Genomic DNA, 57,332 nt, shown 5'->3' with positions numbered 1-57,332 from the left:
TGAAGTCGTCGGGCGTGCGCGAGCCGAACCCGGGAATCCGCAACATGCGGGGAGCGTACCCCGGGGCCGACCAGCCGGTACGGGGAGCGGGCCGGGGAGCGACGCTCGGCGCGGGGAGGTCAGAACAGGACGCTCATGAACGCGCCGGTCTCACGGAAACCGACCCTGCGGTAGGCGGCGCGGGCCGCGGTGTTGTAGTCGTTCACGTAGAGGCTCACCACGGGGGCGACGTCGGCGAGGGCGTAGCGCAGCACGGCCGCCATGCCGGGGGCCGCGAAGCCCTGTCCCCGGTACTCGGGGGCGACCCAGACGCCCTGGATCTGGCAGGCCCGCGGGGTGGCGGCGCCGATCTCCGCCTTGAAGACGACCTTGCCGTCCCGGTCGACCCGGGCGAAGGACCGTCCCGCGCCGACCAGTTCGGCGACCCTCGCCTGGTAGAGCAGTCCGCCGTCGCCGGCGAGCGGGGAGACCCCGACCTCCTCGGTGAACATGGCCACGCACGCAGGCATGATCGTTTCCATTTCGTCCTTGCGGACGCGGCGGACGTACGGGTCGGGGGTGACGGTGTCGGAGAGTCGGTCGGTGACCATCAGGGGTTGGTTGGGCCGGACCTCGCGGGCGGGGCCCCAGGACGGTTCGAGGAGTCGCCACAGTTCGGCGGTGGTCTCGGCGGGGCCCACGATGGAGGAGCAGCGGCGGCCGGCGCGGCGGGCGCGGTCGGCGAAGCCGCGGACGGCCCGCGGGGTGGCGCAGAGGGGGACCAGGTTGGCGCCCGCGTAGCAGAGGGACGCCAGGGCGCCGTCCTCGTACCAGCCCCACATCTCGCCGCCGAGGCGCCAGGGGTCCAGGCCGGCGACCTGGACCCGTGAGGTCACGAAGGCGTTGGCCACCGGGTCGCGGTCGAGGACCGTGAGGGCGGCTGCTAGGTCGCTCGGTTCGAGGACCCTGGTGGTGGTCTGGGTCAACACGGGTGCGGGGGCCTCACCGGGTGGGCTGCTGGTCCTGGCACTGTACCTGCCGGTGAGGAGCCGTGCGCTGCCCGTGCGGGGGCGGACCGTGGGGCCCGTCCCGGGCGGGTCGCCGGTGCCCGCGACGGGTGTCGTCACGGGGGTGCGGCCCGGGTGGGGGCAGGCCCGGAGCGGTACGGGTCAGCCGGCGACGGAGATGGTGGGTTCGCCGGAGGCGACGCCGTCCTTCTCCATCTGCTCGGCGATCTTCATGGCCTCGTCGATCAGGGTCTCCACGATCTTGGACTCGGGGACGGTCTTGATGACCTCGCCCTTCACGAAGATCTGGCCCTTGCCGTTGCCGGAGGCGACGCCGAGGTCCGCCTCGCGGGCCTCGCCGGGGCCGTTCACCACGCAGCCCATCACGGCGACCCGCAGCGGCACCTCCATGCCCTCCAGGCCGGCGGTGACCTCCTCGGCGAGCTTGTAGACGTCCACCTGGGCGCGGCCGCACGAGGGGCACGACACGATCTCCAGGCGGCGCTGGCGCAGGTTGAGCGACTCCAGGATCTGGATGCCGACCTTGATCTCCTCGGCCGGCGGGGCCGAGAGGGAGACCCGGATGGTGTCGCCGATGCCCTCGGCGAGCAGGGCGCCGAACGCGACGGCCGACTTGATGGTGCCCTGGAAGGCCGGGCCGGCCTCGGTGACGCCCAGGTGCAGCGGGTAGTCGGACTGGGCGGCGAGCTGGCGGTACGCGTTCACCATGATCACCGGGTCGTTGTGCTTGACGGAGATCTTGATGTCGCGGAACCCGTGCTCCTCGAACAGCGAGGCCTCCCACAGCGCCGACTCGACGAGGGCCTCGGGGGTCGCCTTGCCGTACTTCTGGAGCAGTCGGCGGTCCAGCGAGCCCGCGTTCACGCCGATGCGGATGGGGGTGCCCGTCTCGCCCGCGGCCTTCGCGATCTCGCGCACCTTGTCGTCGAACTGCTTGATGTTGCCGGGGTTGACCCGGACCGCGGCGCAGCCCGCGTCGATCGCCGCGAAGACGTACTTCGGCTGGAAGTGGATGTCCGCGATGACCGGAATCTGAGACTTGCGGGCGATGATCGAGAGGGCGTCGGCGTCGTCCTGGGTGGGGCAGGCCACCCGGACGATCTGGCAGCCGGAGGCCGTCAGCTCGGCGATCTGCTGGAGCGTCGCCCCGATGTCGGAGGTGCGCGTGGTCGTCATCGACTGGACCGAGACCGGCGCGTCGCCACCCACCGCGACGGACCCGACCTGGATCTGCCGGCTCTTGCGGCGTTCGGCGAGCTTGGTCGGAACGGACGGCATGCCGAGCGAAATCGCAGTCATCTGGTGTGCAACCCCAAGGTGTGGATCGAGGTCCCGTCATCAGCGGGCTCCGATCCCTCAGATTACGGCACCGGTACCGCCCGGGGCACATCGCGCCGCCCCGTGCACCTCACGGGTGGGCGGCCGGACAGACGTACTGTCCGGCCGCCGTGAACGGCTGCGCGCCGGGGGTCGTCAGGAGATTCGGACCGGATTCACGAGGTCAGCGATGAGGACGAGGAGCGTGAAGCAGACGAACACTCCGGCGACGACGTAGGCGACGGGCATCAGTTTGGCCACGTCGAAGGGTCCCGGGTCGGGCCGCTTGAACACCCGTGCGACGGCCCGCCGTACGGACTCCCACGCGGCGCCCGCGATGTGCCCGCCGTCGAGCGGGAGCAGGGGCAGCATGTTGAACAGGAACAGCGAGAGGTTGAAGCCCGCGACCAGGAACAGCATCATCGCGACCTGGTTCTCCGGCGGGATGTCAAGGTTCAGCACCTCACCGCCGACCCGGGCCGCCCCGACGACGCCCATCGGCGAGTCGGCCTCGCGCGGACCGTCACCGAAGGCCGCGTCCCACAGGGCGGGGACCTTGGAGGGCAGCGCTATCAGCGACTCGACGCCGCCGACCATCATGTCGCCCATCCGGTCCACGGACTGACCGAAGGACTGTTCGACGATCCCGGTGGCCGGGGTGAAGCCGAGGAAGCCCGCGGTGACGTACTCCCCCTCGACGTAACCGCCCTTGCCGTCGGTCTTGCCGACCTGGTTCTTGATCAGGGTGGCCTGGAGTTCCTCGCGCCGGCCGTCCCGCTCGACGGTGAGGGTGGCCGGTCCGACGGTGTCGCGGATGCGGGACTGGAGGGCGGACCAGTCGCCGACCGACTCGCCATTGAAGGCCACGATCTTGTCCCCGGCCCGGAGCCCGGCCTGCTTGGCGGGGGCCGCCTGGTCACCCGTCTCGCACTTGGTCCGGTTCTCGCTCTGCTGGATCACGCAGTCGGAGACCGCCCCGACCGAGGTCGTCTGCTGCTCGATGCCGAAGGTCATCAGCACGCCGAGGAAGATCGCCACGGCCAGGACCAGGTTCATGAACGGCCCGGCGAACATGACGATGACGCGTTTCCAGGGCTTGCGGGTGTAGAAGAGCCGCTTCTCGTCGCCCGGTTCCAGTTCCTCGTAGGCCGCGGTGCGGGCGTCCTCGATCATGCCGCGCCACGGGGAGGTGGAGCGGGCCTCCACCCGGCCGTCGGCGCCGGGCGGGAACATCCCGATCATGCGGATGTAGCCGCCGAGCGGGATCGCCTTGATGCCGTACTCCGTCTCGCCCTTCTTGCGCGACCACAGGGTCGGCCCGAAGCCGACCATGTACTGCGGGACGCGGATGCCGAAGAGCTTGGCGGTCGACAGGTGGCCGAGTTCGTGCCACGCGATCGAGAACATCAGGCCGATGGCGAAGACCACTATCCCGAGGATGGTCATCAGGAGTGTCATGCACGCGCCTCCGCGGTCTTCTTCGCTGTCCTGGTCGCCTGTGCCGTCAGTTCACGGGCCCGGGCACGTGCCCAGGTCTCCGCTTCGAGGACGTCCTGCACGGTCAGGGAAGTTCCCGTGCGCGGGGTGCCGTGTTCGGTGACGACCTCGGTGACGGTCTCCATGATGCCGTTGAACGGCAGGGCGCCGTTCAGGAACGCGTCAACGCACTCCTCGTTGGCGGCATTGAACACTGCCGGAGCCGTTCCCGCGAGCGCCCCCACGTGCCGGGCGAGGCCGACGGAGGGGAAGGCCTCGGTGTCCAGGGGGAAGAACTCCCACGTGGAGGCGCCGCTCCAGTCGAAGGCGGGGGCGGCGTCCGGCACCCGGGCCGGCCACCCCAGGCCGATGGCGATGGGTCCGCCCATGTCGGGCGGGGTGGCCTGGGCCAGCGTGGAGCCGTCGGTGAACTCGACCATCGAGTGCACGTAGGACTGCGGGTGGACGACGACCTCGATGCGGTCGAAGGGGATGTCGTACAGCAGATGGGCCTCGATCACCTCCAGGCCCTTGTTGACGAGGGTCGCGGAGTTGATGCTGATCACCGGGCCCATGGCCCAGGTGGGGTGCGCGAGGGCGTCCGCCGGGGTGACGTCGGCGAGCTCGGCCTTGGTCCGGCCGCGGAAGGGTCCGCCGGACGCGGTGACGACCAGTTTGCGGACGTCGGCGCGGGTGCCCGCGGCGAGCGCCTGGAACAGGGCCGCGTGTTCGGAGTCCACGGGGATGATCTGCCCCGGTTGCGCCACCGCCTTGACCAGGGGGCCGCCCACGATCAGCGACTCCTTGTTGGCGAGCGCCAGGCTGCGCCCCGCCTCCAGGGCCGCCAGGGTCGGGGCGAGCCCGATGGAGCCGGTGATGCCGTTGAGCACGGTGTGGCAGTCGGAGGCGGCCAGCTCCGCGGCGGCCGACGGTCCGGCGAGGAGCGTCGGCAGGGCCCGCCCGGTGCCGTACCGCGCGGTCAGCGCCGCACGCAGCGCGGGAACGGCGTCCTCGCGGGCGACCGCCACGGTCTCCACGTCGAGGGTGTGCGCCTGCTCGGCAAGGAGGTCGACGTTGCCGCCCGCGGCGGACAGGGCGGTGACCCGGAATCGGTCGGGGTTGCGCCGGACGAGGTCGATGGCCTGGGTGCCGATCGACCCCGTGGAGCCGAGGATCACGATGTCCCTGCGGTCTCCGGCCGGACGGGGGTCGAAGACGACGTGCGGGTCTGCGAGGGGGGCGGGGCTGTCGGTCATTCCCCCATTCTTACGGGTCGCCGCGCCGACCGGCAGCGACCCCGGGGCTGTTCGGCGCCCCCGGGCTCCCGCGGACGCCGAACGCGGGCGCGCCGAGGGCCGGAGGGACCCCGCCCGAGCCGGGTGCGCGGGCGGGTACGGGCCTGACGGCGCGGTCAGGGCACGGGGCGGTGCCGGTCGGGTCCGGCGGCGGGGCCGGGGGCGACGTCGGCGATCCAGGGGCCGTCGCCGCTGGGGTCCACGATCCCGTGTTCGAGCCAGGTGTGGGAGCCGTCGAGCACCGCCGCGACCAGGGTGCGGTCGGACGCGTCGGCGTTGGTCCACAGCCGGCCGAAGAGTTCGTCGGCGCGGACCCGGGCCTGCCGGCAGAACGCGTCGGCGAGCTGGTAGGCCTCCCGGCCGTGGTCGCCGCGCTGCCTCAGGTGCTCGGCCCGTACGCACGCCGCGCTCATCGCGAACAGTTCCGCGCCGATGTCCACGATGCGGCCCAGGAAGCCCTGTTTGGTCTCCAACCGGCCCTGCCAGCGGGACATCCCGTAGAACACGGACCGGGCGAGCCGGCGCGAGGTCCGTTCGACGTACCGCAGGTGACCGGCGAGGTCCGCGTGCCCGGTGGGGTGGAAGGCGCCGTACGAGGTGGGGAGCTGTCCGGGGCCGGTGACCAGTTTCGGCAGCCAACGGGCGTAGAAGCCGCCGGCCCGCGCCCCGGCCCGCGCCTTGTCCTGGAGCGAGGTGTCCGGGTCGATCAGGTCGCCGGCGACGGAGAGGTGGGCGTCGACGGCCTCGCGGGCGATCAGCAGGTGCATGATCTCGGTGGACCCCTCGAAGATCCGGTTGATCCGCAGATCGCGCAGCAGCTGCTCGGCGGGGACCGCCCGCTCGCCGCGGGCGGCCAGCGACTCGGCCGTCTCGAAGCCCCGTCCCCCGCGGATCTGGACGAGGTCGTCGGCCATCCGCCACGCCATCTCGGACCCGTACAACTTGGCGAGGGCCGCCTCGATCCGGATGTCGTTGCGATGGTCGTCCGCCAGCTGCGAGGACAGGTCGAGGACGGCCTCCAGGGCGAAGGTGGTCGCCGCGATGAAGGCGACCTTCCCGCCGACGGCCTCGTGCCGACCGATGGGCCGGCCCCACTGTTCCCGGACGCCCGACCATTCGCGGGCGATCTTCAGGCACCACTTGCCGGCGCCGACGCACATCGCGGGCAGCGAGAGCCGGCCGGTGTTGAGCGTGGTCAGGGCGATCTTGAGGCCGGCGCCCTCGGGGCCGATCCGGTTCCCGGCGGGCACCCGCACCCCGTGGAAGCGGGTGACGCCGTTCTCGATGCCGCGCAGCCCCATGAAGGCGTTGCGGTGCTCCACGGTGATGCCCTCGGAGTCCGCCTCGACCACGAACGCGGTGATGCCGCCCGGGTGGCCCTCGCTCTCCGGGACCCGGGCCATCACCACGAGCAGGTCGGCGACCACCCCGTTGGTGGTCCACAGCTTCACCCCGTCGAGGACGTAGTCGTCCCCGTCCGGGACGGCGGCCGTGGCGAGCCGGGCCGGGTCCGAGCCGACGTCCGGTTCGGTGAGCAGGAACGCGGAGATGTCCCCGCGGGCGCAGCGCGGCAGGTAGCGGTCGCGCTGCTCCTGGGTGCCGAACAGCTTCAGGGGCTGCGGTACGCCGATCGACTGGTGGGCGGAGAGCAGCGCGCCGATCGCGGGGTTCGCGGAGCCGACGAGGGCGAGGGCCTTGTTGTAGTACACCTGGGTGAGGCCGAGGCCCCCGTACCGGGTGTCGATCTTCATGCCGAAGGCGCCCAGTTCCCGCAGGCGGGTCACCGTCTCGTCCGGGATGCGGGCCTCGCGTTCGATGCGGGCGGAGTCGACCTCGTCCTCGCAGAAGTCGCGGAGCTTGGCGAGGAACTGCTCACCGCGTCGGACGGCGTCGTCACCGGGCACCGGGTGCGGGTGGATCAGGTCCAGCCGGAAGCGGCCGAGGAACAGTTCCTTGGCGAAGCTGGGCCCCCGCCAGTCCTGCTCGCGCGCGGCCTCGGCGACCTGGCGTGCCTCACGGGCGGTGACGGCCTGCTTGGGGGGTGATGCGGTCATGAGGGACACCTCGCCGCTGTTCGGTGGGGCACGGGGGCGGACCCGTCCGGGGCCGTGGTGCTGCTACTCCGTATGTACCCCGGTCCCCCACGGTCAGCCAGGCGTGCCGCCGCCGTTCGGACCAAGCACGTCCGCGTCCGCTTCGGAGCCCCCGCCCCGGCGGGCGAGCGGCGCGGGCGAGCAGAAAAAGCCCGTCCCGGAGCCTCCGCACAGAGGGCTCCGGGACGGGCTCACCGGTGTTCCTGGTCCGCCGACCAGGGGGTCCGGTGGGGGCGGGACGGCCGGGGTGGGCCGCCCCGGGGTCAGAGGGCGAGTCCGGTGAGGACGAGGACCCGCTCGTAGGTGTAGTCGTCCATCGCGTAGCGGACGCCCTCACGGCCGACGCCGGAGAGCTTGGCGCCGCCGTACGGCATCTGGTCCGCACGGTAGGAGGGCACGTCGCCGATGATCACGCCGCCCACCTCCAGGGCGCGGTGCGCGCGGAACGCGGCCTGCACGTCGTGCGTGAAGACGCCGGCCTGGAGCCCGTACTTGGAGGAGTTGACGGCGGCGAACGCCGCGGCCTCGCCGTCGACCTTCTGCACCACGAGGACGGGTCCGAAGACCTCTTCGCGGGCGAGGGTGACCTGGTCGGGCAGGGAGGCGAGGACGGTCGGGGCGTAGGACGCGGCGTCGCGCCCACCGCCGGTGAGGACCTCGGCGCCCGCGGCGGCGGCCTCGTCGACCCAGGACTCCACGCGCTTGGCGGCGTCCTCGCTGACCAGCGGGCCGACGTCGGTGCCGGCGTCGGAGGGGTCGCCGGTGACCTGGGCCTCGACCGCGGCGACGATGCGCGGGACGAGCCGGTCGTACACCGCGGCGTCGGCGATCACGCGCTGCACCGAGATGCAGGACTGGCCGCCCTGGTAGTTCGAGAAGGTCGCGATGCGCTGGGCGGCCCAGTCGAGGTCCGCGTCGCTGGACCAGTCCGCGAGGACGACGGCGGCGCCGTTGCCGCCCAGCTCCAGGGTGCAGTGCTTGCGCGGCACGGAGTCCATGATCGCGTAGCCGACGGTCTCGGAGCCGGTGAAGGAGATCACGGGCAGCCGCTCGTCCTGCACCAGGGCGGGCATGCGGTCGTTGGTGACCGGGAGGATCGACCAGGAGCCCTCGGGCAGCTCGGTCTCGGCGAGCAGCTCGCCCAGGACCAGGCCGGACAGCGGGGTCGCCGGGGCGGGCTTGAGGATGATCGGGACGCCGGCGGCGATCGCGGGGGCGACCTTGTGGGCGCAGAGGTTCAGCGGGAAGTTGAACGGGGCGATCCCGAGGACGACGCCCTTGGGGAAGCGACGGGTGAGGGCCAGTCGGCCCTGGCCGCCGGCGTCGGTGTCCAGGCGCTGGGCCTCGCCCCCGTTGAAGCGGCGGGCCTCCTCGGCGGCGAAGCGGAAGACGGAGACGGCGCGGCCGACCTCGCCGCGGGCCCACTTGATGGGCTTGCCGTTCTCGGCGGAGATCAGCTGGGCGATCTCCTCGGTGCGCTCGGTCAACCGCTGGGAGACGTGGAGGAGCGCCGCGGCCCTGGTGTGGGCGGGGGTGGCGGCGAAGTCCTCCAGGGACGCGTGCGCACGGGCCACGGCCTCTTCGACCTGGGCGTCGGTGGGGACGGATACCGTGCCCACCACGCGGTTGTCCCACGGGGAGGTGACGTCGAACGTGGTGTCGCCGGTGGCCTGGCGGCCGGCCAGCCAGAAGGCGTGGGTGGAGGTCATGTCCGGAGTCCGGCCCTTCCCTGTCGCGGTGCGGTGTCCTCACCCACGGTAGGGCGCACCGGCCGGCGCGGCCTTTGTCCGCCGCGTACGGAATCTCCGAACGCGTGCACCACTTCGTCGCAGGGGCCGTGGTGCTCGCGGGGCCGGCTCAGTCGGGTGATTCGGCGGTCTTCAGGGCGAGCCACAGCTCCATGCGAACGTCCGGGTCGTCGAGCGAGCGGCCCAGGATCTCCTCGACCCGGCGCATCCGGTACCGCAGGGTGTGGCGGTGCACCCCGAGGTCGGCCGCGGCGGCGTCCCACTGTCCGTGGCGGGACAGCCAGGCGCGCAGCGAGGCCACGAGGTCCCCGCGTCCGGTGGCGTCGTGTTCGCGCAGTCCGCGCAGCAGCCCGTCGGCGAACGCCTGCACCGCGTCGTCCGAGAGCAGGGTCACCAGGGACCCGGCGGCGACCTCGTCGAACGCGATGTGGCCGCGGCCTAGCCGCCGGGCGACGGACAGGGCCCGTCGGGCCTGCTGGTGGGCGCCGACCGCGCCTTCGGGCCCGGTGGGTGCGGACACCCCGGCGACGGGACGGGTCGGGTCGCGGTCGCCACCGGCCTCGCCGTCGCCGGGGGGCGCCCCGGCGGTGTGCGCGGTGCACTCGGCCTCGGCTGCTCCGCCGTCCGCGAGGACCATGACCAGCCGGCGCAGCGGACCGTCGGGGGTGGGGTCGGGGGCCGCCTCCGGGACGACCAGCACCGTTTCGCCGGCCCGGGCCGCCGCGGACTCCACCGCTTCGGCGAGTTCGGCGAGCGGGTCGGCCTCCGCCGGTGCGCCCTGCCCCGGTGCGCCCTGCCCGGATGCGCCCTCCCCCGCCGCGGCTGTCTCCGGATCGGCCGGGGCGCTCGTGGAGGCCGGTTCGGCGACGACGAAGCGGAACGGGACGTCGAGCAGCGCCCCGTACAGGTCCCCGGCGACGGCCCGGGCGTGGCCGGGTTCGCCGGCGAGGAGCATCCGCAGGACCGCGGCGCCGATGCGCTGCTCGGCGGCGTGCAGGGCGCGGGAGCGTTCGGTGGTGAGGGTGAGCAGGGCGATGGCGGAGTGCACGGCGTACCGGTCGGCGGTGCCGAGCGGCGACGCGGTGCCCACGGCGAGGGCCGTACGGGGTCCGCGTCCGGTGCCCAGGGCGTGGAGTTCGACCCGGTCCTCGGCAGCGCCGACGACCGCACTGGCGGTGGCGGCGCCCTGGCGCAGCCGCTCCACGTCGGGGGTGAGCCGGGCGGCCCGGCGGCTGGCCCAGCCGGGTGCCGCGGCGACCACGGCGCCGGTCGCGTCGTAGAGCGCGGCCCAGCCGTCGACCTGCGCGGCGAGGCCGGCGAGGACGCCCTCTGGCCCGTCGGTGAGGGCCCGCCGGGTCAGTTCGCGTTGGGCGGCGAAGCCGGCGGTGACGGCGCGGTACTGCTCGCGGGCGATGGCCTCGGAGACGGCCTTGCTGATGGCGATGAACGGGGTGCGGCGGGGTACCGCGAGCAGCGGCAGGTGCTCGGCTCGGGCGGCGTCGAGCAGGGCTTCGGGGACGTCGTCGTAGTGGACGCCCACCGCGAAGCCCAGGCCGACGACTCCGGCGCGGGTGAGCCGGCGTACGTACCGGCGCATCTCCTCGGGGTCCTCCGCGTCGAGCTTCAGCGCGGTGATCAGCAGCAGCTCGCCGCCCTCCAGGTACGGCACGGGGTCGGCCAGTTCGCTGACGTGCGCCCAGCGGACGGGGGTGTCCAGCCGCTCCTCGCCCGCCCGGACCGTGAGCTTGAGCGCGGAGTGCTGGACGAGGGAGGCGAGCGTCGGGGGCATGGGACCTTCAGGCGGCCGGAGGGCGGGCGGCGTCACCGTCCGGGCCGGTCAGCGGGGCGGACGGGGGCGGCGGGGCCGCGGAGCGGGTGGTTGGCCGCTCCGGGGGAACGGTCCCTGTCGATTCTGCCTCACCGTAGCGAAGGGTTCACCCGCGCAGGTCCACCAGGAGGGGTGGCGCGTGCTCGCCGCGGACGGTCGTCAAGGAGAGCACCGCGTGCCCGGGCGGCACCCCGTGGGCGAGTTCGGAGGCGGACCAGCGCTCGCGTTCGACCTGCCGCACGGTGACGGCCCGCGCGGTGGGGGCGCGCCCGGTGATCACCCGGCGCAGGGCGTGGGCGGTCTTGCCGAGCGGGGTCTCCGCGATGATCTGCCGGTCGGTGACGTCACGGGCCTCGGTCCACTCCTTGCCCCAGACCTCGGCGAAGTCCTGGCCGTCCCAGGGGGTCAGTCCGGACAGCGCCATCCGGCAGCCGATCGCGCCGAGCAGCGGGCCGCGCAGCGGGCGGGGCACGTCGTCGAGGGTGCGCAGGGTGAGGACGACCCCCGCGTGCCCGGAGCGCAGTCGTTGGAGTCCGCGCACGGCCTCGGGGGTGATCACCCCGGTGGCGTCGTCGAGGACCAGGCAGGCGAAGAGGGAGCGGTCCTCGCGGGCGGCGACGGACGCGGTGAACTGGGCGAGGACCAGCCTGGCGATGATCTTCGAGGCGTCGGCGTGGCCGCGGCGCGGCAGGTCGATCCGGACCCGCACGGGATGGTCGAGCGCGCGCAGCGAGAAGGGCCGGCCGGCGCCCTTGGTGTCGAAGAACGACGCGAACGCGGGACGGTCGAGGAGGGCGATCCGGTCGGCGAGGACGCCCCCGACGTCACCGGGGTGGGCGAGTTGCCGTTCCCGGGCGTCCAGCTCGCGCAGCATGGCCTGCTGTCCGGCGTCGGTCAGGGCGCGGCGCAGTTCCCCGAGCGGGCCGGGTGCCCCGTCGAGGAGGCCGCGCAGTTCGGGGACGGCGGGGAACCGGCCGTGGACGGCCTGGAAGGGGCCGAGGAGTTGGGCGAGGACGGTGGTGGAGCGGCGGGTGTCGGCGCCGGCGTGCGGTTCGGCGAGGTCGCCGACCAGGGCCTCGGCGAGGACCGCGGCGGCCTCGTCGGGGTCGGTGGTGCCCCCGTACAGGTCGAGGTCGTAGACGGAGTCGGGCTGGCCAATGCGGATGACGACGTCGTATCCGTCGGCGGCGCCGAGTCCGGTGCCGGCGGCCCCGATGACGACGACGGCGGCGCGCCCGGTGAGTGCCTGGAGGCACAGCGACTCGGCGACGGGCCACACGAGGTGGCCGGTCTTGCCGGAGCCCGCCGGGCCGACGGCGAGCAGCGAGGTGCCCAGCAGGTCGGGGCCGAGCCCGAGGCCGACGCCCCGGAACCGGTAGGGGTTGCGGGGGTCGTCGGCGGTGGTGCCGATGCGGACCTGTCCGGTGAGCAGGTCGTGCCGGGCCGCGCGGCCCGGCAGGTCGCGTTCGCCGGACGGGTGCAGACAGGCGGCGGCGCCCTGCCGGGTCACGGCGGCGGTGAAGTCGGCCATGCTGTGCCGACCGCCGCGGACGCCCTGCCAGGCACGGGCGATCCGGGTGTGGTCGACGTCGCGCATCAGTCCGGTGCGGGCGTCGGCGGCGAGCCGGTCGGCGGCGGCGGTGAGGCCGGCGGCCCGCAGCTGGGGCCACTCGGCGGGGTCCTCCTCGGCGGTGGCCGGGGCGCCCGGTTCGGGGGCGGTGCGGCGCAGTCGGGGGGCGAGGTAGCGGCGCCAGATCTCGGCCCAGCGCCCCATCCGGGCGGCGGTGGCCAGGATGCCGCCCCCGACTAGCAGGTAGTAGAGGGTGGAGGTGATGAACACGGCTTGCCCCTCGGCGGGGCTGTTCGACGACCCGGTCCATTCCTCGGGGGTGAGCAGGTAGTAGGGCCACATCCAGTAGCCGCCGAGGTAGTTGTTCCACAGCAGTGACCAGAGGAGCCAGCCGACCAGGAGGGCGATGAGCGCCCCGCTGAACAGTTGGCGGGCCGGTGTCAGCTCGGGTTCCTCGTCGGGGCGCGGGGTGTGGTCGAAGCGCCAGACGCCGGGCGCGGCCTCGGGACGGGGGGTCCTGAGCCACCGGAGGAAGCCGTGGCCGTCGGGCTGCGGCGCTGGTCCGGTGGGGTGCGGGACCTCGCCGGGCACCGTGGCCGGGCGGGGCGGCACCGGGGGGACGCCGAGGCGCGGGGGTCCGCCGTGCGGGGGCTCACCGGGCTGAGGGGCGCTGGAGTACGTGCCCTGCGCTCCCTGGTACGGACCCTGCACGCCGGGGTACGGGCCGTGCGCGCCGGGGTACGGCCCGTGCGGGTCCGGGCCACCGCCCACGGAGGGTCCCGTGGGCGGAACCGGTGCCGTGCCCGCGTCGCCGGAGTGCGCCCCCGGTACCGCCCCCGGAGCCGCGCCCGGCGGTACGGAGGGCGGCTGTGCCGGACGTGGCAGGGGCGTCGCGTGCGTGCCGCGCGCGTCCCGGGTTCCCTCGCCGCCGTCGTGTCCGTCGCGTTCCATTGGACCTCTGCCCCCTGACCTGCCGGTCCCGTGCGTTCCGGGCGTCAATCTAGTGCCCCTGAGGGGGTACTTCACCGGTTACGCGCCTGCCGGGCCGGGACGGCGCCGTTCGACGCGCCCGCGGGTGCTCCCCGGGGGAGTATGTCCATGGCGGACAATCGCCCGTCCGAACAACTCCCGCATGGAGCATGCCGGCCCCCGTGCACCGGCCCTAGCCTGCGGAGGAACCCCCGAGCACACCGAAGAACACCGGGACACCCGGTGAGACGCCGGAGCCCCGCCCACCGGTACCGCGCGAGCCTGCGGACCGGCCGGGGCCCCCGGTCCCGACCGCATTCGCGCCCCGCGCGCCCGTGACACCCCAGGAGCCCGCCATGACCGCACTGCCGCAGGAGCGCCGCGTCGTCACCGCCATTCCCGGCCCGAAGTCCCAGGAACTCCAGGCCCGGCGCAACGCCGTGGTCGCGGCGGGTGTGGGCTCCACGCTCCCGGTCTTCACGGCCCGCGCGGGTGGCGGCATCATCGAGGACGTCGACGGCAACCGGCTGATCGACTTCGGTTCCGGCATCGCCGTGACCAGTGTCGGCGCCTCCGCCGAGGCCGTGGTGCGGCGGGCGTCCGCACAGCTCGCGGACTTCACCCACACCTGTTTCATGGTCACCCCGTACGAGGGGTACGTGGCCGTCGCCGAGGCGCTCGCCGAGCTGACCCCGGGTGACCACGCGAAGAAGTCCGCCCTGTTCAACTCGGGTGCCGAGGCCGTCGAGAACGCCGTCAAGATCGCCCGTGCCCACACCAAGCGCCAGGCGGTCGTCGTGTTCGACCACGGCTACCACGGCCGGACCAACCTGACGATGGCGCTGACCGCGAAGAACATGCCGTACAAGAACGGCTTCGGCCCGTTCGCGCCCGAGGTGTACCGGGTGCCGGTGGCGTACGCGTACCGCTGGCCGACCGGGCCGGAGAACGCCGGCCGGGAGGCCGCTGCCGAGGCGATCGACCGGATCACCAAGCAGATCGGCGCGGACAACGTCGCGGCGATCATCATCGAGCCGGTGCTCGGCGAGGGCGGCTTCATCGAGCCCGCGAAGGGCTTCCTCCCGGCGATCAGCTCGTTCGCTTCGGAGAACGGCATCGTGTTCGTGGCGGACGAGATCCAGTCCGGCTTCTGCCGGACGGGGCAGTGGTTCGCCTGTGAGGACGAGGGCATCGTCCCGGACCTCATCACCACCGCGAAGGGCATCGCGGGTGGTCTGCCGCTGGCCGCGGTGACGGGCCGTGCCGAGATCATGGACGCCGCGCACGCGGGCGGCCTCGGCGGCACCTACGGCGGCAACCCGGTGGCCTGCGCGGGTGCGCTCGGCGCGATCGAGACGATGAAGGAGCTGGACCTCAACGCCCGCGCCCGGCGCATCGAGGAGGTCATGAAGGCCCGCCTCGCCGCGATGGCCGAGAAGTTCGACATCATCGGGGACATCCGCGGTCGCGGCGCGATGATCGCGATCGAGCTGGTCAAGGACCGCACCACGAAGGAGCCGCACGCCGAGGCGGCGGGCGCCCTGGCCAAGGCGTGCCACGCGGAGGGCCTGCTCGTGCTGACCTGCGGCACGTACGGCAACGTCCTGCGCTTCCTGCCGCCGCTGGTGATCGGCGAGGACCTGCTGAACGAGGGCCTGGACATCCTTGAGGGTGCGTTCACCCGCATCTGATGCGGATCACGGTGCGCCCGAGCGGGGCGCACCGCCGCCCACCCCCGCACCGCCCCGAACGGCAGAGGCTGTGAAGAAGGTGTGCGGGGCCCATGACGGGGTGCCGTTCGCGCTGTCGCGACGGCACCCCCTGGCGTAGGTTCGGACGGGATGAGTGAACCACCGTGCCCGGGGCGGTCCCCGGGCGAATCCGGTACGCGGCCTCCCCAGTCACGTGCAGGTGGTGGTCTCGCGCACTCCACCGGGGCTTCGGGCCCCGGGACTCCTCACCGATCGGACGGCCGTCCGCCCCACACCCCCCGGGGCGCCCGGCCTGCCGGTCCTGTCGGCCGCCTCGGAATCACCCCCCGTGTTCCGAGGCGGCCGAGTGCGTTCCCGATCGCCGTGGGCGCGCCGGGTGCGGCGCTGGTCGTCCTCTTCGCCCTCGTCACCTGGCAGGTCGCCGCACGGGGGCCGCTGCTCGCCCGGGACGTGGCGCTGGCCGCCCGGCTGAGGTCCGGCGGACTGCCGGCCGGGGCCGCCGAGCTCCTCGCCGACCTCGGGTCGGTGGCCGTCGTGCTGCCCGTGCTGGTGCTGGTCGCCGGGTGGGCGGGGTGGCGGGCGCGCACCGCGGGGGTGGTGCGCTGGTGGGCGGGGCCCGCGTCGGCGCTGGTGCTGTTGGCGTTGGTGCCGCTGCTGGTGCTGCCGTTGAAGGCGTGGATCGCGCGGCCCGGCCCGCCCTCGATGGCCGGTACCGGCTTCTACCCGTCGGGGCACACCGCGACGGCGGTGGTCGGGTACGGGGCGGCGGTGCTGCTCCTGCTGCCCCGGGTGCGCGGTGCGTGGCCGCGGCGGTGGCTGGTGGTCGGCTGTCTCGTCCTGAACGCGGGGGTGGGGTACGGGCTGGTGCGCCGCGGCTACCACTGGCCGCTGGACGTGGTCGGGAGCTGGGCGCTGTGCGGTGCGCTGCTGGCGGGGCTCGCGCTGTGGTGGCGCGGGCGGGGTGGCCCGCCGGACGGATGAGGTCCGGCGGGCCGGGCGATCAGCGGCGCCAGGTGTCGAAGTTGCGGGAGAAATCGGTGTTGTTGTGCCGGTCCCAGTTGATGGACCAGCTCATCAGGCCGCGGAGCTTCGGCCAGACGCCGTGCGTCCGGTAGGTGCCGCAGCTGGCGCCCTTGGTGAGGCAGTCGAGGGCCTTGTTGACCTCCGCCGACGAGACGTGGCCGTTGCCCGCGTTGACCGAGGCGGGCATGCCAATGGCGATCTGCTCGGGGCGCAGGGCCGGGAACACGTTGGCCGTGTCACCCGCGACCGGGAAGCCGGTGAGCAGCATGTCCGTCATGGCGATGTGGAAGTCCGCGCCGCCCATCGAGTGGTACTGGTTGTCCAGGCCCATGATCGAGCCGGAGTTGTAGTCCTGGACGTGGAGCAGGGTGAGGTCCTCGCGCAGGGCGTGGATCACGGGCAGGTAGGAGCCCGCCCGCGGGTCCTGACCGCCCCAGCGCCCGGTGCCGTAGTACTGGTAGCCGAGCTGCACGAAGAACGTCTCGGGGGCCATGGTGAGCACGAACTTGGCGCCGTACTTGGCCTTGAGGGTCTTGATGGCCTGGATCAGGTTGACGATCACCGGGGTGGTGGGGTTCTTGAAGTCGGTGTCGTTGGCGTTCAGGGACAGCGAGTGGCCCTCGAAGTCGATGTCGAGTCCGTCGAGGCCGTACTCGTCGATGATCTTCGAGACGGAGGTGACGAACGCGTGCCGCGCGGACGTGGAGTTCAGCTGGACCTGGCCGTTCTGGCCGCCGATGGAGATGAGGACCTTCTTGCCCTGGGCCTGCTTGGCCTTGATGGCGGCCTTGAACTCGGCGTCGCTCTCGACGTTCGGGCACTGGGCCACCGGGCAGCGGTTGAAGCGGATGTCGCCGGAGGTGACGGAGGTGGGTTCGCCGAAGGCGAGGTGGATGACGTCCCAGCTGTCGGGGACGTCGGCCATGCGGACGTATCCGGCGCCGTTGGCGAAGCTCGCGTGGAGGTAGCCGACCAGGGCCTTGGCCGGCAGGGCGTCGGGTTCGCCGACGGTGGTGTTCACCGTGACCGCCACCGCCCGCGGTGACTCCCCGGCGTCGTTGGCCGAGGTGACGGTGACGAGGTAGGTGGTGTTGGGGGTGAGCCCGCCGAGGGTGGTGCGCGTGGTCGTGCCGGTGACGGTCTGGGCCCGTTGGCCGTTGACGTAGAGGTGGTAGCTGGTGGCGCCCGGGACGGCGTTCCAGGTCATGGTGGCCGACTGGGCGCTGACCGAAGCGGCCGTCAGGCCCGTGGGGGTGGGCGGCGGCAGGCCCGGGTCGACGGCGGGACCGACGAGGGTGATGTCGTCGGCGTGGTAGGCGGGCGTTCCGTACCAGCCGTGGGTGTAGATGGTGATCTTGTTGGTGGTGGGTCCGGTGCGGAAGGTGTGGCCGAGGGGGTGCCAGTCGGTGGCGGACTGCGTCCAGCTGAAGCCATCGCCCGAGGGGCCGCCGGTGCCCGTGACGCCGAGGTAGACGTAGCTGCCCCGGACGTAGCCGCCGAGCGTGTACTGGGAGTCGGGCTTCACGGTGACGGTCTGGGAGCAGCGGGCGTTGTCGCCGCCCGACGGGGTGGCGCGCAGTGCTGAGGCCCCGGTGCGGACGGGGGTGGTGACGGTGGCTCCGCTGCCCGCGGAGCAGTTCCAGCCGTCGAGGCCGGTTTCGAAGCCGCCGTTGCGGGCGAGGTCGGCATCGGCCGCACGGGCGACCGATGACGTGATGGTGATGCCGGGCAGGACGGCCAGGACGAGGGCCGCGAGCACGGCGAGGAGTCTGGGACGGAATCCGCGTACGGGGGGACGTACGCGTCGTCTGGTGCGTTCCACTACATCCTCCGGATATGGGGGAAGGTGAAGCAGGAAGTGTGTCGTGGAGCGCGCTCAACTTGGTTCAGACCAATTCCGTTGTCAAGACCTCTCGCGACGATCCGTCGCGTTCACCGGGCTCCCCGGACGCTTCCGACGCCGCCGCCGGTGCCGTCACGGGTGCCCTTCGTCCGCGCCGGGCGGCGCGCCGACCTCAGTCGCCGGCCCCGCGGGCGCGGATCGCCGCCGCCTCGTGCATGGCGAGTTCGAGCAGCGTGGGGTCGGTGAGGGTGCCGCGGCCGTCCGGGGGGATCAGCCAGCGCACCTTGCCGGTGGCCCGCCCCGGGTAGGGCACGACGATCCAGGTGCCCCTGCCGGCGCCGCGCACCCCCGTGCCGAGCCAACGGGTGGCCGTGCCGGGCGGGACGAAGAAGCCGGTGCGCAGGTCGCCGAAGTCGGCGAGCACGGGTCCCGGACGGTCGAGGACGCGGGTGAGCACGTCGAGGGTGGGATAGCCGAGTTCGCCCGGCAGGATGAGCACGTCCCACAGGCGCCCCGCCGGGAGCAGGGTGACCCCGAGGGGGTTGCGTTCCCACTCCCGGCGGCAGTCGTCGGGGGCGGGCGCCGCCGACACCAGCCATTCCACAGCGGACTTGGGCAAGGGCCCGGTCATAGTCGTGTCCTCCGTTGTCCTCACGGGGCCGCACGGTGCGGCCGGTGAGGAGAGGAGGAGGGGGCGCGCGCATTACGCGAGTCGACGCTACTTGCTGGTAGTGAGCTGTGTCACAGCACCCCCGCCCCGGGGTGGGGGCGGGGGCGCGGGGGTCCGGTTCAGCTGTCGAACCCGAGTCCCAGTCGGTCCAGGGTCCGCAGCCACAGGTTGCGGTGGCCCTCGTTGCGGTCGGCGTGGGCCAGGGACCACTTGGTGAGGGCGATGCCCGTCCAGGCGAAGGGTTCGGGCGGGAACGGCAGCGGCTTCTTGCGGACCATCTCCAGTTCGGTACGCTCGGTGCGTTCGCCGGAGAGCAGGTCGAGCATCACGTCGGCGCCGAAGCGGGTGGCGCCGACGCCGAGCCCGGTGTACCCGGCCGCGTAGGCGACCCGTCCTTCGTGGGCGGTGCCGAAGAAGGCGGAGAACCGGGAGCAGGTGTCGATCGCCCCGCCCCAGGCATGGCTGAAGCGCACCCCTTCGAGCTGCGGGAAGTAGCCGAAGAAGTGTTGGGCGAGCCGGGCGTACGTCTCGGGCCGTTCGTCGTACTCGGTGCGCACCCGTCCGCCGTACGGGTAGATCGCGTCGTAGCCGCCCCACAGGATGCGGTCGTCGGCGGTCAACCGGAAGTAGTGGAACTGGTTGGCGGTGTCGCCGAGCCCCTGCCGGCCCTGCCAACCGATCGAGGCGCGTTGCTCCGGGGTCAGCGGCTCGGTCATCAGCGCGTAGTCGTACACCGGTACGACGTACGGGCGCACCCGCTTGACCAGCGACGGGAACACGTTGGTGCCCAGGGCCACCTGGCGGGCGAGGATCCTGCCGTACGGGGTGCGCACGCCCATGCCGGCGCCCCGGCGCACCAGGGACAGGGCGGGGGTGCGCTCGTGGATGCGCACGCCCAGGGACAGACAGGCCGCCTTGAGGCCCCACACCAGTTTCGCGGGGTGCAGCATCGCCACCCCGTCGCGGTCCCAGACCCCGGCGCGCAGGAGCGGCGAGTCGACCTGGGCGCGCACGGCCTCCTCGTCCAGGAACTCGATGCCGTCCCCGAGGCCCTGGCGCCGCACGTCCTGGTGCCAGGTGCGCAGTTCCTCGGCCTGGTACGGCTCGGTGGCGACGTCGATCTCACCGGTCCGCTCGAACTCGCAGTCGATGCCGTAGCGGGCGACGGCCGCCTCGATCTCGTCGAGGTTGCGGGCGCCGAGCTTCTCCAGGGTGCCGATCTCGTGGGGCCAGCGGCTCAGTCCGTTGTCCAGGCCGTGGGTGAGCGAGGCGGCGCAGAAGCCGCCGTTGCGGCCGGACGCGGCCCAGCCCACCTCGCGGCCCTCGATCAGGACGACGTCCCGGTCGGGGTCGCGTTCCTTGGCGAGCAGTGCGGTCCACAGACCGCTGTAGCCGCCGCCGACCACGAGCAGGTCGCACTGTTCGGTGCCGGTGAGCGCGGGCAGCGCCGGGGGGCGGCCCGGGTCGTCGAGCCAGAAGGACACGGGGCGGGCGTCGGCGAGCGACGCGGTCCAGCGGTTCATGGCGCCTGCGGCCATGATGTCAACTCCCTACCAGGGTGGTACCGGTCATGACAGCCGCTTGCGGCGGCGATTGCTGATCACCATGCCGATCAGCACGAACAGTACGGCGATCAGGAACATGGCCGTGCCGATGACATTGATCTGAACGGGCGTTCCGCGTTGTGCCGAGCCCCAGACGAACATCGGGAACGTGACGGTGGAGCCCGCGGTGAAGTTGGTGATGATGAAGTCGTCGAAGGACAGGGCGAAGGCGAGCAGCGCGCCCGCCGCGATGCCGGGGGCGGCGATCGGCAGCGTCACCCGCAGGAAGGTCTGGACGGGGCCGGCGTACAGGTCCTGCGCGGCCTGTTCGAGGCGGGGGTCCATGGACATGACCCGGGCCTTGACGGCGGTCACCACGAAGCTCAGGCAGAACATGATGTGCGCGATGAGCACCGTCCGGAAACCGAGCTCGGCCCCCATGTTCAGGAAGAGCGTCAGCAGCGAGGCGGCCATGACGACCTCGGGCATCGCCATCGGCATGAAGATCAGCGAGCTGATCGCGCCCCGCGCCCGGAACCGGTACCTGACCAGCGCGAACGCGATCATCGTGCCCAGTGCGGTGGCGGCGAGGGTCGACCAGGCGGCGATCTGGAGGCTGAGCGACAGCGAGCCGCACAGGTCGGCGACCCCGCAGGGGTCCTGCCACGCCTCGGTGGAGAAGTTCTGCCACTCGTAGTTGTAGCGGCCCTTCGGCTGGTTGAAGGAGAACACCGTGACGATGACGTTCGGCAGCAGCAGGTAGCCGAGGGTCAGCAGTCCGGCGAGGACGACGAGGTGGCGGCGGATCCAACGCAGGAGGCTCATCAGACCAGGTCCTCCGTCCCGGACTTGCGGATGTAGAGGGTGACCACGACGAGGATCGCGGCCATCAGCAGGAACGACAGTGCGGCGGCCGTCGGGTAGTCGAGCACGCGCAGGAACTGGGTCTGGATGACGTTGCCGATCATCCGGGTGTCGGTGGAACCGAGGAGGTCGGCGTTGACGTAGTCGCCGGACGCCGGGATGAAGGTGAGGAGCGTGCCGGAGACCACGCCCGGCATCGACAGCGGGAACGTCACCTTGCGGAAGGTGGTGAACGGCCGCGCGTACAGGTCGCCCGCCGCCTCGTGGAGCCGCCCGTCGATCCGTTCCAGGGAGGTGTACAGCGGGAGGATCATGAACGGGAGGAAGTTGTAGGTCAGCCCGCAGATCACCGCGAGCGGCGTGGCCAGCACCCGGTCGCCGTCCGTCATCCCCAGCCAGCTGGTGACGTCCAGGACGTGCAGGGTGCCCAGGAGTTCGACCAGGGGTCCGCTGTCGGCGAGGATCGTCTTCCAGGCCAGGGTGCGGATCAGGAAGCTGGTGAAGAAGGGGGCGATCACCAGGACGAGGACCACGTTGCGCCAGCGGCCGGCGCGGAAGGCGATCAGGTACGCCAGCGGGTAGCCGAGCAGGAGGCACAGCACCGTCGCCGAGCCCGCGTACAGCACCGAGCGCAGGAACTGCGGACCGTACTCGGTGAGCGCGTCCCAGTAGGTCGCGAAGTGCCAGGTGACCTCGAAGCCCTCTTCGAGGGAGCCCGTCTGCACGGAGGTCGACGCCTGGTAGACCAGCGGCAGCACGAAGAACACCAGCAGCCACAGGACGCCGGGCAGCAGCAGCCAGTACGGGACCAGCCGCCCGCGCCTGCGGCGCCGGGGCGGCGGAGCTCCGGCCCCGGTCTCCACGGACGCCTCGGGCGCGGTGGGCTCCTCGGTGGTGTCGGCGACGGCGGTCACGCTGCCTCCCCCGCCGGAGCGCCGCCCTCGACACCTTCGACGCCCGCGCCCGCGCTCGCGGCACCCTCGTCGGCGTCCAGTCCGAAGGTGTGCGCCGGGTTCCAGTGCAGGACGACCCGCGCGCCGGGCACCAGCCGCGCGTCCCGCTCCACGTTCTGGACGTACACCTCCAGGCGCGAACCGGCGGGCGCGTCGGGGCTGTCGACCAGGTACTGGGTGGACACCCCGATGAAGCTGGTCGCGGCGATCGTCCCGGTGACCCGGTTGCGACCGGCCGCGACCCCGGCCCCGGCCGTGCTGTCGGCGTCCTCGGCGTGCGTGAGGGATATCTTCTCCGGCCGGATGCCGACCAGCACCTTCCGGCCCGGGGCGACCCGGTCCGGACAGCGCGCCGCCGGCAGCCGCAGCGTGCCCTCCGCCGCCCGGACCACGAGGTCGTCGCCGTCACGGGCCTCGACGGACGCCCCGATGAGGTTGGAGGTGCCGAGGAAGTTGGCGACGAACGGCGTCCGCGGCAGGTCGTACAGGTCGGCGGGGGCGCCGAGCTGCTCCACCCGGCCCTGGTTCATCACCGCGACGGTGTCGGCCATCGTCATGGCCTCCTCCTGGTCGTGGGTGACGTGCACGAAGGTGATGCCGACCTCGGTCTGGATGCGCTTGAGTTCGAGCTGCATCTGCCGGCGCAGCTTCAGGTCGAGGGCGCCCAGCGGCTCGTCGAGCAACAGCACCTTGGGGTGGTTGATGAGCGCCCGGGCCACGGCGACGCGCTGCTGCTGCCCGCCGGAGAGCTGGTGCGGCTTGCGGCGGGCGAAGTCCCCCAGCTGCACCAGGTCGAGCATCTCCTCGACCTGCCCCCGTACCGATCGGACGCCCCGCCGGCGCAGCCCGAAGGCCACGTTCTCGAAGATGTCGAGGTGCGGGAAGAGCGCGTACGACTGGAAGACCGTGTTCACCGGCCGCTTGTAGGGCGGCAGCGCGGTCACGTCCTGGTCGCCGAGGAGGACGGTGCCGGTCGTGGGCTCCTCCAGCCCCGCGATCATCCGCAGGGTGGTGGTCTTGCCGCAGCCGGAGGCGCCGAGCAGCGCGAAGAAGGAGCCCTGCGGCACCGTGAGGTCGAGGGGGTGCACGGCGATGGAGGAGCCGTACGACTTGCTGATCCCGGTGAGGCGGACGTCGCCGCCGTGTTCGGTCGTCATGGTGGATCCCGGGGGTCGAGGGACGAGGGGGCCAGGAGGCGGGGTACCGGGGTGGGACCGGGCGGGCCGCCCGGGTGACACGTGTGCCGTACGGCGGTCAGGCGCCGGTCAACTTGGCGAACTTCTCCTCGTACGCCGTCTCCTCCTTGGAGGACAGCGACCGGAAGGAGTGCGACTTCGACGCCATCTCCCGGTCGGGGATGATCAGCGGGTTGTCGGCCGCGCCCTGGTCGATCTTCGCCAGCTCGGCCTTGACGCCGTCGACGGGGCACACGTAGTTGATGTACGCGGCCAGTCGGGCGGCGGGCCCCGGCTCGTAGTAGTAGTCGATCAGCCGCTCGGCGTTGCGCTTGTGGCGTGCCTTGTTGGGGATCAGCAGGTTGTCGGTGGCGATCATGTAGCCGCTGTCGGGGATGACGAAGTCGATGTCCGGGTTGTCGGCCTGGAGCTGGACGACGTCACCCGCCCAGGCCACGCACGCGGCGATGTCCCCCTTCGACAGGTCGGACGTGTAGTCGTTGCCGGTGAACCGGCGGACCTGGCCCTTGTCGACGGCCTTCTGCACCCGGGCGATCGCCGCGTCGAAGTCGTCGTCGGTGACCTTGCCGGGGTCCTTGCCCAGGTCGAGCAGCGCGAGCCCCATCGTGTCCCGCATCTCCGACAGCAGCGAGATGCGGCCCTTGAGCTTCGGCTGGTCCAGCAGGTCGCTCAGGGACCGCACCTCCAGCCCGTCGAGCGCCTTCTTGTTGTACGCGATGACCGCCGGGATGCCCGTCCACGGGTACGAGTAGGCCCGCCCGGGGTCCCAGTCGGGGCTGCGGAACTGCTGGGAGAGGTTGGCGTACGCGTGCGGCAGGTTGGCGGGGTCGAGCTTCTGCACCCAGCCGAAGCGGATCAGCCGGGCGGCCAGCCAGTCGGTGACGTTGATCAGGTCCCGCCCGATGTCCTGCCCGGCGGCGAGCTGCGGCTTGACCTTGCCGAAGAACTCGACGTTGTCGTTGATGTCCTCGGTGTACTTGACGGATATCCCGGTGCGCTCGCGGAACGCGTCCAGGGTGGGCCGCCGTTTGCCGCTCTCGTCGACGTCCATGTACTCGGTCCAGTTGGAGAAGACGACCCGCTTCTCCCGGTCCGAGTGGTCCTCGGAGCTGATCCCCTGCGGCTTGGCCGCCGGGGGGATGCCGCAGCCGCTCAGCGCGGCGACGCCGCCCGCGGCGAGCGCTCCCCCGGTCGAGGCGCGCAGCAGGGTGCGGCGCGAGAGGGCGGCCCTGCCGCCCCGCAGGCTGCGGCGCATGGCGGCCACCTGCGCCGGGGAGAGGGATTCTGGCTCGTACTGCATGCGCGTGGTGCCCCTTTCGTCAGGGGTGGGGCCGGTCGCGCCGAGCGGCCGGCCCCGGCGGTGCCGATGGACTTACCGGTCTCCGAAGACCGTGCGGTGCCAGTCCTTCCTGGCCACCGCGGTGTTGTCGAACATGACGTGCTTGATCTGGGTGTACTCCTCGAAGGAGTACGCGGACATGTCCTTGCCGAAGCCGGACGCCCGGTACCCGCCGTGCGGCATCTCGCTGATGATCGGGATGTGGTCGTTGATCCAGACGCAGCCCGCCTGGATCTCGCGGGTCGCGCGGTGGGTCCGGTACACGTCCCGGCTCCACGCGGAGGCGGCGAGCCCGTACGGGGTGTCGTTGGCGAGTCGGATGCCCTCGTCGTCCTCGTCGAACGGGACGACGACCAGGACCGGTCCGAAGATCTCCGCCTGGACGATCTCGCTGTCCTGGGGGGCGTCCGCGATCAGGGTCGGCCGGTAGAAGGCGCCGCTCGACAGGTCGTCGCCGGGGGCCTCGCCGCCGGTCACCACCCGGGCGTAACCGCGGGCCCGGGTGACGAACCCGGCGACCCGGTCGCGGTGCGCGTGCGACACCAGGGGGCCCATGTCGGTGGCCCGGTCGAACGGGTCGCCGAGCCGGACGGTGACCATCAGGTCGGCGACCCCGGCGATGAACGCCTCGTACAGCGGGCGTTGCACGTAGGCGCGGGTGGCGGCCGTGCAGTCCTGTCCGCTGTTGATCAGCGCCCCGGCGACCGCTCCGTGCACGGCGGCTTCCAGGTCGGCGTCGTCGAAGACCACGAAGGGCGCCTTGCCGCCCAGCTCCAGATGGAGGCGCTTGACGGTGCTCGTGGCGATCTCCGCGACCCGCTTGCCGACCGCGGTGGAGCCGGTGAACGAGGTCATCGCCACGCCCGGATGGCCCACCAGGTGCTCGCCCGCCTCGCGACCCGATCCGGTGACGACGTTGACGACGCCGTCGGGGAGGCCGGCCTCGACGGCCGCCTCGGCGAACATCAGCGAGGTCAGCGGGGTGAGTTCGGCGGGCTTCAGCACGATGGTGTTGCCCGCGGCGATCGCCGGGAGCACCTTCCAGGCGGCCATCTGGAGCGGATAGTTCCAGGGCGCGATGGAGCCGACGACGCCGATGGGCTCCCGGCGCACGTACGAGGTGTGGTCGCTGGAGTACTCGCCCGCCGACTGCCCCTGGAGGTGCCGGGCGGCGCCCGCGAAGAAGGCGGCGTTGTCGATCGTGCCGGGGACGTCGAACTCCCGGGTCAGCTTGATCGGTTTGCCGCACTGGAGGGACTCGGCCCGGGCGAGTTCGTCGGCGCGCTCGGCGAGGACGGAGGAGAAGCGGTGCAGGGCGTCGGAACGCTCACCGGGGGTGGCGCCCGCCCAGGCGGGGAAGGCCCGCCCGGCCGCTTCGACGGCGGCGTCGACGTCCGCGGCGCCCGCCAGTTCGTACGTGTACACCGCGTCCCCCGTGGCGGGGTCGACGACGGTGTGGGTACGCCCTGAGGTGCCCTTCGTCGGACGGCCCCCGATGTGCTGGGCGCCCTCGGCGAAACGGTCCTGTGCCTCGAAGCGGTGGCCCGGGTGGTGCATGGCACTCTCCTCCGCCGTCGCCCGTTAACCGGGGCCCGGCGTAGCTTCGGCTCGATTTGAGTGCCGATCCTGACATGGGCCCCGAACGCCAACAAGTGATTCCGTTGTTGCCTTTTGGTTACGCGACGGAATCTGTCGACCACCTGTCGAGTCCAGCGGAAAAACCCAGGACGGATTGTCCGTGGTGCGTGGGAGGGTGGCGTGCATGGGGGAACACGAGATGCGCGCAGGTCAGCAGAGATCCGACCGCCGACCGATGACGTCCCTGCCCGACCTTCGGGACCGGGAGGAACTACGAGCGGCGACGGCCTCCGGAATTCCCGTGGAGTACCTGTATTTCTGGGGCCACCGACCCTCCGTGGCGAACGGAGCGGACCGGAGTTGTCTGAGTCAGTGGTATCCGTCGCCGTTCTCGGTGGAGGGCGTCACCTACGCCACCGCGGAGCACTGGATGATGGCCGCGAAGGCCCGGTTGTTCGACGACCCGGAAGCCGAGCGGGCGGCCCTGACGGCAACGCATCCCGGCGGGGCGAAGGCAGCCGGCCGGCGGGTGCGGAACTTCGACGAGGCGCTCTGGGTCGGGCAGCGGCTCGCCCTGGTGGTGGAGGGCAACGTCCACAAGTTCGGTCAGCACCCGGCCCTGAGCCGGTTCCTGCTCGCCACGGGCTCGCGGGTGCTGGTGGAGGCGAGCCCGCACGACCGGATCTGGGGCATCGGCCTCACCGCGGACGAGGCACGCGCGAGCGACCCCCGGCAGTGGCCGGGGCTCAACCTGCTGGGCTTCGCCCTGATGCGTGCCCGCACGGAACTGCGCCGAGCCGCCGGGGCGGGCCGAGCCGGCAGGTCGGACGGGGACGGATCGGGCCCGGACGGGTCGGGCGGGGTCAGCGGCCCTCGACGAGGACGATCGCGACGGTGAGGCCGACGGCGAGGAGCAGGCCGACCGCTCCGCAGATCATCCCGGCCCGCGCCTGCCCCGGGTTGGTGGACAGGCCCTTGGCCACCCGCGACCGGGCGAGACCCCCGTAGACCAGCGCCAGGACGCCCGTCACCAGGGTCACCGGCCAGAGCCACACGCCCAGCGAGACGATGCCGAGGATCTGTGCCGTCAGTCCGAAGCTGTTGTTCGGGGGCGGTGGGAAGGCACGCCACCCCGGCCCCGGGGCGTAGGGGTGCACGGGCGGCGGATGGGCGCCGGGGAACGGATACGGCGCCGGCGGTGCGCCCGGGCCTTCGGGGCCCAGCGGCGGGGGCGGCACGGGTCTCGTCACGGGGCCGGAGTGCGGCGTGCCGTGGGCCGGCAGCGGGGCGTACGACACGGGCACAAACGCGTGGACGGTGTCCTGCGCCGGGGGCGGGGTCGCGAAGGGGTCCGCCGCCGGGCCGGTGTGCTCGGGGGGCTGCGCGGCCGGTGTGCCCGGGGGCAGCCGGTCCGCGGGGGACCGGCGGTCCCGGGCAAGCACCCAGGGGTCGGCGGGGGCGGCACCGGACGTCGTACCGTCCGGGTCCCCGGCGTCGCCCGGGGCGGGCCCGACCGGCCGGTCACCCGGCTCCCCCGGTTCCCGTCCCGCGTCCCGTCGCTCCTCGGACATCGTCCGCCCCCTCCGTCACCGATCCGGTCATGGTACGACCCGGCGCGGACCCGCCCCCGCCGCCTACGATGAACGGGCGCACCACCGATCAGCCGATCACCCGCGCCGTCCGCGGCGCCCTTCCCGGGGAGGACCCCTTGACCGATCTGCACGCCTTCATCGAAGGGCTGCCGAAGGCCGAACTGCACGTGCACCACGTCGGCTCAGCCTCCCCCCGCATCGTCTCCACCTTGGCCGCCCGGCACCCCGACTCCAAGGTGCCCACGGACCCCGAGGCCCTGGCGGACTACTTCTCCTTCACCGACTTCGCCCACTTCATCGACGTCTACCTGTCGGTCGTGGACCTGGTCCGCACCCCCGAGGACGTCCGGCTGCTGACCTACGAGGTGGCGCGTGACCTCGGACGGCAGAACGTCCGGTACGCGGAGCTGACCATCACCCCGTACTCCTCGGTCCGGCGCGGCATCGACGAGCGGGAGTTCATGGCCGCCATCGAGGACGCCCGCAAGGCCGCCGAGGCCGAGCTGGGCGTCACCTTGCGCTGGTGCTTCGACATTCCCGGCGAGGCCGGTCTCGCGGCGGCCGAGGAGACCGTCCGACTCGCCGTCACCGACGGGCTGCGGCCCGAGGGACTGGTGTCGTTCGGGCTCGGCGGACCGGAGATCGGGGTGCCGAGGCCCCAGTTCAAGCCCTACTTCGACCGGGCGATCGCGGCCGGCCTGCACTCCGTGCCGCACGCCGGCGAGACCACCGGCCCGGAGACCGTCTGGGACGCGCTGCGCGAGCTGGGCGCCGAGCGGATCGGCCACGGCACCAGCGCCGCCCAGGACCCGGCGCTGCTCGCGCACCTCGCCGAGCACCGGATCGCCCTGGAGGTGTGCCCGACGTCGAACGTCGCGACCCGTGCCGTGCCCAGCCTGGCGGAGCACCCGCTCGCGGCGATGGTGGAGGCCGGCGTCCTGGTCACCATCAACTCCGACGACCCGCCGATGTTCGGCACGGACCTCAACAGCGAGTACGGCGTGGCGGCCCGGCTGCTCGACCTCGACGAGCGGGGGATCGCGGACCTCGCCAAGAACGCCGTCGAGGCCTCGTTCCTCGACCCCGCGGGCAAGGCCCGGCTGAACGGCGAGATCGACGCGTACACGGCTGCCTGGCGCGCACGGTGACCTCCCGCAGTCGGTGACCTCCCGCGGTCGGTGAACGGCAAGGGGCGGGCGGTGCGGAACACGCGTACCGCACCGGCCCGTTGCGGGGTGGGCGGCGCGCCGGTGCGGGCCTCGCGCACAATGTCCCCATGCGCGCTGTCACCACCGTCGCCCACCGCGGCGACCCGTACCGGGTCCGTGAGAACACCCTGCCGTCGCTGCGCTCCGCGCTCGCGCTCGGGGCGGACGCCGTGGAGATCGACGTCCGGCTCACCCGGGACGGGGTGCCGGTCCTGCTGCACGACGCGACCCTCACCCGACTGTGGGGGCACGACCGCCCGTTGGACGGTCTGCGGGCCGAGGAGCTGCGGGAGCTGACCGCCGGTGGGGTGCCGACCCTGGTCGACGCGCTGGCCGCGACCGACGGGGTCCGGGTGATGGTCGACCTGCCCGGCGCCTCGCCCGCCGCGGCCCGCCGGATCATGGGCGTGATCCGGGACTGCGGGGCCGCCGACCGCGTGTACTACTGCGCGGGGGCGCGCACCATGCTCGCCGTCCGGGCGGCCGACCCCGCCGCCGAGATCGCGCTCACCTGGACGACCCTCGCCCCGCCCCGGCCCGCGCTGCTCGACGCGGTGCGACCGCGCTGGCTCAACTACCGCTTCGGGCTGGTCGACCGGGCGCTCGCCGAGCGGGTCCACGAGGGCGGCCACTTGCTGTCGGTGTGGACGCCGGACACCCGCCGGTCCATGCGGCGGCTGCTCGCGGCGGGCGTCGACTCGATCACCACCAACCGCGTCGCCACCCTCACCGCCCTGCGCGCCTCCGGCTCCCGGGGCCCGGCCGTCCCGGTGCGGGCCCGGACCGCCCGCCGAGCCCCGACTGACGGGCCCTCATCTCTCAGTGGAAACCCCGAGGTTGCCTCTTAGGTTCTAGGGGTCGGACCCCTCCCCGATGACGAGGCGGGGGCGCCGCGGGCCGAAGAGACTGAAGTGGTCGATCACCGAGCAGTCACCAGAGGACACCATGAACCGGACCCGTTCCGCGGCCGTCGCCGCCGCCCTCGTCACCGCACTGGTCTCCGGTGCGCTGGCCGCGCCCGCCGTGGCCGCGCCGGTTGCCCCGGCCGCCTCGACCACGACCGCGCACGACGACCTCAACCGGACGGCGCTGCGCGCGGCCATCGCCGGCCTGCCGAACGCGGACGCGACCTCGGCCCAGGTCCGGGTGGGCGGCGATGCGGTGTGGCGGGGCTCGGCGGGCGTCCGGGACCTGGAGTCGGGGCGCGCGGCCCTGCGCGACGGGCGGTTCCGCGCCGGGTCCACCACCAAGGTCGTCACCAGTGCCCTGGTGCTCCAACTGGCCGCCGAGGGGCGGATCGACCTGAACGCCCCGGTGCAGCGCTACCTCCCCGACCTGTTGCCGTCGACCTTCGAACCGGTGGCCGTGCGGCACCTGTTGACCTACACCAGCGGCATCCAGTCGGCGGACGCTCCGCCGAAGACCTGGGACGAGGAGTACGCGGGGCGGCTGGACACGCTGGACTACCGCGCGGTGGTGGCCGCGGGCATCGCCAAGGGGCCCGCGCACGATCCGGGCGACGCCCAGCGGTACGCGAACATCCACTACACGATCCTCGGCATGCTCGTCGAGGAGGTGACGGGCCGCCCGTTCGCCCGGGAGGCGCAGCGGCGGATCTTCGGTCCGCTGGGGATGCGGAACACCTACTTCCCGGGCAGCGACCCGGAGATCCGCGGCCCGCACAACCGGGGCTACCAGAAGGTGCGGAAGGCGGACGGGACGACCGGGTACGTCGACGTGACGCGCTGGAACCAGTACGACCGCTTCGCGGCGGGCGACATGATCTCCACGACCGCCGACCTGGAACGGCTGATGAAGGCGCTGGTGCGGGGGAAGGTGGCCCCCGAGCCGCAGCTGACGGAGATGTTCACGCTGCCCGAGGTGAAGGACCCGAAGGGCGCGTCGATGAGCGCGGGCTTCCAGCTGTTCGCCGTGCCGGGCGGGCCGAAGGTGTGGTTGAAGACGGGCGGACGCCACGGGTACCACACGATGGTCGCCGTGAGCGAGGACCGGTCCCGGACCCTGGTGCACTCGGTCACCAGCACGGACGCGAAGGGGCCCGACATGAGTGCGACCGCCCTGGCCATCGGGCTGGCCGCGTTCACCCCCTGACGGGCCGGACCCCCACGGCGTGCCGAGCACGCCGCGGGGGTCCGGGAGGGCGGGACGGTCAGCCGTCCAGCGAGGTCATCACGTGCTTGATGCGCGTGTAGTCGTCGAAGCCGTACGCGGAGAGGTCCTTGCCGTAGCCGGACTTCTTGTACCCGCCGTGCGGCATCTCGGCGACGAGCGGGATGTGGGTGTTGATCCACACGCAGCCGAAGTCGAGGACCTTGGACATCCGCATGGCGCGGGCGTGGTCCTTGGTCCACACGGAGGAGGCGAGGGCGTAGTCGACGCCGTTGGCGTACGCGACGGCCTGGGCCTCGTCGATGAAGGGCTGGACGGTGATGACGGGGCCGAAGACCTCGTTCTGGATGATCTCGTCGTCCTGCTTCAGACCGGAGACGACGGTGGGGGCGTAGAAGTAGCCCTTGTCGCCGACGCGCCGGCCGCCGGCCTCCACCTTGGCGTGCGCGGGCAGCCGCTCGATGAACCCGGAGACCTGCGCCAGCTGGTTCGGGTTGTTCAGCGGCCCGTACAGGACGTCCTCGTCGTCGGGCTGACCGGTCTTGATCTCGGAGGCGGCCTTGGCGAGGGCGGCCACGAACTCGTCGTGGATGGACTCGTGGACGAGGACGCGGGTGGCGGCCGTACAGTCCTGGCCGGCGTTGAAGAAGCCCGCGGTGGAGATGTCCTCGACGGCCTTGGGGATGTCGGTGTCCTCGAAGACCACGACGGGCGCCTTGCCGCCGAGCTCCAGGTGGACCCGCTTGAGGTCCTTGGAGGCGGACTCGGCGACGGACATGCCGGCGCGGACCGAACCGGTGATGGACGCCATCGCAGGGGTGGGGTGCTCGACCATGGCGCGGCCGGTGTCGCGGTCGCCGCAGACGACGTTGAAGACGCCCTTGGGCACGACGGAGCCGATGATCTCGGCGAGCAGCACGGTCGACGCGGGGGTCGTGTCGGACGGCTTGAGGACGACGGTGTTGCCCGCGGCGAGCGCCGGGGCGAACTTCCACACGGCCATCATCATCGGGTAGTTCCAGGGCGCGACCTGGGCGCAGACGCCGATGGGCTCGCGGCGGACGATCGAGGTCAGGCCCTCCATGTACTCGCCGGCCGAGCGGCCTTCGAGCATGCGGGCCGCGCCGGCGAAGAACCGGATCTGGTCGACCATGGGCGGGATCTCTTCGGAGCGGGTCAGACCGATCGGCTTGCCGGTGTTCTCGACCTCGGCGGCGATCAGTTCCTCGCCCCGCTCCTCGACCGCGTCCGCGATCTTGAGGAGGGCCTTCTGCCGTTCGCTCGGCGTCAGGTCCCGCCAGGCCGGGAAGGCCGCCGCGGCGGCGGCCATCGCGGCGTCGACGTCCGCTTGGCCGGACAACGGGGCGGTCGCGTACGCCTCGCCGGTGGCGGGGTTGACCACCTCAGTGGTCCGTCCGTCGGTGGCGTCCCGGAATTCTCCGTCGATGTAGTTGCGCAGACGACGCAGCTGGGTGCTCACTGCCAGGCCCTCCAGTCAGATGGTCAGGTGTCCGGTGGGTGAGACACCCACCTGTGTCCGATGCTAGTCAGCGACTGACGCTTTCAACATACCTGGCTACGGATGACTACGAAATCCGTGCAGATGAAAGCTCATAACAACGAATTTCATCGCTTTGGTCTTGCGAAAGCGACGAGACCTCGTGCACAGTGGTTGACGTGGCCAGTCGTAGCGCAGAACCCAGGGACTCCCGGAACGGGAACGGCTCTCCCCCGCTGGACGCCGTATCCCTCGCCATCATCGAACAGCTCCAGCAGGACGGCCGCCGGCCGTACGCCGCGATCGGCAAGGCCGTCGGCCTCTCCGAGGCGGCCGTGCGCCAGCGGGTCCAGAAGCTGCTCGACCAGGGCGTGATGCAGATCGTCGCCGTCACGGACCCGCTCACCGTGGGCTTCCGCAGACAGGCGATGGTCGGGATCAACGTCGAAGGCGATCTGGACCCGGTGGCCGAAGCGCTCACCGCCATGCCGGAGGTCGAGTACGTGGTGATGACCGCGGGCTCGTTCGACCTCCTGGTGGAGGTCGTCTGCGAGGACGACGACCACCTGCTCGAAGTGATCAACAAACGCATCCGGGCGCTGCCCGCGGTGCGCTCCACCGAGAGCTTCGTCTACCTGAAGCTCAAGAAGCAGACCTATATGTGGGGAACCCGATAGCCGTGAGCAAGGACCTCAGCCGAACCGCGTACGACCACCTCTGGATGCACTTCACGCGCATGTCGTCGTACGAGAACGCGCCCGTTCCCACCATTGTGCGTGGTGAGGGCACCTACATCTACGACGACAAGGGCAAGCGCTACCTGGACGGTCTCGCGGGTCTGTTCGTCGTCCAGGCCGGACACGGCCGCACGGAGCTGGCGGAGACCGCCTTCAAGCAGGCCCAGGAACTGGCCTTCTTCCCCGTGTGGTCCTACGCCCACCCGAAGGCCGTCGAGCTGGCCGAGCGGATAGCCCACTACGCCCCGGGCGACCTCAACAAGGTCTTCTTCACCACCGGCGGCGGCGAGGCCGTCGAGACCGCCTGGAAGCTCGCCAAGCAGTACTTCAAGCTCCAGGGCAAGCCCACCAAGCACAAGGTCATCTCCCGCGCGGTCGCCTACCACGGCACCCCGCAGGGCGCCCTGTCCATCACCGGTCTGTCCGCCCTGAAGGCGCCCTTCGAGCCGCTGGTACCGGGTGCGCACAAGGTCCCGAACACCAACATCTACCGGGCGCCCTCGTTCCTCGACCACGGCGACGGCGTCGACCCGGAGCTGTTCGGCCGCTGGGCCGCCGACCAGATCGAGCAGCAGATCCTCTTCGAGGGCCCGGAGACCGTCGCCGCGGTCTTCCTGGAGCCGGTGCAGAACGCGGGCGGTTGTTTCCCGCCCCCGCCCGGCTACTTCCAGCGGGTGCGCGAGATCTGCGACGAGTACGACGTCCTGCTCGTCTCGGACGAGGTCATCTGTGCCTTCGGCCGGCTCGGCACGATGTTCGGCTGCGAGAAGTTCGGCTACGTCCCGGACATGATCACCTGCGCCAAGGGCATGACCTCGGGCTACTCCCCGATCGGTGCCTGCATCGTCTCGGACCGGATCGCCGAGCCGTTCTACAAGGGCGACAACACCTTCCTGCACGGCTACACCTTCGGCGGCCACCCGGTCTCCGCGGCCGTCGGCCTCGCCAACCTCGACCTGTTCGAGCGCGAGAACCTCAACCAGCACGTCCTCGACAACGAGGCCGCGTTCCTGTCCACGCTCCAGAAGCTGAACGACCTGCCGATCGTCGGTGACGTCCGCGGCAGCGGCTACTTCTACGGCATCGAGCTGGTGAAGGACAAGGCCACCAAGGAGTCCTTCAACGACGAGGAGTCCGAGCGCATCCTCTACGGCCACGTCTCCAAGAAGCTCTTCGAGAACGGCCTCTACTGCCGCGCCGACGACCGTGGCGACCCGGTCATCCAGCTGTCCCCGCCACTGACCTCCGACCAGTCGACCTTCGACGAGATGGAGCAGATCATCCGCGGCGTCCTCCAGGAGGCGTGGACCCTCCTGTAGGTCACGGCCCCCTCAGCCCGACGTGAACACGGCCCGGGCGCACCCTTCCGAGTGAGAAGGGCGCGCCCGGGCCGTGTGCTTTCCGGGGAGCGGCGGCGGGCCTGCCTACGGTGCCCAGTGACCGATCGGCCCGGGCTTCGTTCCCCCGTACGGGGGACGGAACGGAACTGAACCGAGGTGCACGCCGCATGACGCCCCAGTCGCCCCCGTCGGCCCCGCCGGACAGCGACGCGCTCTGGGCCCGCTCCCTGAGCTTCTCGTACCACGGCTCGCCCGCGCTCACGGGCGTCTCGTTGGGGGTCCGCGAGGGCGAGATCCTCGCCGTGACCGGACCCCGCGGCAGCGGGAAGTCCACCCTGCTGCGGCTGCTGTCCGGGCAGTTGCTCCCCCGACGCGGCGGCGAGGTGTGGTTCAACAGCGTCCCCGTGCACACGCTCGGCCCGGCCGCCCGGGAACGGCTGCGCCGCGAGCGGTTCGGCTGGGTGGAGGCGGAACCCGGCCTCGTACCGGAGCTGAACGCCTGGGAGAACGTCGCCCTGCCGCTGATGCTGGCCGGGGTCGCCCGTCGCACGGCGAAGGCCGCCGCACTGGAGTGGCTGGCCCGACTGGACGTCGCCGACCAGGCCCGCAAGCGCCCGCACGCCCTGCTCCGGGCCGGGCGCCAGCGGGTGGCGTTCGCCCGGGCCCTGATCGGCGAGCCGTCCGTGGTCTTCGCCGACGAGCCGACCGCCGCCCTGCACCGCGCCGACCGGGCCCATCTGCTGCGCACGCTCACCACGGCCGCCCGTTCCCACGGCATCACCGTCGTCCTGGCCTCCCACGACCCGGACACCGCGGCCCTCGCCGACCGGACGGTGTCCCTGGTCGACGGGCGGCTGTCCGGCCCGGTCGGCCCGGCCGACGGTGCGACGGAAGGCCGGGCCGCGTGCTCGCTCTCCGTCTAGCGCTCGGCGCCGGCCCCTCGGTCCAGGCCCGCCGGCTCCTCGTCACGGCCGCCTCGACGGGCACCACCCTCCTGCTGCTGTGCACCTTCGGCTACGCGCTCGGCCACCCCTGGGCCGCCGCCGGCTCCTCCCTGCGGCTCGCCTGGTGCGCGGCGCCCCTCGCGGCGACCGCGTACCTGGCGCTGGCGGTGGCCCGCACCGATCCGGCCGCCCGACCGCGCCGGGGACTGTCCGCGGTGGGCCTCGGCCCCGCGCGGCGCGCGGTGTTCGCCGCGGTGTCGACGGCCGGCGCCAGCACCACCGGTGCCCTGGCCGCGCTGCTGCTCTTCCTGTACCTGCGCGGGGACCTCGGGTTCCTGCCGTTCGCCGGCGGGGCCTCCGAACTGCTCGCCGCCGACCGTGAGCTGCCCCTCGCCGCGATCCTGACGCTGCTCGCCCTGGTCCCGGTGACCGCGTCCGGTGCCGCCGTGCTGTCCCTGCGGCCCAGGACCTCCGTCGAGCCGGGCGGCGGCCGGGGCCGACCGGTCGTGCGCGACCCGGACGAGCTCGTCGACGACGCCGACCTCCCGCCGGCCGCCCCGGCGACGCCCGCCGGCCTGCCCTGGGGGATCGCCCTGCTCGCGGCGGGCCTCGCCGTGGAGTCGTACGCCGGCGGATCGGGCCCCGCACCGGGGCTGCGGCTGCCGGGCGGACTGGCGGGCGGCTCGCTGAGCGTGCTCGTCGGGTGGGCCCTCACCGCGGTCGGGCTGGCGCTCGCCGGGCCCGGAATGACGTACCTGTGCGGACGGGCCGTGCAGGCCGTGCGGCCGGGGGCGGTGCGGTTGCTGGCCGGGCGCGTGCTCCAGCGCGAGGCCCACCGGATCGGCCGGCCGCTCGGGGTGGTGTGCGCGGTCGCGGCGGGTGCCTACGCGGCGACCACGCTGTACACCGGTTCCGAGCCCGACACCGGTCCGCTGAGCGTGCTGGGCGCGGGTCTGGTCGTGGGGTGCGCCCTCGCCGCGCTCGCCCTGGCCGCGGTCGAGGCCCGGCAGGCGAGGTCGCGGACCACGGCGGCCCTGCTGCGGCAGGGGGCGCCCGCCGCGGCCCTGCGGGCGGCGGCCCTGCTGCGCGTCGCCGCCCTGTGCCTGCTGTTCGGCCCGTTGACCTGGGCGGTCGCGGCGCTCGCCGCGGCCCCGCTGGACCGCTGACCTGCTGGCGCGCCCGCCCCTGCGGTGCCTCAGCCCTGCTGCGCGTACGCCCAGAAGTCCCGCATCAGCTTCGGGGGCTGCGGTCCGGTCAGCTCCACCTGGGTCAGCAGGATCGTGACGGTGCCGGTGGCGGGCACCAGGTGCGCGGTGGTTCCCGTACCGCCCGTCCAGCCGTAGCGGCCCGGCACGTTCCACGGGTCGACGGCCAGGACGTCGACGGCACCCCCGTACCCCCAGCCCTGGCCTTCGAGGAAGAGGGCGCCGGCCTCGCGCTGGGCGGGGGTCAGGTGGTCGGTGCGCATCCGGCGCACCGACTCCGGGGCGAGCACCCGGCGGCCGTCGACGCCCACTCCGTCGGCGAGCAGCATCCGGTACAGCGCCCACCAGTCGTCGAGGGTGGAGACGAGCCCCCCGGCGCCGGACGGGAAGGACGGCGGACGGCTCCACGCCCCGTCGGGGGCGTCCACCAGGTCGAGCGCTCCCCCGTCGGCGGGCCGGTACTGGCTGGTGAAGCGGTCGAGCTTGCCGGGCGGTACGTGGAAGCCCGTGTCGCTCATCCCCAGCGGCTCGAACAGCCGCTGGGCCAGGTACTCCGGCAGCGGGCGGTCCGCGGCCCGGGCGACCAGCACGCCCTGGAGGTCGGATGTGGTGTTGTACAGCCACTGCGCACCGGGCTGGGCCAGCAGCGGCACCCGGGCCAGTGTCGCCGTCCACTCGTCGGGGGTGAGCGTGAGGTCCGGGCGCGGCGGCCCCTGGCGCAGTTCGGTGAGCAGGGGGGTGACGGCCGGCAGGTCGAAGTCGGCGGGGAAGCCGTACCCGGCGCGGGAGGTGAGCAGGTCGGCCACCGTGAGGGGGCGGTCGGCGGGCACCACGTCGTCCACCGGACCGTACGGGTCCCGGACGACGACGGGGGACGACAGTTCGGGCAGCCACCGGTCGACGGGGTCCTCGGGGGCCAGCGTGCCGTCCTCCACCAGGGTCAGCACGGCGGCGGCCGTGACCACCTTGGTGAGCGAGGCGATGCGGAAGATGCTGTCCCTGGCCATCGGTGCGGTGCCCCCGGTGTCCACCGCGCCGACGACCGCGATCTCGGTGCGTCCGGGGCGGGCGACCAGGGCCACGGCGCCCGGGACCGTTCCGTCGGCCACCCCGGCCCGTAGGAGACCGCCCAGATCGGTGCTGGTGTCGGGCATGCTGTGCCTTTCGGTTCGTGGCCGCGCCCCGGACCGGGTGCCGGGGCGGGTCCGCAGGGGGGACTCCCGGAGCGGCCCGGAATCATCGGAACACCGGGATTCACCCTTCCGGGGGATGGCCCGCGCATTCGTACGAGGAACTTCGCGCGGCAGCGATGAGTTCCGTGCGGCTCCCCCGTCCACTCATGGAGCGGCCCACCGCTTCTCATTGAACGGCCCGCCGCCGCGCCCGGCACTCCCGGACGGTCCACGGTGGACGGAGGAAACCGCCGGCACCACCCACCCGTCAGAAAGAGGACCCCGTGTACCAGCAGATGATCTTCCCGAACCTCCCCGTCGCCGACCTGGCGGCCTCCAAGGAGTTCTTCACCGGGTTGGGCTACGAGCTGAACCCCGCGTTCTCCGACGACCACACCGCCTCCGTGGTGGTCAGCGACACGATCGTGGTGATGCTGCTCGACCACGAGCGGTACGCCGACTTCGCGAAGAAGCCCATCGCGGACGCCACGAAGTCCAGCCAGGTGCTGCTGGCGCTGAGCGCCGAGAGCCGCGCGAAGGTCGACGAGCTGGTCGACACCGCGTTCTCCCTGGGCGCCACCCCGGCGGGCGACACCCAGGACCACGGGTTCATGTACGGCCGCTCCTTCGACGACCTGGACGGTCACACCTGGGAGATCGTCTGGATGGACCCGGCGGCCCTCGCCGGCTGACCCGACCGGGTGAACCGGCCGTCGGCGGTCAGCCCAGGACGACCGTCTCCGCCGGATCGAACTCCACCCCGACCCGCCGCCCGGGCTCCGGTGCGTCCCGCAGCCCGCACGCGGCCTCCAACGGGGGCGCCGTTCCGGCCGGCTGGAGGCGCAGCGCGACATGGGTGCCGCGGAAGGTCCGGGCGCTCACCTCGCAGGCCAGCCCGGCGTCCGGCCCCACCAGCCGCACCCCCGCCGGGCGGACCAGGACCAACCGCTCCCCCGCCGGAGTCCCTGCGGGCACGGTCAGCTCGCCCCAGGCGGTGCGCACCGTGCCACCGCTCACGACGCCCGCCACGATGTTGTCGAAGCCGAGGAAGCGGGCCACGAACTCGTCCGCCGGGCGCTGCCATACGTCGAGCGGGCTGCCCGTCTGGGCGACCCGGCCGTCCCGCATCACCACCACCCGGTCGGCGAGCGCGAACGCCTCGCCCTGGTCGTGGGTGACCGCGAGCACGGTGGTGCCCAGGGCGCCGAAGAGTTCCCGCAGTTCCACGACGAGCCGTTCGCGCAGGGTGCGGTCGAGTTGGCCCAGCGGCTCGTCGAGCAGCAGCAGCCGGGGGCGGGGTGCGAGGGCACGGGCGAGGGCCACCCGCTGTTGCTCCCCGCCGGACAGCGAGGCGACGGCCCGACGAGCTGCGCCGGGCAGTCCCACCAGGGTCAGCAGTTCCGCCACCCGGGCCTCCTGCTCGGCCCGTGGGGCCCCGTGCATCCGCAGGCCGAAGGCGACGTTGGCGCCGACGTCGCGGTGCGCGAACAGTTGGTGGTCCTGGAACATCAGGCCCACGCCCCGCTGGTGCGCCGGCGTCCCCGTCCGGTCCCGGCCGCCGAGCAGGACCCGTCCCGCGTCGAGGTCCTGGAGCCCGGCGACCGCCCGCAGCAGCGTGGACTTGCCGCTGCCGCTGGGGCCGAGCACGCAGACGACCTCGTGCTCGGCGACGTCGAGCGACACCGAGTCCAGCGCGGCGCGGGCGCCGAAGCGCACGGTCGCGCCGTCCAGCCGCAGAGCCGCTTCGGTGTCCGTACGGGTGGCGGTGGCGGTGGCGGTGCCGGCTTCGGCGTCGGTGGTCGGGTTCGCGGTCATCAGAACTCCCCCGCGTGATCGGTCCGGAGGCGTTCGAGGAGCAGCAGGGACACGGCGCACACCACCATCAGGAGGGTCGAGAGGGCCATGGCCTGGCCGTAGTTGAGTTCCCCGGCGCGGCCGAGGAGCCGGGCGACGGCGACGGGCAGGGTCGGTTCGTCGGGGCGGGCGATGAACACCGTGGCCCCGAACTCGCCCAGCGAGACGGCGAAGGCGAACCCGGCGGCGATCAGCAGCGCCCGCCGCACCAGGGGCAGGTCCACCTCGCGCCAGGCCCGCCACGGCGAGGCGCCCAGCACGGCCGCCGCCTCGCGCAGCCGCCCGTCGACGGACCTGAGGACGGGCAGCATCGTCCGCACCACGAACGGCACCCCGACCAGGGCCTGCGCCAGCGGCACCAGCCACCAGGAGGCCCGCAGGTCGAGCGGCGGCTCGTCCAGGGTGATCAGGAACCCGAAGCCGACGGTGACCGCGGACACCCCGAGCGGCAGCATGAGCAGCGCGTCGAAGCCGCGCACCAGGCGCCCCGCGCGCCGGGTCAGTGCGGCGGCGGCGAGCCCCCCGATGACCAGGGCGATGGCGGTGGCGGCGAGCGCGTACAGCAGGGAGTTGCCGATGGCGTTGATGGGCGGCACGAGGAACGCACCGCCCTCGGCGGAGGTGAGCGACCGGTAGTAGGTGAGGGTGAAGGCCCCTTCGGTGTCCTGGAAGGAGCGGGCCACCAGCACCCCGAGGGGCAGCACGATCAGCGCGGCGACGGTGGCCAGCACCCCGGCGAGCAGGGCCCACTGCCCCGCACCGCGCGGGCGGCGTGCGGTGACCGAGGGGTCGACCAGCCGCAGCCCGTGCTCCCGGCGGCGCACGCTCCAGGCGTGGACGGCGAGGATCAGGCCGACGGCGACGAACTGCACGAGGGTGAGCACGGCGGCGCTGGAGAGGTCGAAGATCTGGGAGGTCTGCCGGTAGATCTCCACTTCCAGGGTGGAGAACGCGGGGCCGCCGAGGATCTGGACCACGCCGAAGGAGGTGAAGGTGAACAGGAACACCATCAGTGTGGCTCCCGCGACGGCGGGCCGCAGCGCGGGCAGGGTCACCGTCCGCCAGGCGGCGAACCGGGAGGCGCCGAGCACCCGGGCGGCTTCCTCCTGCCGCGGGTCGAGTTGGGCCCAGAGTCCGCCCACGGTGCGCACCACGACCGCGTAGTTGAAGAAGACGTGCGCCAGCAGGATCGCCCACACGGTGGTGTCGAGCCGTACGCCGGCCGCCCGGTCCAGCAGACCGCCGCGGCCGAGGAGGGCGAGGAACGCCGAGCCGGCGACGACGGTGGGCAGCACGAAGGGCACGGTGACCACGGCCCGCAGCAGTTGCTTGCCGGGGAAGGCGAACCGGGCGAAGACGTAGGCACCGGGCAGCGCGATCAGCAGGGTCCCCGCCGTCGAGGCGAGGGCCTGCCAGGTGGTGAACCACAGCACCTCGCGGATCTCCGGGCGGGCCAGGACCTCCCCGATCGCCCCGAGTTGCCAGACGCCCTCCGGCCGCAGCCCGCGGGCCACGATCGCGGTCACCGGGTAGGCGAAGAACACCGCGAAGAACACCACCGGCAGCGCCATCAGCGCGCAGCGCAGCAGCGCGCCCCGGCGGTCCGACCGGGTGCGCGGGGCCGCGGGCCCGGCGGCGTCGGTGCGCCCGGGGCCCGTGCCGGCCGCCGCGCCCGACCCGGACGGGTCACCGGGGCGGGGGCCGTCGGCCGCGCGGCCTACTTCACTACGAGCGAGGTCCACTGCTTGACCCACTGGTCACGGTGGTCGGCGATCCGCTGCGGGTCCATCGTCAGCGGCGAGGGCACCTCGACCGCGTACCGGGCGAAGTCCGCGGGGACCTTGACGTCCTTGTGCACCGGGTCCACGAACATGTTCAGCGGCATGTCCGCCTGGAAGGTGCGCTCGCTCAGGAAGTCCAGCAGGGCCTTGCCGCCCTCCGGGTTCTTCGCACCCGCGAGCAGGCCCGCGTACTCCGCCTGCTGGAAGCAGGTGCCGGTGGAGACGCCGGTCGGCGCCTCGGCGGGCTTGGGGTCGGAGTAGATCGCCTCGACGGGCGGGGAGGAGGCGTACGAGACGACGAGCGGACGGTCGCCGCCGGCCTTCTTGCCGCCGGCGGAGCCGGAGAACTCCTCGTTGTACGCCTGGTCCCAGCCGTCCACGACCTTGACGCCGTTGTCCTTCAGCTTCTTCCAGTAGTCGGGCCACGCGGCGCCGCCCTGCTGGGCGACGGTGCCCATGAGGAAGCCGAGGCCGGGCGAGGAGGTGGCCGGGTTCTCCACCACGAGGAGGTTCTTGTACGCCGGCTTCACCAGGTCATCGAAGGTCTCCGGCGGGGTCACGCCCTTGTCCGCGAAGTACTTCTTGTCGTAGTTGACGCATATCTCGCCGGTGTCGACGAGGGTGACCCGGTCCTGCTTGTCGAGCAGCGGCCGCTTCGGGAGCCGGACGCTGTCCGCGCCCGTCGCCTCGTAGGGCGTGAAGAGCTCGTTGTCGAGGCCGCGGGAGAGCAGGGTGTTGTCGATGCCGAAGAACACGTCGCCCTGCGGGTTGCCCTTGGTCAGGATGGCCTTGTTGACGGCCACGCCCGCGTCCCCGTCCTCCAGGACCTTGAGCGTGTAACCGGACTCCTTCTCGAACTCCTCCAGCACCTCTTCGGAGGCGGCGAAGGAGCTGTGGCTGACCAGGGTGACCGTCTTGGACCCGCTGCCGTGCCCGTCGTCGCCGCTCTCGGCGCAGCCGGAGAGGGTGACGAGGCCCAGCCCGGCCGCGAGGGCGACGGCGGTGGCCTTCTTGGTGGTGCTCACGTGGTTGTTCCTCCTGGAGCGGACCAGGAAGAGACGCGGCCCCGCCCGCGGCCCCCGGGGCGGGAGCGCGGGCAGGGCGCAACAGCTTGAGTGGTGACCGAACTTCCTACCCGGAATGACCCGGGCGAGGTTCAGAGGGTCTGCGGCCCGCCGGTGTGACCCGGCTGCCGCACTCTCAGCGCTGTGGCGCTCCCCTGTCGGAAAATGCAGTTGTCTGTCGTGAAGGTGCTGCGAATGGCTCGAACCGCTCGCTGCGCACAGGACGCTATGCGGGCGTTCGGGACAAGAGTACCGCTCTAGCGTTCGGATGCCGCCAGCTGTCCACAGGCCCCGTCGATCTCCTGGCCCCGGGTGTCCCGGACGGTGACCGCCACCCCGTGCGCCGCGATGGCCTCCACGAACGCCTTCTCGTCCTCGGGACGGGACGCGGTCCACTTGGAGCCGGGCGTCGGGTTGAGCGGGATGAGGTTGACGTGCACCCGCTTGTTCTTGAGCAGTCGCCCGAGCAGGTCACCGCGCCACGCCTGGTCGTTGATGTCCCGGATCAGGGCGTACTCGATGGACAGTCGCCGACCGGAGCGCTCGGTGTACTCCCAGCCCGCGTCGAGGACCTCCCGGACCTTCCAGCGCGTGTTGACCGGGACGAGGGTGTCGCGCAGCTCGTCGTCGGGCGCGTGCAGGGAGATCGCGAGCCGGCACTTGAAGCCCTCGTCGGTGAACCGGCGGATCGCGGGGACGAGCCCGACCGTCGACACCGTGATCCCGCGCTGGGACAGGCCGAGGCCGTCCGGCTCCGGGTCGGTGAGGCGACGGATCGCCCCCACGACGCGGTTGTAGTTGGCCAGCGGCTCGCCCATGCCCATGAACACGATGTTCGACAGGCGCGCCGGGCCGCCGGGGATCTCCCCGTCCCGCAGCGCGCGCATGCCGTCCACGATCTGGTGCACGATCTCGGCCGTCGACAGGTTGCGGTCCAGCCCCGCCTGGCCGGTGGCGCAGAAGGGGCAGTTCATTCCGCAGCCGGCCTGGGAGCTGATGCACATGGTGACCCGGTCCGGGTACCGCATCAGCACCGACTCCACGAGGGTGCCGTCGAACAGGCGCCACAGCGTCTTGCGGGTGGTGTCGTCGTCGCAGCTGATGTGCCGCACCACGGACATGAGGTCCGGGAGCAGGGCCTCCTGCAACCTGTCGCGCGCGCCGGCCGGGATGTCCGTCCACTGGGCGGGGTCGTGGACGTACCGCGCGAAGTAGTGCTGCGAGAGCTGCTTGGCGCGGAACGGTTTCTCGCCGATGGCGGCGACGGCTTCCTTGCGCTCGGCGGGCGAGAGGTCGGCGAGGTGCCGCGGGGGCTTCTTGGCTCCGCGCGGGGCGACGAAAGTGAGTTCTCCGGGCTTGGGCATGGTGCCTCCAGTGTCGCAGACGCGAGCCCGTGGCCCGGGTGCGTCGCCGGCGGCGGTGGCCGGCACCCGCCACCCCCGTCGACTGCGGGCGACCCGGTGTCCGTCGCGTTCGCGCTGGTGGTCGCCGCCGGGGGCACCGTGCGACGGCCCGTGTCGGCGGCGACGGGGAGCCGGGCACGGTGCCGCGAGTCACAGCGGCACCGCGCACCGGACGGGCCCGCCCGCACGGACGGGCCCGTCGTTCGCTACTCCCGGGCCGATTCCGGTGACGGGGGCCCGCCTGCGCGCGGCAGCTGCCGGCGGGCGGCGCCGCGTGCTCCGGGCACGGGGGCGCCGCGGTGCAGGAACATCAGGAAGGGGGCGACGTAGGCCGATGCCTCCACCGGCGTCGCGCCGCCGGCGAGGACGAGGACCACGCCGGCCGACAGCGCGCTGCCGAACATCGCGGCCCGTGCGAGCAGGGCTGCTCGCCCCTCCGGGTTTTCGGACATACTTGGACTGCTCCTGTTCCTCCGAGGACGGTGAGCACGGGCCACCCGCTTCGTTACCAGGCGCCGCGGGTGGCCTGCTTCGTGTGGTGGGGCACCGCCGGTGCCCGCGGTCAGGCCGCGTCGGTGGACGCGTATCCGTCTCCTTCCGGCCAGACGACGACGATCTTCAGCCCGGCGCACAGGTCGAGCAGGTCGTCCTCCGGGCGGGAGGGCACCAACAGCGCCAGCTCCGGCTCGGGGAGGAAGCGGGCGTAGTCCAGGAGTTGCCCGACGGCCATCCGGACGGCGCTCCGCCCGACCGAGCCCTTGGCCTCGTAGAGCCGGTTGGCCGTGACGTCGTAGAGGTCGGTCAGTAGCCACTTCGCGACGCCGGTCGGTGCGATGCGGTGCCGCGTCGTCTCGTGGCCCAGCAGCCGGAGGTGGTCGGCGTACCCCAGGACCAGCTTCGCCTCGGCCCGTTCGGCCTCGTACGGTTCGCGGGAGGGCTCGACCCACATGCGCTCGGTGTACTGCGCCTCCACCTCCAGCGTCTCCACCCGGGGGCTGTCCTCGGGGGTGTGCGGAAGCTGGGAGCCGGCGGGCGGGGCCGCCGTGAGCGGCTGCAAGCGGAACATGATGACGCTGCGGACCGGTCCGTCGTTCGTCTCCGGCGCCTCGGTGCGGTACCAGGGCCGCTCCTCGGGCAGCACGAACTCCCCGAGGTACTGGCACATGCCCGAGCCGAGGCCCTTGAAGAGGCGCAGGGCCCGGCCCTCGCCCTGGTGCTTCAGGATGGCCAGGTTGCCCTGGGTCATCTTCTGGTCGCCGAGTTGGCCCTCGCCGGCGTAGTGGTAACAGCCGTCGTCGCCCCAGCCGTCGAAGTAGCCGTGCTTGTGGCCCTTCACCGGGTCCGTGAAGCAGAAGACGTTGGCGGACACCCGGGAGGGCCCGATCCCGCCCTGCCGACGCCCTCCGTAGCGCTCGTGCAGCTCGACGCGCTTGAGGACGTCACCGACGGCGATGTCCCAGTCGGTCGCCGTGTCCGTTGCCATCCTGCGGGCCACCCTTCATGCATTTAGGTCTACTGAACCACCTAAAACTCTAGGCTACATGAAGGCACTTCCCTCTCGCCGAAAGTATGTCCACCCACACTCCATAGCCAGCTACGACCAATCCTACGGGACGGGACCACTGCAACACCGGCTCCCCCATCGGTCGTTCGAACTGCGGAGCGAACAGGGGAGGAACAGGGTGGGCTACCAGATCAGGTGCGGATCGACGCAGACCACTACGGGGAAACCGTGCAGGAACCCGGCGATGGTCGGCTACTCCCGCTGCCAGCTCCACCGGGGGCCCCGGACGCCCCCGCAACGGCGGCGGACCAAGAAGCGCTGAACCCTCGCGCACGCAGCTGGCGAAGGGAAACGGTGAGGGCCGGTCGTCCCGTGGACAACCGGCCCTCACCGTCGTACGCGCAGGTCGAAACGCCCGCGTCCTGCACGGAGCCCGATCAGCCGGACCCCACGAAGATCACCATCAGCAGCCAGACCACCGGGGCCGTCGGCAGGAGCGAGTCGAGTCGGTCCATGATGCCGCCGTGGCCGGGCAGCAACGTGCCCATGTCCTTGATGCCGAGGTCCCGCTTGATCATGGACTCACCGAGGTCCCCCAGCGTGGCGCTGACGGCGACCGCGAGCCCCAGCAGCAGCCCCTGCCACCAGGTGCCCCCGTCGATCAGGAACTCCATGCACAGGGCGCCGGCGACCATCGCGAAGCCGATCGCGCCGAACAGTCCCTCACGGGTCTTGCCGGGGCTGATCCGCGGCGCCAGCTTGTGGGTGCCGAACCGCCAGCCGATCGCGTAGGCCCCCGTGTCGCTGACGACCGTCAGCACCAGGAAGGTCAGCACCCGCCAGGCACCGTCGTCGGCGGTGAGCAGCAGGGCCACGAAGGTCGCCAGGAACGGCACGTAGAAGGCGGCGAACACCCCTGCCGTGACGTCCTTCAGATAACCGTCCGGAGGCCGCGACATCCGCCACACGAGAACGGTCAGCGCGGTCAGCGCCATCGCCACCCAGGCCCCGTCGGTACCGCGCGCGTAGCCGGCGACGACTATGGCGGCCCCGCCCACCGCGAGCGGGACCAGCGGGGCGTCGATGTCCTTGCGTTCCTTGAGACGGCTGGTGAGTTCCCACAGCCCGACGACGACCGCGACGACAATGACGCCGACGAAGACCGCCTTCACCACGAACAGCGAGGCGACGATCACCGCGGCGAGCCCCAGCCCGACCCCTATGGCCGCGCCCAGGTCACGTCCCGCGCTCTTCTTCTGCGGTGCGGCGGGCGGTTCCGGTGCGCTGGGCATGGGCTCCTGTGGCATCTGCGACGCCGTCTGGTGCGGGGCCCGGCCTGCTCGGGAACCGCTCAGTTCCTCGGTACTGCCGTGGGTGGGGTGAGGGGCACCGCCCGGCGTCGCGGCTCCCCAGCCGTCCGGTACCCCGCCGGGAGGTGCACCGGGCACGACCGGCACGGGCCGGGTCTGCCCCGACCGCACGACGTCATGCGCATCGTACGCAGGAGCGGCCGGCACCGCCCCTCGGCCGGGGCCACCGGGGGTGGTGGTCCGCGGCGGGGCGTACGCCTGTGCGGCCCGACCGGGGGCGTACCCCTGGACGGGCTGTCCGGGCAGGGACGCGTACCCCTGGGCCGGCGCCGCGGGGGCGTGGCCGAAGGAGGGCTGGCCGGGAGTGCCGGGAGCCGGGGCGGCGTACCCCTGGACGGACCCGTGGTCCTGAGTCGGCCCCTGGCCGGACCCGTCGGCGGGTCCCTGGTCGGTCGGGAGCCCCGGCCCGGCGTATCCGGCCCGCGAGGGCGCTCCCCAGGAAGAGTCGTTCATCAGACTTCGAGCAGCTCGGCTTCCTTGTGCTTCAGCAGCTCGTCCACCTGGGCGACGTACTTCGTGGTGGTGTCGTCGAGTTCCTTCTCCGCGCGGCGGCCCTCGTCCTCACCGACCTCGCCGTCCTTGACGAGCTTGTCGATCGCTTCCTTGGCCTTGCGGCGCACGGCACGGATCGAGATCTTCGAGTCCTCCGCCTTGCCCTTGGCGACCTTGATGTACTCGCGGCGGCGCTCTTCGGTCAGCTCGGGGAACGTCACCCGGATGATATTGCCGTCGTTGCTCGGGTTGACGCCGAGGTCCGAATCGCGGATCGCCTGCTCGATGTTGCGCAGCGCGCTCTTGTCGAACGGGGTGACGACGGCCATGCGCGGCTCGGGCACGGAGAACGAGGCGAGCTGGTTGATCGGCGTCAACGCACCGTAGTAGTCCGCCACGATCTTGTTGAACATCGCCGGGTGCGCACGACCGGTGCGGATCGCGGCGAAGTCCTCCTTGGCGACGACGACGGCCTTCTCCATCTTCTCCTCGGCTTCGAGGAGGGTCTCTTCGATCACCACTTGCTCCTGCGTGTCTTGAGTAGGTCCAGCTCCGGTGGTGGCGCCGACCGCGTCGCGTCTGTCCCCTGCACGGTGTCCGACCGTCAGGGCTTTGTCCATCCCCTGTCCGTACCCCTGTCCCGGGTTCCCGGGAAGGAACCCCGCGGCGGCGCCCGGAGCGGGTACGGACCGGTTGCCGGCCGGGCGGGTCAGGCCCGGGCGCCCTGGTCGCCGACCAGGGTGCCGATCTTCTCACCCTTGACCGCGCGCGCGATATTGCCCTCGGCGAGCAGTTCGAACACGAGGATGGGCAGCTTGTTGTCGCGGCACAGGGTGATCGCCGTGGCGTCGGCGACCTTCAGGTCCCTGGTGATGACCTCGCCGTAGCCGAGGGCGTCGAACTTGACCGCGTCCGGGTTGGCCTTGGGGTCCGAGTCGTAGACCCCGTCGACGCCGTTCTTGCCCATGAGCAGGGCTTCCGCGTCGATCTCCAGGGCCCGCTGGGCGGCGGTGGTGTCGGTGGAGAAGTACGGCATGCCCATGCCGGCGCCGAAGATGACGACGCGCCCCTTCTCCAGGTGGCGCACGGCCCGCAACGGGATGTACGGCTCGGCGACCTGCCCCATGGTGATGGCGGTCTGCACCCGGGAGTCGATGCCCTCCTTCTCCAGGAAGTCCTGGAGGGCGAGGCAGTTCATCACGGTGCCGAGCATGCCCATGTAGTCGGAGCGGGCCCGGTCCATGCCGCGCTGCTGGAGTTCGGCGCCCCGGAAGAAGTTCCCGCCGCCGATGACCAGGGCGATCTCGAAGCCGTCGCGGACCACGGCCGCGATCTCCCGGGCGATGTTGTGCACCACGTCGGGGTCGACGCCCAGCGCCCCGCCGCCGGCGAACGCCTCGCCGGACAGCTTCAACAGGAAGCGCCCGGGAACCTTGCCGTCGTCGCTCTTCGCGCTCTTCTCGCCGGTGCCGGCCTGGGTGGTCATGGGGTTCTCCTCGTGGTGCACATGCGAAGAAGGCCACTGCCGGTGGGGTGTCGTACGCATCCCATGCTCGGCAATGGCCTCCTCGTCAGATCTGCGGTCCTCCGTCGCGCACGCGGTTCGTACGCGGGCGACCGCTGTAGACCCTAGCGGTTGTCTACGGGCGATCGCGGAACGGACTCAGATGCCGACCTTGATGCGCGAGAAGCGCTTCAGGGTGACACCGGCCTCGTTCAGGACCTGCTGGACGGACTTCTTCGCGTCGAGGGCGTACGGCTGGCCCAGGACGGTGGCGTCCTTGAAGAAGCCGTTGACGCGACCTTCGACGATCTTCGGGATGGCAGCCTCGGGCTTGCCCTCCTGGCGGGTCGTCTCCTCGGCGACGCGGCGCTCGGCCTCGACGACCTCGGCGGGGACGTCCTCGCGGGAGAGGTACTTCGGCGCGAAGGCGGCGATGTGCTGCGCGATGCCGCGGGCGACCTCGGCGTTCGGCGCGTCCAGCTCGACCAGGACACCGATCTGCGGCGGGAGGTCGGGCATCGTGCGGTGCATGTAGGCCGCGACGTAACCGTCGGCGAACTGGGCGAAGCGATCGAGGACGATCTTCTCGCCGAGGTTGGCGTTGGCCTCGTCGACGTACGCCTGCACGGTCTTGCCCGGCTCGATCTCGGAGGCGAGCAGGGCCTCGATGTCGGCGGGGGAGGTGGCGGCGACGTGCGCGGCCAGCGCGCCCGCGACGGCCTGGAACTTCTCGCCCTTGGCGACGAAGTCCGTCTCGCACTTCAGCTCAAGGATGACGCCGGAGGAGTTGTCGTCGGCGATGACGGAGACCACGGCGCCGTTCTCGGCGGAGCGGCCCTCGCGCTTGGCGACGCCCTTCTGGCCCTTGACCCGGAGCAGCTCAACGGCCTTCTCGACGTTGCCGTCGGCCTCGTCGAGCGCCTTCTTGCAGTCCATCATGCCGGCGCCGGTGAGCTCGCGGAGCTTCTTGACGTCGGCGGCGGTGTAGTTCGCCATGAGTCTATCTTTCTCGAAGTCTGGAAGATCGAGGATCTACGGGTCACCGGTCGGCCGGGCGGCTCAGGACGGCGTCCCGCGGAACCGGACCGGCGGGCGGGTGACGGCGGGGCGGAGGGTGATGCCTTCCGCCCCGCCGTCGGCCCTCAGGTCCTCGGCCGGTCGGGTCAGCCCTGCTCGGCGTCGGCGGCGGGGGCCTCGACGGCCGGCGCCTCGGTGGCCTCGGCAGCGGCCTCAGCGGCCGGCTCCTCGGCGGGGGCCTCAGCAACGACCTCAGCGGCGGCCTCGACGGCCGGCGCCTCAGCAGCGGCGGGGGCCTCGTCGGCCTTCTTCTCGCCTTCCAGCAGGTCGCGCTCCCACTCGGCGAGCGGCTCGCCGGCGGCCTTGTCGCCCGGCTTCGAGTCACCGGTCGCGACACCGGAGCGGGCGATGAGGCCCTCGGCGACGGCGTCGGCGATCACGCGGGTGAGCAGCGTGACGGAGCGGATCGCGTCGTCGTTGCCCGGGATCTTGTAGTCGACCTCGTCGGGGTCGCAGTTGGTGTCCAGGATCGCGACGACCGGGATGTTCAGCTTGCGGGCCTCGCCGACGGCGATGTGCTCCTTCTTGGTGTCCACGATCCAGACGGCGCTGGGCACCTTCTGCATCTCGCGGATACCACCGAGGGTCTTCTCCAGCTTGGCCTTCTCGCGCGAGAGCACGAGGAGTTCCTTCTTGGTGAGACCGGACGCGGCGACGTCGTCGAAGTCGATCTGCTCGAGCTCCTTGAGGCGCTGCAGACGCTTGTAGACGGTCGAGAAGTTGGTGAGCATGCCGCCCAGCCAGCGCTGGTTCACGAAGGGCATGCCGACGCGCGTCGCCTGCTCGGCGATGGCCTCCTGCGCCTGCTTCTTCGTGCCGACGAACATGACCGTGCCGCCGTGGGCGACGGTCTCCTTGACGAACTCGAAGGCGCGGTCGATGTACGACAGCGACTGGAGCAGGTCGATGATGTAGATGCCGTTGCGCTCCGTGAAGATGAAGCGCTTCATCTTCGGGTTCCAACGACGGGTCTGGTGACCGAAGTGGACGCCGCTTTCCAGCAGCTCCCGCATCGTGACGACGGCCATGGCCGTGTTCTCCTTGGTACTCGGTTGCCGCGTCCGCCGGACGGCGGTCGCGCCTGACGCCCCGGCGCGCTGTGCCACGAAGGACCGAGGAGCGCGGACACCACCACTGAGCGGGGTGAATGTCGGGGCGTGCGAAGTCGACCCGGTGACCCGGGTCGCCACATGAAGTGTACGGGACCTTGAACCTGTCGAGTGACGCCCCTGTCCACAACCGCCCACTTGTCCACAGATCGTCCACGGACCCGCTCCGGGGCGTGACGGCACGGCACTGTGGACGCGGCGGCTCGCTCGGGCCGCGGGAGGGCACGGGGGTGTGCGATGGCACGGGGGCGTGGGACGGGGTGGCCTGCACAACGGGGTGACCGGGTACGTGGCCGCGGGGGTGGTGGTGGCAGCCGTGGGTGCGACGACACGGTCGGGGTCGAGGGGTCGCCGCCCGGTGCGCGTCGCACGGGGTGCGCCCGCGGGGCAGGGGTCCGGGCGATGCTCGCCGTCCGAGCACTGGTGGCGAGCGTGCTGGCCGCCGTACTGGTGTGCGGGGGCGTCTGGGCGCTCGCCGATGCCCGCCCCGCGCCCCTCTCCACGGGCGCGGTCGGGCCGGCCGGCGCGGAGCGGGAACGGGAAGCGGCGGAGGGCGTGCCCGAGGTGGCGGTCTCCTGGCCCCTCGAACCGAGACCGCCGGTGCTCCGGGGGTGGGAGCCGCCGCCCACCCCGTACGCGGCGGGTCACCGTGGAGTGGATCTGGCGACGACCGCGGGGGCGGAGGTCCGGGCGGTGGCCGCCGGCCGGGTGGCCCACGCGGGCCGGGTCGCCGGGCGGGGGGTGGTCACCGTGGAGCTGGACGGCACGGGCGACCCTGCCCTGAGGATCACGCACGAGCCGGTGCGGCCCCGGGTCCGGCGCGGCGATCGCATCGCCCCCGGGGACGTGCTCGGCCGGGTGGAACCGTCGGGTTCGCACTGTGCAGAGCCCTGTGTGCACTGGGGACTACGTCGCGACCGGACGTACCTGGACCCGCTGTCCCTGTTGCCGCCCCACCTGCTGCGGCATCCCCCGCCCCGGCTCCTGCCCCTGGCGCGGCCCTCGGGGACCCCGGGCACCAGCACCGCCGGCGCTTCGGGTCCGCCGCATCCGCAGCGAGCCGTACGCGGCCAGCGCGACGCGAGCCCCTGGACCGTCGGACCGACGAGCCAGTCAGGCTGGTCAGGCCGTGGGGATCAGCCGCGGACCCCGCGCAGGGCCATGGCCACCGCGGCGTCCGCGATCGCGCCCGGTTCCTCCGCCGCCCCCAGCTCCGCCCGTCGGGCGGCGGCGTCGACGATCCCCTGCAACAGCATCGCCACCAGACGCGGCTCGGCGTGGCCCATCTGGCGCAGCGCCTCCGCGAGCATCGTCACCAACCCACCGTGGGCGGCGCGGATCTTCTCCCGCGCACCGCGGTCCAACTCGCTCGCGGAGATGGCGACGACGGCCCGGTGCCTGCGGTCTCCGACCAGGTCGAGCTGTCGACGCACATACGCCTCGATCTTGCCCTCGGGGTCCTCGGCGAGCGCCATGGCGCCCTCCACCTCGGCGGCCCAGACGGGGAAGTCGACGGCGCACAGTTCCTCGACCACGGCGGCGCGCGACTTGAAGTACTCGTACACCGAGGACCGGGCGAGACCGGTGCGCTCGGCGAGGGCGGGGAAGGTCAGCGCCTCCGTGCCTCCTTCGGACAGCAGGGACCGCGCGGCGTCCAGCAGGGCGGCGCGCTGCATCGAACGGTGCTCGGCCACTGAGGCCGCTCGAATCCTTGGCACCCCTCCACTTTACGGACGCGCTGGCCGACATGGGAGCCGGTCACCCTTTCGACACGTCACCCGCGGCGCGCCTCTCACCCGAAACGAGCGCCCGCAACCCCCCTAGTCGCGCCTCAACGGCCCCACTGACCCCATCCGTGACGCACCCGGGGGGCGGTTCCGGCCGGGAGTGCCGTTCAGCGACCGAATCCAGCCAGTTTGGCGCGGAGCTGGAGCACGGACTTGGTGTGGATCTGGCTCACCCGACTCTCCGTGACGCCGAGCACCAGTCCGATCTCCGCCAAGGTCAGCCCCTCGTAGTAGTAGAGGGTGACGACGGTCTTCTCCCGGTCGGGCAGGGTGTTGATGGCGCGGGCGAGGAAGCGGCGCAGCTCGCGGTCCTCGGCGATCTCGACCGGGTCGTCCGCGGCGGTGTCCACCAGGGTGTCCATGAGGCTGAACCGGTCGCCGCCCTCACCGCCGGCGTGCAGGAGTTCCTCCAACGCGACCACGTTGGCCAGGGACAACTGACTGAAGACACCGTGCAGTTCCTCCAGGGCGATCCCCAGCTCGGCGGCGACCTCGCTCTCCGTGGGCGTACGCCTGAGCTGGGCCTCCAGGGTCGCGTAGGCCCGTTCGACGTTGCGGGCCTTCTGCCGGACGGACCGGGGGATCCAGTCCAGGGCGCGCAGTTCGTCGATCATCGCGCCCCGGATGCGGGTGATCGCGTACGTCTCGAACTTGATGGACCGCTCGATGTCGAACTTCTCGATCGCGTCGATCAGCCCGAAGACCCCGGAGGACACGAAGTCGGCCTGCTCCACATTGGGCGGCAGTCCGACGCTCACCCGCCCCGCGACGTACTTGACCAACGGCGAGTAGTGCAGGATCAGCTGCTCGCGCAGACGGTCGTCGCCCGTCGTCTTGTACGACCTCCACAGTTCGTCGAGCGTCGAGGGGGCGGGAGGCCGCACGCTCCCGCGGGCAGCGGGGGGAGCAGCCGCCCGGTCAGACCCGGAGGTGTGCTGGGGCATTCGTCGCCTTGTGCCGTTCTGCCGTGAACTGGGTGGGAATCCTCGTGAGCGTAGCGTGACTGGAGTGTCGCGGTGTGCGAAGACTCTGGGATCATCTGTGCGCAGATACGTTCCGTTGGTGCCCCGGGCGAGTCCGCGGCGTCGCTCTCGGTGACGTGCCCTCACCCCCAAGGTCCTTGATTCACAGGGGCACGGCACACGTGCGGGTGACGTCCGGGGCGTCAATCACGCTCCGTGGCCGGTCCGGGCGGAGGCGTCACGTGTTCGGCGTGTCAACTGCCAACCGTCGCCGTGTCGTTCGACGAACCCCAGCGAGTGAAGCTCGTACAGCCTGCCGATCGCTTCGTCCTCGGTGGCCCCAGCCTCCTTCGCGATCTCCCGGGGCGGGACGGCTCCCCGGGCCGGGAGCGCGGCGAGCACCCGTGTCGCGGCGGGCCCGAGGAGGTCCCTGGGCAGGAGGGGGCCTGACTTGCGGGGTGCGAGTTGCCCCATGGTGCCGATGAGTTCGATCACTTCCGCCGCGTCGCTGACCAGCACGGCCTGCTCCCGCAGGAGTTCGTGGACCCCCATCGACAGGGTGCTGGTGACGGGGCCGGGGACGCCCATGACGAACCGGCCGAGCCGCCCGGCCGAACGCGCCGTGGCCAGTGCGCCGCTCCGGACGGCGGCCTCGACCACCACCGTGCCGCGGGTGAGTGCGGCGATCACCCGGTTGCGCAGCACGAACCGACTGGCGGTGGGGTGGTCGCCGGGCGGCAACTCGCCCACCAACAAGCCCTGTTCGCCGATCCGATCGAGCAGGGCGCGGTGTCCCGGCGGGTAGCGGCGGTCGACCCCGCAGGCGAGGACCGCGACCGTGGCGCCGTGGGAGCCGAGGGCACCGCGGTGCGCGGCGCCGTCGATCCCGTACGCCCCGCCCGAGACCACGACCCAGCCGCGTGCGCTGAGGTCGGCGGCGAGGCCCGCGGCGGTGTGGGCGCCGTACTCGGTGCAGGCCCGGGCGCCGACGAGGGCGACCGAGCGCAGGGCCCAGAGGCGCAGGCTGGGGCGACCGCGCACCCACAGCCCGATCGGGCGGGCGTCTTCGAGGTCGTCGAGTTGAGCGGGCCACTCGGCGTCCCCGGGGCACAGGAAGCGGACGCCGACGTCCCGGGCGGTGGCGAGGTCGGCCTCCGGACGCATCCGCTCGGCCCTGATCCGCAGCCCCGCCCAGCGTTTCGCCGTCACCCCGGGGAGTGGTTCGCCGTCGCCCGCAAGTCGCCGGGCCACCTCCACCGGCCCGTACGTCCGCAACCAGTGCCCGCCGGTCTGGTCGCCCGGTTCGATCACCCGGGTCAGGGCGGCCCGGGCCCGGCGTTCCGCGGGGGCCGCGTTCATGTCGGCGTCCCGAGGGCCCGTACCGTGCCGGGCGGCGCGCCGGTGCGCAGGTGGAGGGCGAGTTCGACGTCACCGGCGTCCGGGCGGTCGTGACCGACGAGGTCGGCCACCGTCCAGGCGACGCGGAGGACCCGGTCCAGGCCCCGTGCGGTGAGCAGGCCGCGCTCCAGGCGGCGCTCGGCCTCGTCCAGCGCCCCGGCCACCGCGTGCCACCGGGTGCGCAGCGCATGGCCGGGGACCTCCCCGTTGGTGCGCCAGGGGGTGTCGGCGAACCGGTCGGCGGCGCGTTCCCGGGCGGCCAGGACCCGGTCGGCGACGGTGCGGGTGCTCTCGCGGCGCTCCCCCACCGCGGCCAACTCGGCCCGGGTCACGGCCTCGACGCGCACCCGGAGGTCGACGCGGTCCAGGAGCGGCCCGGACAGTCTCGCCTGGTAGCGGCGCACCGCCGACGACGAGCACTCGCACCCCGCGCCTCGCTGCCCGAAGCGCCCGCACGGGCAGGGGTTGGCGGCGAGCACCATCATGAATCGGGCGGGCAGCCGCACCACCCCCGCGCTGCGGGCGATGACCACGTGGCCCGACTCCAGGGGTTGCCGGAGCGCATCGAGGACATGTCCCCCGAACTCCGGCGTTTCGTCAAGAAAGAGCACCCCTCGATGAGCCAGCGAGACCGCTCCGGGCCGGGCCGTGCCCCGGCCGCCGCCGACCAGGGACTGCATGGTCGAGGAGTGGTGCGGGGCGCAGTAGGGGGCGCTCTCGATCAGCGGGCGGTCCGGCGGGAGCGTTCCCGCCACCGAGTGGATGGCGGTCACTTCGAGGGACTCCGCACGGCTGAGCGGCGGCAGGATCGCCGGGAGCCGCTCCGCCAACATGGTCTTGCCCGCGCCCGGCGGGCCCTGGAGGTACACGTGGTGTCCCCCGGCGGCGGCGATCTCCATCGCCGCGCGCGCCGAGCGTTGTCCGACGACGTCGGACAGGTCGGGCACGTGCTCCCGGCCGCCCCCGCGGGTGGTGAGGCCACCGAAGCCCTCCGAGGGCAGATGGAGCCCCGAGTGCACCGGATCGCGACGACCGGGGTCGTCCGGCTCCTCCTCGGGCACCGGTTCGTCGGTGAGGACGGCGATGAGCTGACGCAGGCTGCGCACCCCGAGGACGGCGACCCCGGGGACGAGGGACGCCTCCGCGGCCGAGCACTCCGGGACGACGACCTGTCGGTACCCGGCGTCGGCCGCCGCGAGGACCGCGGGGAGCACCCCGCGGACGGGCCGTACCCGACCGTCGAGGCCCAGCTCCCCGACCATCACCAGGTCCGCGAGGACCCGGGGGTCGATGCGTTCGGCGGCCCCCAACACGGCGCTCGCCACGGCGAGATCGAATCCGCTGCCGCCCTTGGGCACCGAGGCGGGGCTGAGCCCGACCGTCAGCTTCTTCTGCGGCCACTGGCCCCCGGAGTTCACCACGGCCGCCCTGACCCGGTCCCGGCTCTCCACCAGGCTCTTGTCCGGGAGGCCGACCAGGGCGAAGGAGGCCACGCCCGGCTCCAGATCGGCCTGGACCTCGACCACCACCCCCTCGACGCCCACCAGCGTCACCGAACAGGTGCGCGCGAACCCCATCAGAGCGCTCCCCGCACGTGCTCGATCCGGGGCGCGCCGCGGCGGGGCACCAGCACCCCCACCACGTCGATGCGCACCCCGCCCGGTGGGGCCCCTCCGTGTTCCTGGACCCAGCGTTGGGCCAGGTCACGCAGCCGCCGGGCCTTGTCGGGCGTGACCCCGGCCAGCGGCTGCTGGAACGGCCCCTCGCGGCGGGTCTTGACCTCGCAGACCACCAGGACGTCACCCTCGCGGGCCACGATGTCGAGCTCGCCCGCCCTGCCGCAGCGCCAGTTGCGCGCCAGGACGGCCCATCCGCCCGCGGTCAGCCGCCGGGCGGCCAGGTCCTCTCCGTACTTGCCGAGCGCCCCTCGTGCGTTCATGTCGGCACCACCTCCGACACCCACGGTGCGGCAAGGGCGTCCAACGTGTGGATCTTGGTGGACAGCCCGGCGCCTGTGGATAACTGCACCACTCGATCGAGTGAACCCGAGGGTGGCTCAGCGGGCGCGTGCCGGCATGGTGGAGCACTCAGGAGGGTCCTCCCGAGCCGTCCGGGATGCACCCGGGGGTGCGTGGATCGCGCTCGTGACGTGCCCGGAAAGGGCCCGCGGCACCGA

General features: G+C 72.5%; 47 protein-coding genes, 1 pseudogene and 1 riboswitch (1 of these 49 running past the window's edge). Of the genes and pseudogenes, 12 read left to right on the top strand and 36 right to left on the bottom strand.

Features of this window, described 5'->3' with window-relative positions; genetic code table 11:
* The 9 genes from ACFV88_RS17165 to ACFV88_RS17125 all read right to left on the bottom strand — a co-directional run.
* Positions 1–46: the 5' portion of a GNAT family N-acetyltransferase gene (locus ACFV88_RS17165; RefSeq protein WP_385491662.1), read on the bottom strand. The gene continues 554 nt to the left of window position 1, outside the view; only the first 46 of its 600 coding nucleotides appear in the window; the start codon lies at positions 44–46; the stop codon falls past the left edge of the window.
* 73 nt (positions 47–119) lie between these two features.
* Positions 120–968: a GNAT family N-acetyltransferase gene (locus ACFV88_RS17160; RefSeq protein WP_385491809.1), complete on the bottom strand. Its 849-nt coding sequence runs from the start codon at positions 966–968 to the stop codon at positions 120–122.
* Between the two features lie 180 nt (positions 969–1,148).
* On the bottom strand, positions 1,149–2,306 hold the full coding sequence (gene ispG / locus ACFV88_RS17155; RefSeq protein WP_385491659.1) for a flavodoxin-dependent (E)-4-hydroxy-3-methylbut-2-enyl-diphosphate synthase: 1,158 nt from the start codon (positions 2,304–2,306) through the stop codon (positions 1,149–1,151).
* Between the two features lie 174 nt (positions 2,307–2,480).
* The gene (locus ACFV88_RS17150) at positions 2,481–3,782 is read right to left on the bottom strand and encodes a M50 family metallopeptidase (protein WP_385491657.1); all 1,302 of its coding nucleotides are present in this window, start codon (positions 3,780–3,782) and stop codon (positions 2,481–2,483) included.
* Positions 3,779–5,056 (bottom strand): 1-deoxy-D-xylulose-5-phosphate reductoisomerase, encoded by a 1,278-nt coding sequence (gene dxr, locus ACFV88_RS17145; protein WP_385491655.1) that lies wholly within the window; start codon positions 5,054–5,056, stop codon positions 3,779–3,781. The genes ACFV88_RS17150 and dxr overlap by 4 nt, the downstream gene beginning before the upstream one ends.
* Before the next feature lie 155 nt (positions 5,057–5,211).
* A complete protein-coding gene (locus ACFV88_RS17140; RefSeq protein WP_385491652.1) occupies positions 5,212–7,149 on the bottom strand; it encodes an acyl-CoA dehydrogenase family protein in 1,938 nt (645 codons plus the stop codon).
* A 302-nt stretch (positions 7,150–7,451) separates the two neighbouring features.
* Positions 7,452–8,897, bottom strand: coding sequence for an aldehyde dehydrogenase family protein (locus ACFV88_RS17135; protein ID WP_385491650.1), 1,446 nt, complete (start codon positions 8,895–8,897; stop codon positions 7,452–7,454).
* 148 nt (positions 8,898–9,045) lie between these two features.
* A complete protein-coding gene (locus ACFV88_RS17130) occupies positions 9,046–10,725 on the bottom strand; it encodes a PucR family transcriptional regulator (protein WP_385491647.1) in 1,680 nt (559 codons plus the stop codon).
* A 145-nt stretch (positions 10,726–10,870) separates the two neighbouring features.
* Positions 10,871–13,285 (bottom strand): ATP-binding protein, encoded by a 2,415-nt coding sequence (locus ACFV88_RS17125; RefSeq protein ID WP_385491644.1) that lies wholly within the window; start codon positions 13,283–13,285, stop codon positions 10,871–10,873.
* Positions 13,286–13,659: 374 nt separating this feature from the next.
* Here ACFV88_RS17125 and gabT point away from each other — a divergent pair, with 374 nt between their 5' ends.
* Positions 13,660–14,994 carry a 4-aminobutyrate--2-oxoglutarate transaminase gene (gene gabT / locus ACFV88_RS17120; RefSeq protein ID WP_385491642.1) on the top strand — a complete coding sequence of 445 codons (1,335 nt, stop codon included), beginning with the start codon at positions 13,660–13,662 and terminating at the stop codon, positions 14,992–14,994.
* A 384-nt stretch (positions 14,995–15,378) separates the two neighbouring features.
* The gene (locus tag ACFV88_RS17115) at positions 15,379–15,996 is read left to right on the top strand and encodes a phosphatase PAP2 family protein (protein WP_385491640.1); all 618 of its coding nucleotides are present in this window, start codon (positions 15,379–15,381) and stop codon (positions 15,994–15,996) included.
* Between the two features lie 19 nt (positions 15,997–16,015).
* Here the strand turns inward: ACFV88_RS17115 and ACFV88_RS17110 are convergent, their stop codons facing one another.
* The 8 genes from ACFV88_RS17110 to ACFV88_RS17075 all read right to left on the bottom strand — a co-directional run bounded on the left by ACFV88_RS17110 (position 16,016) and on the right by ACFV88_RS17075 (position 26,004).
* On the bottom strand, positions 16,016–17,860 hold the full coding sequence (locus ACFV88_RS17110) for a chitinase (protein WP_385491638.1): 1,845 nt from the start codon (positions 17,858–17,860) through the stop codon (positions 16,016–16,018).
* 193 nt (positions 17,861–18,053) lie between these two features.
* Complete coding sequence (locus ACFV88_RS17105; RefSeq protein ID WP_385491635.1) at positions 18,054–18,512, bottom strand: hypothetical protein; 459 nt, start codon at positions 18,510–18,512, stop codon at positions 18,054–18,056.
* Positions 18,513–18,670: 158 nt separating this feature from the next.
* Positions 18,671–20,089 (bottom strand): NAD(P)/FAD-dependent oxidoreductase, encoded by a 1,419-nt coding sequence (locus ACFV88_RS17100; RefSeq protein ID WP_385491633.1) that lies wholly within the window; start codon positions 20,087–20,089, stop codon positions 18,671–18,673.
* 30 nt (positions 20,090–20,119) lie between these two features.
* Entirely contained in the window at positions 20,120–20,920 is an 801-nt protein-coding gene (locus ACFV88_RS17095) for an ABC transporter permease (RefSeq protein ID WP_385491630.1), read from the bottom strand.
* Positions 20,920–21,822, bottom strand: coding sequence for an ABC transporter permease (locus tag ACFV88_RS17090; protein WP_385491806.1), 903 nt, complete (start codon positions 21,820–21,822; stop codon positions 20,920–20,922). The genes ACFV88_RS17095 and ACFV88_RS17090 overlap by 1 nt, the downstream gene beginning before the upstream one ends.
* Before the next feature lie 47 nt (positions 21,823–21,869).
* A complete protein-coding gene (locus tag ACFV88_RS17085) occupies positions 21,870–23,069 on the bottom strand; it encodes an ABC transporter ATP-binding protein (RefSeq protein ID WP_385491627.1) in 1,200 nt (399 codons plus the stop codon).
* 97 nt (positions 23,070–23,166) lie between these two features.
* Complete coding sequence (locus tag ACFV88_RS17080; RefSeq protein WP_385491624.1) at positions 23,167–24,408, bottom strand: spermidine/putrescine ABC transporter substrate-binding protein; 1,242 nt, start codon at positions 24,406–24,408, stop codon at positions 23,167–23,169.
* Between the two features lie 72 nt (positions 24,409–24,480).
* A complete protein-coding gene (locus ACFV88_RS17075; RefSeq protein ID WP_385491621.1) occupies positions 24,481–26,004 on the bottom strand; it encodes a gamma-aminobutyraldehyde dehydrogenase in 1,524 nt (507 codons plus the stop codon).
* Positions 26,005–26,260: 256 nt separating this feature from the next.
* On the opposite strand from ACFV88_RS17075, the gene ACFV88_RS17070 reads away from it, so the two are divergent.
* On the top strand, positions 26,261–26,923 hold the full coding sequence (locus tag ACFV88_RS17070; RefSeq protein WP_385491803.1) for an NADAR family protein: 663 nt from the start codon (positions 26,261–26,263) through the stop codon (positions 26,921–26,923).
* Here the strand turns inward: ACFV88_RS17070 and ACFV88_RS17065 are convergent.
* Positions 26,889–27,596 carry a hypothetical protein gene (locus ACFV88_RS17065; RefSeq protein WP_385491618.1) on the bottom strand — a complete coding sequence of 236 codons (708 nt, stop codon included), beginning with the start codon at positions 27,594–27,596 and terminating at the stop codon, positions 26,889–26,891. The genes ACFV88_RS17070 and ACFV88_RS17065 overlap by 35 nt on opposite strands.
* Before the next feature lie 68 nt (positions 27,597–27,664).
* On the opposite strand from ACFV88_RS17065, the gene ACFV88_RS17060 reads away from it, so the two are divergent.
* From ACFV88_RS17060 to ACFV88_RS17050, 3 genes are all read left to right on the top strand, one after another.
* Complete coding sequence (locus ACFV88_RS17060) at positions 27,665–28,765, top strand: adenosine deaminase (protein ID WP_385491616.1); 1,101 nt, start codon at positions 27,665–27,667, stop codon at positions 28,763–28,765.
* Between the two features lie 128 nt (positions 28,766–28,893).
* Complete coding sequence (locus ACFV88_RS17055) at positions 28,894–29,673, top strand: glycerophosphodiester phosphodiesterase (RefSeq protein ID WP_385491613.1); 780 nt, start codon at positions 28,894–28,896, stop codon at positions 29,671–29,673.
* 97 nt (positions 29,674–29,770) lie between these two features.
* Entirely contained in the window at positions 29,771–30,937 is a 1,167-nt protein-coding gene (locus ACFV88_RS17050; protein WP_385491610.1) for a serine hydrolase domain-containing protein, read from the top strand.
* Between the two features lie 58 nt (positions 30,938–30,995).
* On the opposite strand, the gene ACFV88_RS17045 is transcribed toward ACFV88_RS17050, so the two are convergent.
* Positions 30,996–32,435, bottom strand: coding sequence for a gamma-aminobutyraldehyde dehydrogenase (locus ACFV88_RS17045; protein WP_385491607.1), 1,440 nt, complete (start codon positions 32,433–32,435; stop codon positions 30,996–30,998).
* Between the two features lie 197 nt (positions 32,436–32,632).
* On the opposite strand from ACFV88_RS17045, the gene ACFV88_RS17040 reads away from it, so the two are divergent.
* The 4 genes from ACFV88_RS17040 (at position 32,633) to ACFV88_RS17025 (ending at position 36,640) form a co-directional block, all read left to right on the top strand.
* Positions 32,633–33,130, top strand: a complete 498-nt coding sequence (locus tag ACFV88_RS17040; protein ID WP_385491605.1) for an Lrp/AsnC family transcriptional regulator — start codon at positions 32,633–32,635, stop codon at positions 33,128–33,130.
* A complete protein-coding gene (locus tag ACFV88_RS17035) occupies positions 33,115–34,509 on the top strand; it encodes an aspartate aminotransferase family protein (RefSeq protein ID WP_385491602.1) in 1,395 nt (464 codons plus the stop codon). The genes ACFV88_RS17040 and ACFV88_RS17035 overlap by 16 nt, the downstream gene beginning before the upstream one ends.
* Before the next feature lie 188 nt (positions 34,510–34,697).
* On the top strand, positions 34,698–35,453 hold the full coding sequence (locus tag ACFV88_RS17030) for an ABC transporter ATP-binding protein (RefSeq protein ID WP_385491600.1): 756 nt from the start codon (positions 34,698–34,700) through the stop codon (positions 35,451–35,453).
* Positions 35,435–36,640: a hypothetical protein gene (locus ACFV88_RS17025; protein WP_385491598.1), complete on the top strand. Its 1,206-nt coding sequence runs from the start codon at positions 35,435–35,437 to the stop codon at positions 36,638–36,640. Before ACFV88_RS17030 ends, ACFV88_RS17025 begins: the two co-directional genes overlap by 19 nt.
* Before the next feature lie 29 nt (positions 36,641–36,669).
* Here ACFV88_RS17025 and ACFV88_RS17020 read toward each other — a convergent pair whose 3' ends face one another.
* Entirely contained in the window at positions 36,670–37,833 is a 1,164-nt protein-coding gene (locus tag ACFV88_RS17020; protein WP_385491595.1) for a serine hydrolase domain-containing protein, read from the bottom strand.
* A gap of 302 nt (positions 37,834–38,135) precedes the next feature.
* Between ACFV88_RS17020 and ACFV88_RS17015 the strand changes: the two genes are divergently transcribed.
* A complete protein-coding gene (locus tag ACFV88_RS17015; protein ID WP_385491592.1) occupies positions 38,136–38,543 on the top strand; it encodes a VOC family protein in 408 nt (135 codons plus the stop codon).
* A 28-nt stretch (positions 38,544–38,571) separates the two neighbouring features.
* On the opposite strand, the gene ACFV88_RS17010 is transcribed toward ACFV88_RS17015, so the two are convergent.
* From ACFV88_RS17010 to rpsB, 11 genes are all read right to left on the bottom strand, one after another.
* Complete coding sequence (locus ACFV88_RS17010) at positions 38,572–39,666, bottom strand: ABC transporter ATP-binding protein (RefSeq protein WP_385491590.1); 1,095 nt, start codon at positions 39,664–39,666, stop codon at positions 38,572–38,574.
* Positions 39,666–41,276 carry an ABC transporter permease gene (locus tag ACFV88_RS17005; RefSeq protein ID WP_385491800.1) on the bottom strand — a complete coding sequence of 537 codons (1,611 nt, stop codon included), beginning with the start codon at positions 41,274–41,276 and terminating at the stop codon, positions 39,666–39,668. Before ACFV88_RS17005 ends, ACFV88_RS17010 begins: the two co-directional genes overlap by 1 nt.
* Before the next feature lie 146 nt (positions 41,277–41,422).
* Positions 41,423–42,511: a thiamine ABC transporter substrate binding subunit gene (locus ACFV88_RS17000; protein ID WP_385491587.1), complete on the bottom strand. Its 1,089-nt coding sequence runs from the start codon at positions 42,509–42,511 to the stop codon at positions 41,423–41,425.
* Between the two features lie 85 nt (positions 42,512–42,596).
* Positions 42,597–42,717, bottom strand: a riboswitch (TPP riboswitch).
* Positions 42,718–42,807: 90 nt separating this feature from the next.
* Positions 42,808–43,914 carry a 23S rRNA (adenine(2503)-C(2))-methyltransferase RlmN gene (gene rlmN / locus ACFV88_RS16995; protein WP_385491585.1) on the bottom strand — a complete coding sequence of 369 codons (1,107 nt, stop codon included), beginning with the start codon at positions 43,912–43,914 and terminating at the stop codon, positions 42,808–42,810.
* 245 nt (positions 43,915–44,159) lie between these two features.
* Positions 44,160–44,405 (bottom strand): hypothetical protein, encoded by a 246-nt coding sequence (locus ACFV88_RS16990; protein ID WP_385491582.1) that lies wholly within the window; start codon positions 44,403–44,405, stop codon positions 44,160–44,162.
* A 110-nt stretch (positions 44,406–44,515) separates the two neighbouring features.
* Positions 44,516–45,436, bottom strand: coding sequence for a restriction endonuclease (locus ACFV88_RS16985; RefSeq protein ID WP_385491579.1), 921 nt, complete (start codon positions 45,434–45,436; stop codon positions 44,516–44,518).
* 458 nt (positions 45,437–45,894) lie between these two features.
* Positions 45,895–46,974 carry a phosphatidate cytidylyltransferase gene (locus ACFV88_RS16980; RefSeq protein WP_385491797.1) on the bottom strand — a complete coding sequence of 360 codons (1,080 nt, stop codon included), beginning with the start codon at positions 46,972–46,974 and terminating at the stop codon, positions 45,895–45,897.
* A 305-nt stretch (positions 46,975–47,279) separates the two neighbouring features.
* A complete protein-coding gene (frr, locus tag ACFV88_RS16975; RefSeq protein ID WP_385491577.1) occupies positions 47,280–47,837 on the bottom strand; it encodes a ribosome recycling factor in 558 nt (185 codons plus the stop codon).
* Positions 47,838–48,028: 191 nt separating this feature from the next.
* Positions 48,029–48,805 (bottom strand): UMP kinase, encoded by a 777-nt coding sequence (gene pyrH / locus ACFV88_RS16970; protein ID WP_385491575.1) that lies wholly within the window; start codon positions 48,803–48,805, stop codon positions 48,029–48,031.
* A 177-nt stretch (positions 48,806–48,982) separates the two neighbouring features.
* On the bottom strand, positions 48,983–49,819 hold the full coding sequence (tsf, locus tag ACFV88_RS16965) for a translation elongation factor Ts (RefSeq protein WP_385491572.1): 837 nt from the start codon (positions 49,817–49,819) through the stop codon (positions 48,983–48,985).
* A gap of 167 nt (positions 49,820–49,986) precedes the next feature.
* A complete protein-coding gene (gene rpsB, locus ACFV88_RS16960) occupies positions 49,987–50,928 on the bottom strand; it encodes a 30S ribosomal protein S2 (protein ID WP_385491569.1) in 942 nt (313 codons plus the stop codon).
* Positions 50,929–51,246: 318 nt separating this feature from the next.
* Between rpsB and ACFV88_RS16955 the strand changes: the two are divergent.
* Positions 51,247–51,885: pseudogene (locus ACFV88_RS16955) on the top strand (peptidoglycan DD-metalloendopeptidase family protein); the annotation flags it as partial.
* 260 nt (positions 51,886–52,145) lie between these two features.
* Here the strand turns inward: ACFV88_RS16955 and ACFV88_RS16950 are convergent.
* From ACFV88_RS16950 to ACFV88_RS16930, 5 genes are all read right to left on the bottom strand, one after another.
* Positions 52,146–52,703 carry a TetR/AcrR family transcriptional regulator gene (locus tag ACFV88_RS16950; protein WP_385491567.1) on the bottom strand — a complete coding sequence of 186 codons (558 nt, stop codon included), beginning with the start codon at positions 52,701–52,703 and terminating at the stop codon, positions 52,146–52,148.
* Between the two features lie 200 nt (positions 52,704–52,903).
* Entirely contained in the window at positions 52,904–53,740 is an 837-nt protein-coding gene (gene whiG, locus ACFV88_RS16945; protein ID WP_385491565.1) for an RNA polymerase sigma factor WhiG, read from the bottom strand.
* Positions 53,741–53,965: 225 nt separating this feature from the next.
* Positions 53,966–55,117 carry a DNA-processing protein DprA gene (gene dprA, locus ACFV88_RS16940; protein ID WP_385491562.1) on the bottom strand — a complete coding sequence of 384 codons (1,152 nt, stop codon included), beginning with the start codon at positions 55,115–55,117 and terminating at the stop codon, positions 53,966–53,968.
* Positions 55,114–56,733, bottom strand: coding sequence for a YifB family Mg chelatase-like AAA ATPase (locus ACFV88_RS16935; RefSeq protein WP_385491559.1), 1,620 nt, complete (start codon positions 56,731–56,733; stop codon positions 55,114–55,116). Before ACFV88_RS16935 ends, dprA begins: the two co-directional genes overlap by 4 nt.
* Positions 56,733–57,095 carry a YraN family protein gene (locus ACFV88_RS16930; RefSeq protein ID WP_385491556.1) on the bottom strand — a complete coding sequence of 121 codons (363 nt, stop codon included), beginning with the start codon at positions 57,093–57,095 and terminating at the stop codon, positions 56,733–56,735. The genes ACFV88_RS16935 and ACFV88_RS16930 overlap by 1 nt, the downstream gene beginning before the upstream one ends.
* Positions 57,096–57,332 lie beyond the last annotated feature (237 nt).

The sequence above is a fragment of the Streptomyces sp. NPDC059816 genome, assembly GCF_042732055.1.
Lineage (GTDB): Bacteria > Actinomycetota > Actinomycetes > Streptomycetales > Streptomycetaceae > Streptomyces.
This window is presented reverse-complemented; position numbering and strand designations above follow the sequence as displayed.

What these genes read in the sequence shown, in the direction of transcription:
- ispG (WP_385491659.1), bottom strand. Translation starts at nt 2,306, where the DNA reads ATGACTGCGATTTCGCTCGGCATGCCGTCCGTTCCGACCAAGCTCGCC.
- ACFV88_RS17150 (WP_385491657.1), bottom strand. Translation starts at nt 3,782, where the DNA reads ATGACACTCCTGATGACCATCCTCGGGATAGTGGTCTTCGCCATCGGC.
- dxr (WP_385491655.1), bottom strand. Translation starts at nt 5,056, where the DNA reads ATGACCGACAGCCCCGCCCCCCTCGCAGACCCGCACGTCGTCTTCGAC.
- ACFV88_RS17140 (WP_385491652.1), bottom strand. Translation starts at nt 7,149, where the DNA reads ATGACCGCATCACCCCCCAAGCAGGCCGTCACCGCCCGTGAGGCACGC.
- ACFV88_RS17135 (WP_385491650.1), bottom strand. Translation starts at nt 8,897, where the DNA reads ATGACCTCCACCCACGCCTTCTGGCTGGCCGGCCGCCAGGCCACCGGC.
- ACFV88_RS17130 (WP_385491647.1), bottom strand. Translation starts at nt 10,725, where the DNA reads ATGCCCCCGACGCTCGCCTCCCTCGTCCAGCACTCCGCGCTCAAGCTC.
- ACFV88_RS17125 (WP_385491644.1), bottom strand. Translation starts at nt 13,285, where the DNA reads ATGGAACGCGACGGACACGACGGCGGCGAGGGAACCCGGGACGCGCGC.
- gabT (WP_385491642.1), top strand. Translation starts at nt 13,660, where the DNA reads ATGACCGCACTGCCGCAGGAGCGCCGCGTCGTCACCGCCATTCCCGGC.
- ACFV88_RS17105 (WP_385491635.1), bottom strand. Translation starts at nt 18,512, where the DNA reads ATGACCGGGCCCTTGCCCAAGTCCGCTGTGGAATGGCTGGTGTCGGCG.
- ACFV88_RS17100 (WP_385491633.1), bottom strand. Translation starts at nt 20,089, where the DNA reads ATGGCCGCAGGCGCCATGAACCGCTGGACCGCGTCGCTCGCCGACGCC.
- ACFV88_RS17095 (WP_385491630.1), bottom strand. Translation starts at nt 20,920, where the DNA reads ATGAGCCTCCTGCGTTGGATCCGCCGCCACCTCGTCGTCCTCGCCGGA.
- ACFV88_RS17085 (WP_385491627.1), bottom strand. Translation starts at nt 23,069, where the DNA reads ATGACGACCGAACACGGCGGCGACGTCCGCCTCACCGGGATCAGCAAG.
- ACFV88_RS17080 (WP_385491624.1), bottom strand. Translation starts at nt 24,408, where the DNA reads ATGCAGTACGAGCCAGAATCCCTCTCCCCGGCGCAGGTGGCCGCCATG.
- ACFV88_RS17075 (WP_385491621.1), bottom strand. Translation starts at nt 26,004, where the DNA reads ATGCACCACCCGGGCCACCGCTTCGAGGCACAGGACCGTTTCGCCGAG.
- ACFV88_RS17070 (WP_385491803.1), top strand. Translation starts at nt 26,261, where the DNA reads ATGACGTCCCTGCCCGACCTTCGGGACCGGGAGGAACTACGAGCGGCG.
- ACFV88_RS17065 (WP_385491618.1), bottom strand. Translation starts at nt 27,596, where the DNA reads ATGTCCGAGGAGCGACGGGACGCGGGACGGGAACCGGGGGAGCCGGGT.
- ACFV88_RS17060 (WP_385491616.1), top strand. Translation starts at nt 27,665, where the DNA reads ATGAACGGGCGCACCACCGATCAGCCGATCACCCGCGCCGTCCGCGGC.
- ACFV88_RS17055 (WP_385491613.1), top strand. Translation starts at nt 28,894, where the DNA reads ATGCGCGCTGTCACCACCGTCGCCCACCGCGGCGACCCGTACCGGGTC.
- ACFV88_RS17050 (WP_385491610.1), top strand. Translation starts at nt 29,771, where the DNA reads ATGAACCGGACCCGTTCCGCGGCCGTCGCCGCCGCCCTCGTCACCGCA.
- ACFV88_RS17030 (WP_385491600.1), top strand. Translation starts at nt 34,698, where the DNA reads ATGACGCCCCAGTCGCCCCCGTCGGCCCCGCCGGACAGCGACGCGCTC.
- ACFV88_RS17020 (WP_385491595.1), bottom strand. Translation starts at nt 37,833, where the DNA reads ATGCCCGACACCAGCACCGATCTGGGCGGTCTCCTACGGGCCGGGGTG.
- ACFV88_RS17010 (WP_385491590.1), bottom strand. Translation starts at nt 39,666, where the DNA reads ATGACCGCGAACCCGACCACCGACGCCGAAGCCGGCACCGCCACCGCC.
- ACFV88_RS17005 (WP_385491800.1), bottom strand. Translation starts at nt 41,276, where the DNA reads ATGGCGCTGCCGGTGGTGTTCTTCGCGGTGTTCTTCGCCTACCCGGTG.
- rlmN (WP_385491585.1), bottom strand. Translation starts at nt 43,914, where the DNA reads ATGCCCAAGCCCGGAGAACTCACTTTCGTCGCCCCGCGCGGAGCCAAG.
- ACFV88_RS16990 (WP_385491582.1), bottom strand. Translation starts at nt 44,405, where the DNA reads ATGTCCGAAAACCCGGAGGGGCGAGCAGCCCTGCTCGCACGGGCCGCG.
- ACFV88_RS16985 (WP_385491579.1), bottom strand. Translation starts at nt 45,436, where the DNA reads ATGGCAACGGACACGGCGACCGACTGGGACATCGCCGTCGGTGACGTC.
- pyrH (WP_385491575.1), bottom strand. Translation starts at nt 48,805, where the DNA reads ATGACCACCCAGGCCGGCACCGGCGAGAAGAGCGCGAAGAGCGACGAC.
- tsf (WP_385491572.1), bottom strand. Translation starts at nt 49,819, where the DNA reads ATGGCGAACTACACCGCCGCCGACGTCAAGAAGCTCCGCGAGCTCACC.
- rpsB (WP_385491569.1), bottom strand. Translation starts at nt 50,928, where the DNA reads ATGGCCGTCGTCACGATGCGGGAGCTGCTGGAAAGCGGCGTCCACTTC.
- whiG (WP_385491565.1), bottom strand. Translation starts at nt 53,740, where the DNA reads ATGCCCCAGCACACCTCCGGGTCTGACCGGGCGGCTGCTCCCCCCGCT.
- dprA (WP_385491562.1), bottom strand. Translation starts at nt 55,117, where the DNA reads ATGAACGCGGCCCCCGCGGAACGCCGGGCCCGGGCCGCCCTGACCCGG.
- ACFV88_RS16935 (WP_385491559.1), bottom strand. Translation starts at nt 56,733, where the DNA reads ATGGGGTTCGCGCGCACCTGTTCGGTGACGCTGGTGGGCGTCGAGGGG.
- ACFV88_RS16930 (WP_385491556.1), bottom strand. Translation starts at nt 57,095, where the DNA reads ATGAACGCACGAGGGGCGCTCGGCAAGTACGGAGAGGACCTGGCCGCC.